We start from the raw sequence: 56967 nt of genomic DNA on the forward strand, positions 1-56967 counted from the left end.
CCGACCTTTCGGCCGATTCAATTCGAGCGGATGACGAGATTCGAACTCGCGACCCTCACCTTGGCAAGGTGATGCGCTACCACTGCGCCACATCCGCAATTGCCCGCATTTCTGCGCGCTTGAAGACTCTAGCCGATACTCCGGTGCATATTCAAACCGAGCCGGCCCGGCGTGTTGTGCCCCTCTCGATGTGCGCCGCATCCCTGCTCTGGGCTAGTATCAGAACTCGTGGTCGAAGCTCTGGCCGCGCAAGGGCGATTGGCGCAGTTGGTAGCGCGCTTCCTTCACACGGAAGAGGTCATCGGTTCGAGTCCGGTATCGCCCACAAACAAAAGCCCCGGTCATCCGGGGTTTTTTTCTGCCGTCTCCACCCCGGCAGCCCCGCGCGTGCAAGACTGACACGACGGAAGGAACAGCCAGTGGACGACCCGCGCGCGAACATGGAGGGCAACGGCCTCCTCGGACTCGGCGCCCCTCGGGTCGACTGGTCGAAGACGCCGGGACGGGTCCCGGGGTTCTGGCTGTCACTGGCGGGGATCATCCTGGCCGTGCCTGTTCCCTCTGTCGGGCTCATCCTTGCGACCATCGCCGTCATGCTCTCCGGCAAGGCCTTCGGCGTCATCCCGGCGGGCGCGCGCGGCCGCAGGCTGGCCCTGGCCGCGATCATCCTGGCCCTTATCGCGATCCTCGTGGCCCTGGCCCGCATCTTCGCGTAGCCGAACCGGCAATTGCAGGAGCACCGCCACCGTGAGCAGCACCTCACTGATCACGGCGATGCCCAGGTTGAGGCCGAAAAGCATGATCGTGAACGGCGGAACGATGATCAACGCGGTCGACATTCCGACGCGCCAGTCCCGCACCGCCACCGCGGCGTCGGCTGGAGACGTGGCCGGATGCTCGAAGCGGCCGAACAACGCCGCGACGCCGATCAGGACACCCACGGCAAACGCGAGCACCACGGGGCGGGTCAGCCACCAGCCCGCACCGCCAGGGACCGGTTCCGGCACGGGCAGGAGCAGCATCGTCCCCACGATGAGGCCGAGGACGGGAAGATGCCAGAGGTACACCGTCATCGTCCGCGCCCCGATGCCGGCCACGGCGCGTTGCACGAGCGCACTGCGCATCAGTCGCTCCAATTGCGGGCGCGCGGCCATCAGCAGGGAGAACTGCCCGACGGCCAGGACCGCGAGGGCCACGGTCGGCGGGTTGAGGTTCTCGAGCATGTTCGCCGGGTACGGTCCGACGGTCGTGATCAATCCGAGCAGCGCGTAGCTCGCGCCGGCAAGAACGAGCAGGAATCGTCGTCCCCTCCGGCCGAACCAGCCATCGGCGGCCCACAGCCCCAGTTGCTGCACGAAGAGCCAGACGAAGATCATGTTGAGCAGGCCGAGCTCCGGCGTGTGCGTCCCCAGCCGCACGGCGTCGACGACCACCATCGCCCCGGCAAGGCCGGCCAGCATCCGAACCGGCCAGCGCGCGTGCACTGTCGCCATCCCCGGCAGGAAGGCCTGGCAGAAGGTGTACGCGGCAAGGAACCACAGGGGCGAGACGACCCCGGTGGCGATCTCCGCCACGGTGTCGGAGGCCAGTCCGGCCAGGTGCATGACGAGGATGGCCAGCGCCAGGAATGCGAACAGCGGCAGGGTGGGCCGCGCCAGGCGCAGCACCCGTGCGCGAATGAACACGGCAGCGCGTCCTCCCCGCGCCTCTGTGCGGCGCCAACTCATCACCCCGGCAAATCCACCCACCACGAAGAACAACGGCATGACCTGGGCGATCCAGGTCACCGGCGTGAACCAGGGCTGCAGGGTCAGTGTGCGCTGGACCACCAGCCGGTGGTCACCGGCAACGGATGCGCCCAGCATCAGCAGGTGCCCGATCACGACGACGACGAGGCCGGCGACCCGGGCGAGGTCCATCACCGGATCTCGCGACGCAAGCCGGCCAGATACCGCGGTGACCTGTCCGCGCGTCGACTTGCCCAACTCCCACCTCCGTTCCGGCGGAGCTGCTGTTGCGCCCAGTGTGACACCGAATCGCACGCACGTCGTGGGTCGCGCTCTGGGCCGAAGCGCTCCGGTTTTGGTCGAACGTGAAGAATCTCTTACGGTTGAGCACGGTGACGCGCCAGCCCTGCTGCTCACTGCCACTCGGCGCACACCCGGGAATTGCGAACGAAAGAGAGCGACCATGACGCAGAACACCGCGCACGCCCCTTTCCTCAGCCCTCAGCCGCCCGCCAACCCGTCGACTGCAGGGCCGGCCCAGCACGGGTGGCAGGGGCAGGTGGTGCGGCTGACCCGCGGACTCATCGCCTGCGGCCCCGGTCGCGCCGAGCGCGTGCACCGCCGGGCGATCACCGGAGTCCAGCGCGGCTTCGACGGACCGAGGACGATCGTGGTGCTCAATCCGAAGGGCGGAGCGAATAAGACGACCGCGACGTTGCTCATCGCCGCGACCATGGGCATGTACCGCGGCGGCTACACCCTCGCCTGGGACAACAACGAGTCGATGGGCAACCTCGGAGTGCGGATCATGACGACCGGGCACACCAATACCGCCATGGATCTTCTGCGGGACCTCGGCCGTTTTGACAACGGACACTCGATTCGGCTCGGTGACCTGGACAATTACGTACACCCCCAGGGGGACGCCCAGTTCGACGCGCTGGCATCCGATCTCGACCCGGCGGGCGTGTCCACCATCGATGGACCGGCATACCGCAGGCTCTTCGGCATTCTCAGCCGGTTCTACCGGGTTCTGATCGTCGACACCGGCAACAACATGCGCGCCTCCAACTGGGAGGCCGCGGTCGAAACGGCGGACCAGCTCGTCGTCGTCTCCACGATTCGCGAGGACACCGGCTACGGCGCGGCCGCGCTCCTGGAGGGACTGCGCCAGAAGGGACACGCCGACAAGGTGGCCCAGGCCGTCACGATCCTCACCATGCCGGCCACGGCCGTCGACCCCGCGCTCTCCAGGCGGCTGCACGACCACTTCGGCCAGCTCACCCGGGCCGTTTGCGACGTGCCATACGACCCGGCCATCGTCGCCGGTGGACCGCTGAACATCCATTCCCTGGCCCCGCAGACCCGCCGGGCCTGGCTGCACGCCACGGCGACGATCGCGGAAGGCCTCTGAACCGGTGGACGCTCTTCTCGAGTTCTGGGGGCGCGTCAGCGCCCACCAGGACCCGCTCCCCGCCGCGACGGCACTGCTCACCGTTCTCACGGCCGGCCTGTTCGTCCTGGTCCCGGCGTTGTGGCGGCGCGCACGCCATCTGGTGACCATTGCGCACGAGGGCGGCCACGCCCTGGTGGCCACGCTGACCGGCCGTCGGCTGGGCGGCATCCGCTTGCACTCGGACACGTCGGGACTCACCGTCAGTCGCGGACGGCCGCGCGGATTCGGCATGATCCTCACCCTGCTCGCCGGATACACCGCCCCGGCCCTGCTCGGCCTCGCGGCTGCCACGATCCTGGGCGCCGGCTACGCCGGCGGACTGCTCTGGCTGCTGCTCGCCGCCCTCGCCCTGATCCTCGTGCAGATCCGCAATTGGTTCGGGCTGTGGTCCGTGCTGGTCACCGGCGCCCTGATCCTCGCGCTGACCTGGTTCGGCACTCCCCTGGTCCAGGGAATCGGCGCGCTGCTGATCACGACGTTCCTGCTGCTGGGCGCCGTGCGGACCGCCATCGAACTGCAGGTGTCACGGTCCCGCCGCGGCGGGCTCTCCTCGGACGCCGACCAGCTCGCCCGGCTCACCCACGTTCCGGGCATCGTCTGGGCTGCGCTGTTCGTCCTGGTCGCGGTTCTGTGCGTCGGACTCGCGGCGAGCGTCCTGCGGATCACCGCCTGACCGGAGAGTTCGCCGGGGCTACTCCCTGTCCCGCGACACCGTCCCGGCCGCCCCGCTCAGCGCGGAGGCGGCCGTGGCCGGCGCCTGAGCGGACTCGGCCGCGCGGCCGGGCCGCCGATAGGCGACGGGCCGCACCAGGAGCGTGACGCCAAGGGCCGCCACCCAGAGGCCCCAGCCGGAGCTGCCGAGGATGCCGGCCGGTTCCCAGATCGGAAAGCCGGGCACGGCGGTCGCCAGCACCTCGCCCTGGCTGAGCAGATACAGGACCCCGGCCGCCAGGCCGAGGGCGCCGAGCCAGCGGGGCAGCACTCGGGTGCGCAGGATGATCACGGAAACGACGACGGACCACGCGACGGCGAGCACCTGACCCAGGTGTTCGCCGAGGAGCGCCCCGCCGAACTGGTGCTGGGCCATCCACGCGGCGCTGACGGCCGCACGGGCGGTGGCATCTCCGGCCACATAGCTCTCCGCCAGGGCGGGCACCACGAACACCCAGCGCAGGAATCCGATCAGCGACAGCAACACCGATGCGGCTCCGATCGAGGTCGCGACCTTGAGCACGGGGTCGCCCGTCCGCCGGAGTTGCCACCGAGATGGGCTCGTCGCCGATGGCCCTCTATCGTTGTTTCGCGACCAAGGACGACCTCGTCGACGCACTCCTCGACCGAATCCTCGGACGCCTCGCCGCTCCGGAACCCAGCGAGGATTGGGCGGCGGACCTGGCCGGTTTCGCGCGAGCACACCGGATGCTGCTGGCCCTGCACCCCTGGGCCATCGTCCCGCTCTTCACCCACCCCAACCCCGGCCTGAACGCCACCCGGATCGGCGAACTCGCCCTGGAGATCCTCAGCCGCGGGGGGATCACGGGCGGGGACGCCGTCGCCGACTTCTGCGGCATCCTGGCGCTCAACTACGGGTGGTCTGCGTTCGCCTCCGCCCGCAGCGCCGCGACCCGGATCGACCAGAACCCCGGCGTGGCCATCGGCGCCGCTATCGCGGCACTGCCGGCCGGGCGCTTCCCGCGCACTCGCGCCGTCGCCGATCAGATGAGCGCGTACGGCAGTGACGAGCACTACGAGCGCGCGCTACGGCAACTGGTCGCCGGGCTCCGGGACAGCGCCGACGTCACCGACGGCACCAGGTAGCGCCCCGGCTCCAGGCCGGAGCCGCGAACGGGCGACGCGCCTCAGCCGGCTCGCCCGAACCACGTGGTCACCCCTGGCGAGTAGAGCACGGAATCGGGCGGCCGGGCCGCCACGCCCGGGAATCCGGCCGCGTCGAGGAGCGTGTCGTCGAGCCGCACCAGTTCCGCCCGGAAAAGGGGCCACGGCTCATGGTGGTTGCGCAGGTGCACCGTGCGGCCGCGCACCCTGCTGAAAAGCGCCCAGCGCGCGGTGAGGAAATCGGCCAGGGCGTCGCCGACGACGGGCTGGTCCGTGCGGCGCGCCACGATGTCAGTCCGGGCGGACACCGCCAGGTGCCTGCGGGAGGTGTAGTGGAACTCCCCAGCCGAGCGGGTGAGCGTGGTGCGCGACCAGCGGTACGGGATCCGGAACAGGGTCCGGGCGGCAATCACCGCTGCGAGCCTCGAGGCCTCCAGGGACACGAAGACCACTCCGCGATGGCCGTCGGCATCGACCGCGTAGAGGCGCACGTTGACTTCGACGAAACTGCCGAAGTACGGCACCGGCGGGCTTCCCCAGACCGTCGCCCGGTCAAGCACGAACGGGATCAGGCCGACCCAGCTGCTGCCGTCGAACTCGTCCGGAACGAGCCCGGCGGGCAGGAGAGGGGCCACCTGCGCCGCCTCCACCCGCCAGTGCAGGAAGACCAGGTGCGACCACCGCTGGCTGGCCGAGGCGCGGCCCGCAAGCGGCGGCGCGATGACCGAAATCGGTTCCGGTCCCACGCTACTGGCTCTCGGTGCGGGTCCAGGTCGAGTCTTCAGGAGACGCGGCATCGGGTGCCCGCTCCCCGGCCGGCTCAACGGTCGCTGCCTTCGCGAGCCCCTGCCCGGCGACTGCACCGCCCACGAAACTGCCGAGCAGGTCGCGGATGCCGACCCCCATGGTGGAGGAGAGCATGGCGTCGACCTCGCTGAAACCCGCGGCCACGTTCTTGCTGAGTTGACTCGCGCCGTCGGTCGAGATGACGGTCAGGTTGTCGATGTTGCTCATCGGCGCCGCGAGCTCGTGGGCGATTCGCGGCAGCATCTCCACCATTCGCAGCTGGATGAGCGCCTCCGACTGCTGGGCGACGGCCTCCGCACTGAGCCGGGTCGACTCGGCCTCGGCGGCACCGCGGGCGAGGATGGCGTCGGCGTTGGCCTGGCCCTCGGCCCGGATCGCTTCGGCAATGGACTTGCGGCTGTCCCGGTCGGCGTTCGCCGCGGTCACGGCCGCGTCGGCGGCCGCCACCGCGGTGACCCGGATGCGGTAGGCCTCGGCATCCGCGACGGCGTTCACTTCGGATTCCAGCTCCGCCTTGCGCAGGCTCGCGCGGCGCTGGGCGGTGAGTTCCTGCTCCTGCACGATCGCCTGCTGGGTCTTGGCCTCGGCGAGCGGCCTGGCGCCGGCGGCCTCCGCCGCGGCCTTGTCGGTGTCGAGCTGCAGGGCTGCGCGGCGCAGGGCGAGTGTGTTCTGCGCGACGGCGATGGCCTGTTCGGCGGCGATCGCAGCCTCCTGGGCCTCCCGGTTGGCCTGGTGTTCGGCGACCTCGGCCTGGCGGCGAACCTTGGCCTGCTCCGCGCGGCCCATGTCCTTGATGTAGTCGTTGGCGTCGCTGATGCCCTTGATCTCGAACGAGTCGACGTCCAGCCCCTGGTTGGCGAGCGATTCGCGGGCCGTGGCGAGCACCGACGCGCCGAGTTCGTCGCGCTTCTGGATGATCGTCATCACGTCGGTCGCGCCGATGGAGGAACGCAGGGAGCCCGACAGGACCTCGAGGGCGAAGTTGTCGATGTTCTTGTCCTGGCCGAGGAAACGCTGGGCGGCCGCGCGGATGGCATCCGGGTCGTCGCCGACCTTGACGATGGCGACCGCTTCGACCGTGAGGGTGATTCCCATCTTGTCCTGGGCGATGGCCGTGATCTCGATGGCACGGCTGCGCAGGCTGATCTTGAAGGCCTTCTGGAAGAACGGGGTGATGAATACGCCCTGGCCGTGCACGACCCGCTGCCCGGACTGCTCGAGGGTGGCGCCGTCGACGACGGTCTTCTTCGATTTCTTGCCGGTGATGATGAGAGCCTCATCCGGGCCGGCGTTCTTGTAGATCGACCGGGCGTACAGCAGCACGATCAGGAAGGCGAGGACCGCCAACAGGATGAGCCCGGGAATGGGGCTGAGCAGGAAATCGAACATTGGATCCTTCCGGCCCGCGATGGGCGCGGAGCTACGGCCACAGTCTGGCAGCCGAGGGGGCCGGACCGCGCGCAGGCTCGCGGTCACGCGCGAGCCGCCGTCGTCAGAGGAGATCGAAAGCGTCTACGTCGAGGTTGTCGGAGGCGCCGAGGCCGTGCGCGGTGCCGTCGAAGTAGACCGACCAGACGCTGTTGTTGAAGTAGACGACGTCTTCGTCCTGGACCGCCCCCAGTGCCGGCACGGTCGTGTCAGCGCTGAAGGACAGGTAGAAGCGGGTGGCGTCGACCCTGACGAAGCCATCGACGTTGGCGCCGTTCGCCAGGCCGTCGGCGGACGCGTCCCAGAACCGGGCGAATACCGTGCCGTTCCAGCTGTAGATATCGGCATCGTCCGCCACGCCGGCGACGCCTGGCGGGCTGGTGTTCCCCAGGGTCGAGAAGTGCAGAGCGCCTCCGACGATGCTGATCGCATCCAGGTCCTGATTCGCGGCCGTCAGGCCGCGGGCAGTGCCGTCGAAGTACACCGACCAGGTTCCGGCGTCGTAGAACACGACGTCCTCGTCCTGCACTGCGCCCAGGCCTGGCACGGTCGTGTTGGCCGCGCTGAACGACAGGTAGAAGTGGGTGGCATCGACCCGGTCGAAGCCGTCGACGTTGGTGCCGCCGGGCAGGTTGTACGGCGGAACGCTGACGTCGATCGCCCGGCTGAAGGCTGTGCCGCTCCAGTTGTAGATATCCGCGTCATCGGCTGTACCGGCCACGCCGGGCGGGTTGGTGTTCCCGAAGGTCGAGAAGAACAGCGGTGCCCTCACCTGGAGCACCGTGCCGGCGTTCACGCTCCAGTTGCCGGCCGCGTCGCGCACTCGAACGGTGAGAGTGTAGGCACCCTCGTTCCAGCTGCTCACGTTGATCGGACTGGCGGACAGGCCCCATGGGCCGGTCCCGCTGACCGCCATCGGCGTCCCGTTGCCGACGCCAGGATCCGCGCCGGTGAACCACTCGGCCCGGGTGACTGCGGTGAGGGCATCCGTCGCCTGCGCCGTCAGACTCACCGTGCTGGCGCCCAGGGCCGGGTTCGGTGTTGCACTGACGAGGCTGACCACCGGCTTGATCTTGTCGACCAGCAGGGTCGTCGTCGCCGTCGAACCCCAGTTTCCCGCCGCATCCTTCGCGTGGACGAAGATGGTGTGGCTGCCGTCCGCGAGTGCGGACACGATCGCGGCGGGGATCGTGGCGTCCAGGCTGGCGACGGGCGCCGGAGGGGCGACGGTCATCGCCGTCCCCGCCCCATCGGCCCCGAGGGTGTCGGTGAAGTACTCGGCTGCAGCGACGTTGGAGCCCCCGGCTGCGGCGTCGTCGCCGATGGCGTGCAGATTGGCGTCAGCCGAACCATTGGCGGGACTCGGCGTCAGGGTCGGGGACGTCGTCGCCGGACCGATGAGGTCCCCCACGCTGGGCTCCGTAATGGCGAGAATGCCGGTAGAAGTCCTGCTGGTGGTGCCGTTGCTGGCCGTGATCGTCAGCGGGTGGCTGCCGGTCGGAATCGCCGACGACGTGGCGACCGTCAGTTGGGACGCGCCCGAGCCCGCGGGCACGACCGTCGGTGTGAAAGTCCAGTCCGCCTGTTCCGCGCTCAGGCCGGACAGCGACAACGAGACGTCCCCGCTGAAGCCGTACGCTCGGGTGACCTGGACGGTGTAGGTCACGCTGCCCCCGGCGATCGAACTCGCCTCGGCCGGTGTGAACGTTACTCCGAAGTCCTGCTGTCCCTTGAGCCACTGGTAGGCGGATAGGACGTCGAGCCGGCCGTTGCCATATGCGGCGTCCGGACCGGCGAGGCCCAGATCGAGCGCAGTGCCGGTGAGGGCAGCCTGCGCCTGGTCGGCGGAGAGCCCCGGGATCGCACCCAGGAGCAGGGCCAGCGCCCCGGCGGCGTGCGGAGCGGCCATCGACGTACCCGAGGACGTCTGGTACATCCCGTAGAGGTCGGTGGTGCGTATGGTGACGCCTGGTGCGACGAGGTCCGGGAAGACCCTGGTACGGGCCCCGCAGGCGGATGGTCCGCGACTGCTGGGCGAGTAGATCAGATCGGTGCCGGTGACCGCGCCCACGGCCAGGGCTTCGGGGTAGTTGGCCGGACTGACGCTGGTCGAACCACCCGAGCCGTAGTTCCCGGCGGCGAAGACGGGCAGGATGCCGGCCGCTCGCAGCGCTTGCAGGTCAGGCTGGAACGACAGGTCGCACCCCGGACCGGCACCGATGGACCAGGACCCATTCACGATCTGCGGAGCGTCCGGGGTGTTCGGATCGTGATCGGGGTCGAGCACCCACTGGAATGCCTGGTGGATCGCCGTGGCCGTTGCCGCTCCCCTGTCGTTGAATATCTTTGCCGCGATCCATCTGGCGCCGGGGGCCATCCCGATGGACGTGCCGCCTGCGTCACCGGCGACGATCACACCGGTTGTCGCGGTGCCGTGGCCGGAGAGGTCGGTCGGTGTGGTGGGATGCTCGCCATACGGGTCATACCAGCTGTCCGTGCCGCCCCGCCAGCGGCCCGCGAGGTCCGGATGAGTGATGTCTGCGCCGCTGTCCAGGCTCGCAACCACAACGTCCTGCCCGGTGAAGCCGAGGTCCCAGAGAGCGGGAGCGCTGACCTTGGTGACGTTCGGTTCCGGGATCCCGACGGAAGGGACCACCACGACCTGGTCGGCGGTGATGCTCGAAACGTCAGGGCGCGCCGCCAGGGCCTGGATGACGTCCGCGGTGGCGGTCACTGAGATCCCGTTGACGACCCAGAGGGGTGTGGTCCTGGCGACCCTGCCCTCGACGGCCCGGGCGCGCAACAGCGTTCGAATCGGCACCTGCGAGGCGTCCGCCTTGGCCTTCAGCGCCAGGATCGTGCCCTTCAGACGAGCCGCACGTCGATCGCCCGGGACGTGTTTCAGGTCAGCCTGATCGCGCAAGGTCACGACGACGGTGGTCATGTCTCCGGGAGGGAGGGAATCGACGATCGCCTGGACTTCCGGGGTCAGGCTGCCGGTTCTCGGAGTGGCGAGGTTTCGGGCCGACGCCGCCGGGGCGAGCCCGGCCAGAAACAGGGCGACCATCACAGTCACGGCCAGGGTCTTCCTCATGATCGGCTCCCTCTGTTGCCACGCAGTGCGAATTCCGGAATTAGTGATGTCGGCCGTACGGTCTCCGTCTTGCGGCGGAGGGTGAGACCGACGGTGCCCAGCATCGCGGCGAGCAGCAGGACGGCCAAACCGGAGGTCACGATCTCCAGCGGGCGGGCACCATCAGAGCTCGCGGCGGAGACGGTCCATCCGACCTGCGTGACCGCGGCGGGGAGGCCGTCCCGTTGCAGGGCCACGGTGGCCTTCCAGGCGCCGGTAGCGGGTCTGGCTATCTCTGCCTCGTAGCGTCCCGGCTCGATACCCTTGAGCAACACGTCGGTCGTCGTCCCGGACGGGGCGGCGAGGGTGACGGAGACCCCGTTGACGGGAGCCTGCTCCAGCTTGACGATCGAGCGCGCGCGGACGATCAGACGGCTCTGATCCGGTCCGGCGGGCAGCTGCTCGAAGGTGACGAAGAGTCCGTCGACGGTAGCGGTGTGGAGCACAGTCTGCCGTGTCGCCGTGGCGATCTCCCGAGCGGTGGGAACCGAGGTGAGCACGCTCGCCGCACCCACCGCGATGACCAGAACGAGGATCTCAGTCGCCACGACGATGGTGAATCGGCGCAGCGACACCGGCGGCCACCCCACAGGCCTGCCCAGGAAACGGCCCACCCGAGCGGCCAGGCGGGGATTGACGAGCAGCGTGTTGATCACCGCCAGGGTCAGCGCCACGGCAATCAGGGCCACTTTTCCGGCCACGGCGCCGCCGTAGACGGTCGAGGCCACGGAACGCAGGTCGGGGATGTGGCGGCCCGCTTCGTAGAGCCCCGTTGCCAAGAGGACCACGGTTGCGATTGCGGCCATCGGGCTGAAGGCCCGCCAGGCAGAGGCGAGAATCCGACCGCGCAGGTCCGGGTGGTGGCGCATCACCGGGATCAGGCAGATGGCAAGAACGGTGAGGCCGCCGGCCCAGACTCCGGCGGCGACGAGGTGGGAAGCGGAGGCAAGGGCAGCCAGTGCGGATCGGCTGGGCAGGGTCGAAGCGTGGCCGGCCCACGCTTCCAGGCAAACGACTGCCGCCAGTGCGACGGCGGCGATCTGGACCCGCCCGCCGGCGCCGCCCGGACGAGTCGCCCGGACCAGCGCAGCCGCCGCGATCACGATCGCAATCTCTCGCGCAAGCCACAGGTGACCCCAGGGAGTGCCCGTCAGGGTGGCCCAGGTGGCGTCGAACCAGAGCCCGAGGGAACTGCCGCCGCGCTGCGTGAGGAGAAACGGGGTGATCGCTCCGGTGACGACCGCGACGCATACAGCCAGCGCCCCGATGACAAGCGCGCGCCGACGCAGAGTGTTCCCGATCTCGCCCATCGAATCGAAGACCCGACCTGAGACGGCCAGCGCGCCGATCGCGAGCATGATCGCCGACAGGTCCAACCAGCGGAGGATGAGTCCTGGAGGGTCCGGGGCATCTGCCGCTGCGGACGCGACCGCCCCGGGGCGAGTCCCGGCGCCGAACAGTAACGACCCGCTGGTCGAGTGACCGTCCTCGGTGGAGAAAACCTTCCAGTTCAGCAGATAGGTGGCCTTGGCAAGCGGTTGCGTTCCGATCCGGACGATGCCCCCGCCGTCCGTATCGGACACGGACGCTGTCACGTCCACCCGCACTCCGTTGGAAGTCTGGAGCTCGAAGGTGCTGGCGCTTTCGGCGATGGGTTCCGTGAACCAGAGGGTGAGGGCGGATCTACCGATGGCGACCACCCCGCCGTTGGGAGGGTCGGAGCGCTCGAGCCCGCCGTGCGCCCAGGCCGGCGACGCCCCGAACAGGAGCACGACGAACGCGGCGAGCAGGATCGCAGTCACACGGCTCCCCACTCGGAGCCAGCCCCGGGTCATCCCCGGGCCACAATGTGCTCGAGCCGAGCGTCCCCCATCACCAAAGTCACCTGTGAACCGGCATGAATGGCATTGTGGGCATTGGCGAACAGGAAGAAGTAGGTTCCGCCCAGCTGGGGCTCGGCGGCGTGGTGGGGCCTGGAGATGACCATCGTCGCCCCGGATTCCTCGACGACGATGATCGGAAGCAGTGTGGTGTCGTTCATCATCCGGTCGGCTTTGTCGGGGTCGACAACCTGGTAGCGGAACTCGATCAGTCCACCTGCCGCCGTCACGCCGATCAGGTTGACGTCGATCCCGTAGCGAGCCGCCATGCCCTCGGCCGTGACCAGGGTGGTCCCCGCGCGAACGTCGGCCTTCTGTTCCGGCCACCAGGCGCGTGCGGCACCTGCCCCGAGCAGAAGGATGGCCACCACGACGATCGCGATCAACCGGCCGCGGCCGGGTCGCTTCGTGGCCGCTTCAGTGCCGGGTTCAGTGTTCGCCTCGGGCATGGTTTCGGTGATCACGGTGTCGCCTTCTTTCCGCCAGTCGGCTTGCAGGGGTATCCGGCCTGCCGACAGACGTTGCTACGGGACATCGAACGCGTCCACGTCGAGGGTGTCGGCGGTGAGGCCGTGCGCGGTGCCGTCGAAGTAGACCGACCATCTGCCCGCGTTGTAGTAGACGACATCCTCATCCTGGACCGCGCCCAGAACCGGCACTGTCGTGTTGGTCGCACTGAACGACAGGTAGAAGTGGGTGGCATCGAGCCAGACGAATCCATCCACGTTGGCGGCGGCCGGCAGGCTGTAGGGCGCGGCGCTGGCGTCGATCACCCGGCTATAGGCGGTTCCGTTCCAGCTGTAGATGTCGGCATCATCGGCGACGCCCGCCACTCCGGGCGGGTTGGTGTTGCCCAGCGTGGAGAAGTACAGGGTGGTACCCACGACGCTGATCGCATCGAGATCCTGGTTCGCCGCGGTCAGGCCATTCGCGGTGCCGTCAAAGTACACCGACCAGGTACCGGCGTCGTAGAACACGACGTCCTCATCCTGCACCGCGCCCAGGCCCGGCACGGTCGTGTTGGTCGCGCTGAATGACAGGTAGAACGAGGTGGGGCTGACCCGGTCGAAACCATCGACGTTGGCATTGCCCGGCAGGTTGTACGGCGGGACGCTGACGTCGATCACCCGGCTGAAGGCGGTGCCGCTCCAGTCGTAGATGTCCGCGTCGTCGGCCGTGCCGAGCACGCCGGGCGGGTTGGTGTTCCCGAATGTCGAGAAGGACAGCGGCGCGCTCACCTGGAGCACGGTGGAGGCGTTCACGCTCCAGTTGCCGGCCGTGTCCCGCGCCCGCACCGTGAGCGTGTACGTGCCCTCGCTCCAACTGCCGACGTCGATTGGGGTCGAGAGGGTCCATGGGCCGGTCCCGGTGGCCGTCATCGGTGTGGCTTTGCCGACGCCCGGGTCGGCACCGGTGAACCACTCGCCGCGGCTGACCGCCGTGAGGCCGTCTGTCGCTTGCGCCGTCAGGTTCACCGATCTGGCACCCTGGGTCGGGTTGGGGGTTGCGCTGACGAGACTGACCTCAGGCTTGATCTTGTCGATCAGCAGGGTCGTGCTTGCCGTCGTGCCCCAGTTGCCGGCCGCATCCTTGGCGTGGACGTAGATGGTGTGGTTACCGTTCGCCAGCTGGGCGATGGTGGCCAGTGGGATGTCGGCGTAGCCGGCCTCTTCAGGGCTGTTGTAGACACCGTCGGTGGCCCTGACGACGATGCCTGCGCCGTTTGCCCCGACCGTGTCGAGGAAGGCCTCGGCCGCGCTGATGTTGCTGTTGACCGTGGCCACGATCGGATCCGACATGCTCGCCACCGTCACCCGGACCGCCGGGGTGCCGCCGTTGACCGCCAGCGTGCCGTTGTTGGGCGTCGGCGCTGCCGAGACGCCGGACGTGGTGGGCGCGGTCCTGTCGATCACCAGATTGATGGTGGTCGGGGCGCCCCAGTTGCCCGCTGCGTCCTGACTGTGGATCGACACGAGATGGGTGCCCTCGGCCAGGGCGGTCACGGTCGAGGCGGGGATCGTGCCATCCAGGCTGGCGATGGGTGCGGCAACGTTGACCGCCAAGGACGCTCCCGAACCATTGGCGCCGACGGCGTCGATGAAGTACTCGGCGGCGGTGATGTTCGAGCCGCCGGTTGCGGTGTCGTCCCCGGTGGCGTGAACTGCGATGCCCGCAGTACCCAAACCATTCGTGAGGCTCGGCGCCAGCGACGGCGACCGGGTGGTCGGGCCGGTGGCGTCGCCACCGGTGACCAGCACCGAGCTGAGGACCCCCCAGTTGCCGACGGAGTCCTGGCCCCGTAGATAGACGATGTGCTCACCGGACGGGATGATCAACGCAGCGGTGACACTCACACTGCCGGTGCCACTGCCCGTCATCGGGGTACCCGTGCCGACCACCGTGTCGATGAAGTACTCGGCCCCGGCGATACTGGCTCCGCCGGAGATGGTGTCGTCGATCGTGGCGCTCAAGGTGCCGGCCACGTAGGCGACCGCGCTGGTGACCGGCCCGGTGGTGTCGGATCCGACAACGCCGGCCGGGACCGTGACGAAGGTGAGCATCCCACCGATGCCGGCCGTGTTGCTGTTGTGCAACAGCAGGCTGCCGTCGTAGATCGCCAGCCGGTTGAGCTGGGCGATCGCGGACGGGGTGGTGACGATGGCATCCGCTGTCTGGCCCGGACCGAAGGTCTCGGCGACGTAGCGACGTGAAAAGTTCAGCGGGCTGCCGTCCAGGGCGATGATCCTCTGTTCGGCGCCCAGCGATGCCACTGAGTGGTACTGATTGCCGGCATTGACGTAGCGCAGAAGCACCTTGTTGCCCGGGGCCGTCGCGGCAATGGGGTCGGTGTTCGGGTGGGCCTTCCCGTTGATCAGGGAGTACCGGGGGGCGTACTTGCGCATGTCGTAGGTCGCCGGGTTCGCGGAGTTGTTGAGAGCCGGGTCGATCTCGCTGAGCACCAGGACGGCCTCGTCGTCATAGGCGGTGGTCGTCGCATCGTAGGCCTGGTTTGCCGTCGCCGGACGCACGATCAGGGCGCCGTAGAGGCCCATCGCCACCTGGTGCTGGCCGTTGGGAACGAGCCCCGCCTCGTAGAGGTAGGTGCCGGGCCGGCTGGCCGTGAATGTGTACGGCGTGGTTGTGCCGGGCGCCGCGCCGGTTCGGTCGGGGATCATCTGCTGCCCTTGGAAGAGCAGGGCCGTGTTCTCGGCCAGCTGGTTGTGCAGCGTGATCGTGACCGTGTCGCCGGCGGTGACACACAGCGTCGGCCCGCCGGGGCGGCTGACGCCGGCAACCGTGGTGCTGTAGCCCCAGACGTTTACGGTCTGGGCGCCGAGGGTCGTGGATCCCGAGACCGCGTACAGGTCGCCGGGTGCCGTGCAGTCCACCGTCGCGGCCTGTGCGGCCGTGGCCGGCACGACGAGGGCCACCAGCACGGCCAGCCCTCCGCCGGCCAACAGCCCCGTCAAAATGGAGGAGGCTACCTTCTTCATGCTCGTCCTGGGAATCATGGCTCTCTACGCCTTCCGGGTCAGCCGCAGTTGTTGGGCGTCGGTGGATCGATCCGCATATAGGTGATCGGTCCGGTCATATTCGTGCCCCACGACGTGATCTGGAACAGGGCGTGGTTGTGGGAGATGATGTAGTACTCCCCGCACTGGTTCACGCTCTGAATGCCGGGCGGCAGGGCTTCCTTGGTGCCGAGGTACGGACTTCCGCTGTAGAAGACGCCGATCTCCTCGTTGGCCAGCTGAGGTACCGTCACCGGAACCGGGTTGGACGGGGAGTAATTCTCGGCGTCGTACCACTTGAAGATCACGTCCCAGGTTTGACCTGGTCCGATGTTGATGGCGAACTTCTCGAAGGAGAGGTCCTCCCCCGCCGGACCCTCCAGGGCACGGCCATCTCGAGCTGCGACGAGGCCGTTGTTACCGTGCGGGTGGAACGGGAAGTCCTCGGTGCCCACGTTCAGGTAGCGAGCCATCCCCGGCTGGTCCGCCGGGACTGCCGCCCGGTCGAACTCACCCACCTTTGCGAGGGCCCCATAGGGCTGCGTGGGCAGCCAGCTCGCACCGTTGTCGGCGATGCTGTCGGGGAAGCCTCGCCCATTGATCAGCCAATAGCGTGGGTGGTAGGTGTTCATGTTGAAGCTCTTGTTGTTTTCGACGGCCTGATGCTGGTACGGGTCGATCTCGCTCAGGAGCACCATGAACTCCTCGGCGGGGTTGAACCGGCTGTCTGCCCGGTTGTTGGCGTATTCGCTCGCGATCGAGCCAACTGCCCCGCCTGGAGGCACGGCCGACGGGCGCACTATGAGTGCCCCAAACAGCCCCATCCGGACCTGCTTCTCGGGGTTGGTGCCCGATTCGTACAAGTACGTGCCCGGGTTGGTTGCCAGGAAGCTGTAGGTGACGGTCCCGCCTCCGGCCGCGGCCGTGTTGGTCAGCGACGTGGTCGCGCCGGCCCCGCTGAGCTCGGGTTGGGCTGGGGTCCCGTTGGCGAGAACGTTTACCTGGCCCGGGAAGACGATCGAGGCGGCCTCGGGCAGGGTGTTGCGCAGGATCACGGTGACCGTATCGCCGGCGTTGACACAGAGAACGGGGCCGGGGTGCTGGAAAGAGCCGAATCCGCTGGAGTACCCCCACATGAACGCCGTGTTGCCGTCGGGCAGGCTGATGTATCCGGTCTTGGTGGTCAGGTTGAAGATCGGAGTGGTGGCACCTCCCCCGACCCCGGTGGTGCAGGCGATGCCGACCCGCGACGGAGTCTCGGCGGTCGCCGCCGGGACGAATGTGGTCATCGTCGCGCCGACCAGGGCCAGAGCGACCAGCAGAGTCGGCCGGCGCAGGCGCCGGTTGCGGGCCTTCCCAAGCATCACGGCGTCACCTCTCATCATGGCTCTCACACTCCCAAGTCGTTCGGATAGGCCTGCGCAGGCACGCCACCCGCCGCATACACTCGAACCTCTGTGGCCTGGCCGCCGAACCCGCCCGGCGCCAGGTTGTTCGCCCGCAGGTAATTGCGGTTGTAGAGCATGTACGTGTCGTACCCCGGACCGGTGTGCCCCGGCGCGGTGAAGACCACGTCGAAGCTCTCGCCCGGGCCGATGTTGATCGTCTCGGTTTCGTAGGACGTGTCGGTGCCGTCGCGCCCGCGCATCGGGGTGGCGTCACGGCCGACCACGCGCATTCGGATCCCCGCCAGGGTCATCGCCTGTTCCCGGAATCCGAGGTTGGCAAACCGCAGCGCGACCGTCTCGCCTGCGTTGCAGTTCACCAGCGAAGACTGCGGCTGGTACTGCAGCTCGGGGTGCCCGACGGGGGCGACCAGGTCGCCGGTCACGGGGTCGGTCTCCACGGCAAGACGGTGGGTGGATGCCGCGGCATTGATCGGCGCGTTGGGAGCGACGGTGTCCGGGTAGACCCGGCCGTTGAGCAGGCTGAAGTCGGCCCGGTAGTCGCTCCACTCCGGCAGCTGGATGTGAGCGTCCGCCCAGTGCGCCTCGGCCCACACCTCCGAGAGGAACATCGCAAACTCGCGCTCGAAGCCGGTCGAGCCGTCACCGTCGTTGTAGAGGAACTTGGTGTGTCCGGCGAGGGTCTGGCCGTCCTGCAGGGGGCGGACGAAGACCAGCCCGGTCATGCCCATCTGGACGTGCTCGACGTCCTCCACGTGGCAGTGGAACATGTAGGTCCCTGGCTCGCGGGGACGGTACACGTAGGTGAAGATTCGTCCGGTTCGCACCGCCACCGAACCGCTCGGTTCGCCGTCGAAGAACGGGATCACGTTGCGGAACCCGTGCCAGTGGAGGGTGTGGGCGTCGAACAGGTCGGGCCGCAGCGCCAGGCCCAGGTTGGTCAGTTGCACCTTGAAGTCGACCGGGTGGGCCGGGTCGAACTGGTTGGCCCAGAACAGCGGAGCGGAGTGCTGGGCCTTGTTCTGCTGGTTCGACAGCTGAATGTCGGTCAGACCGGTGACTTCGCGGAACCCGAAGATGTAGGTCGTGAGTAGACCCGGGGCCAGAACGTCGGGGTGGAATGGCGGGATGGCCGGGGTCTTCGGTAGGTAGATCCAGCCGTCGGTCCCGGCCAGGTAGAGGTCGGGATCCCCGAGGGCCGCAATGGCGGCTTCGGGCATGAGCACGTTGCCCGCCCAGATGCCGGTGCCGACGACGGCCACCGCGCCGCCGGCGAACTTCAAGAGGTCTCGGCGGCTGAAAGGCTGCTTAAAGATCATTCCCGTATCTCCCTGGGGATCGTCTGTAGCGCGGCTGGATGAATGGGTCATGGGGTCGGAAGGTCGAAGGCGTCAACGTTCAGGCTCCCGGTGGCACCGAGACCGTGTGCGGTGCCGTCGAAGTAGACCGACCAGGTGCCCGCGTTGTAGTAGATGACGTCCTCATCGTGGACCGAGCCCAGTACCGGCACCGTGGTGTTCGCGTTGCTGAATGACAGGTAGAAATGGGTGGCATCTATCCGCACGAATCCATCCACGTTGGCGGTGCCCGGCAGGCTGTAGGGCGCGGCGCTGGCATCGATCACCCTGCTGTAGGCGGAGCCGTTCCAGCTGTAGATGTCGGCATCGTCGGCGGCACCTCCCACTCCGGGCGGGTTGCTGTTGCCCAGAGTGGAGAAGTACAGGGTTGTCCCCACGACGCTGATCGCGTCGAGGTCCAGGTTGTCATTGCCGCCCAGACCGTGCGCGCTGCCGTCGAAGAACAGCGACCAGGAGGTGCCGTTGAAGTACACGACGTCCTCGTCCCGCACGTTCCCCAGACCGGGCACGTTCACCAGGGCGGTGAAGGAGAGATAGAAGTGGGTGTCGTCAACCCGGTCGTAGCCGTCGACGTTGGCGGTGGCCGGCAGACCGTAGGGCGCGGTGGTCATAGCGTTCACCCGGCTGAAGGTGCCGCCGTTCCAGAGGTAGACGTCCGCGTCGTCCGCCGTACCACCGACACCGGGCGGGTTGGTGTTGCCCTGGGTCGAGAAGTACAGGTCCTGGCCGGCCGGCGGCGGCAGGGGCGGCAGGGCCCCGCTGGCGAACGCGATCGCGTCCAGATCCTGGGCGGCCGACGTGAGGCCGTGGCTGCCACCGTTGAAATAGAGTGACCAGGACGTGCCGTCGAAGTAGACCACGTCCTCGTCGTTCACGGCGCCCAGACCGGGGACGGTAGTGGTCGTGTTGCTGAACGACAGGTAGAAGTGCTTTGCGTCGCGCCAGATGAGACCGTCGACGTTGGGGTTGGTCGCTCCGGTGGCCGACCCGCTGTTCGGCAGGTTGTACGGCGCCGCCGTGGCGTCCAGGACTCGGGTGTAGGAGCTGCCGCCATCCCAGCGGTAGACGTCGGCGTTGTCGCCGTAACCCCCTGCACCCGGAGGTACCGCATCGTTGCCGGTGGAGAAGAACAGCGTGTTACCGACGACGCTGACAGCGCCCAGGTCGATGTTGCCGCCGACCCCGTGCGCGCTGCCGTCGAACCACAACGACCACGCGGTGCCGTTGAAGTACACGACGTCCTCGTCGGCCACCGCGCCGATCCCCGGCAAGGTGACGTTCCCGGTGAACGAGGCGTAGAAATGGGTGGCGTCGACTCGGGAGAAGCCGTCCGTGTTGGCAGCGCCCGGCACGTTGTAGGGCGCGGCGGTGACATCGATCGACCGGCTGAAGGCGGTGCCGTTCCAGAGGTAGATGTCGGCGTCGTCGGTAGTTCCGGCTACGCCGGGCGGGTTGGTGTTTCCTGCTGTCGAGAAGTACAGGTCCGAGGATGGCGGTGGTGGCGTTACGGCACCGAACTCGTCAGCACCGCTGTCGAAGCCACCCAGCGCCGGCCGGGCCTGGTTGTCGAAGTCCGTTGCCGGCGCGTTCACTCCGCCCCTGCTGGCCGCGCCGAGGTTGCAGGCGGGTGAGCCGGGGCAGTTGGCCAGGTGGTAGTTGCCGAGCAGGTTCGGCGGCGCTTCCAGGGTCACGAGCGTGGCGTCCACGAACGCCGGGTTCTGACGCCAGGTGGCGAAGGAGACCGAGACGTCGTAGGTCGAGACCACTGCCGGATCGGCGGAGCTGTTGGTCGGACTGGTCGTGAACGGGTGAGACGCGGTGTTCTGTTGTACGACCGAGTTGGTCGGAGCGAGCACGCCCGTGCCGTCGGCCACGCCCAGATCCCAGTTGTTGATGTCGGTTGCGCCGGCCAGGCCGATTCCGGTGACGGTGGTGCCGGCCCGGGTGCCGGCCCGGTTGTCCCAGAGAATGTTGTTGAACATCAGCGGGTTGCTGAAGGTCGACGAGCCGCCCGGCAGGGTCGCCTGCAGCTGGTCGCTGTTGGCCGAGGTTGACAACCCGGCGGGGGCGGGCTGGCCGTTCGAGGTCACCGCGGTGGCCGTGGACAGGTTCTTCATGATCGTGTTGTTGAAGACCCGCACGTTGGGGGCGTCGTTGATGCCGATGCCGCCGCCCTCGTGCGTCGACACGTTGTTGACGATCATGTTGTTGTAGACATTCATCGGGTAGTCGCCGGCCATCAGGAAGCGGATGCCGCCACCGTCGTCATTGGCCATGTTGGCCTGGATCTGGTTGGCATAGATGTCCACCGGACCGGAGCCGGGCGAGAGCGCGCCGACCGTCGCCGGCAGCTGGCCCGCGATCATGATGGCGCCGCCCTCATCGTTGGAAGAGTTGAAGTACATGCGGTTGTGGTGGATCTTGCCGCCCGGGCTCAAGCCGTAGGCGCTCAGCCCGCCGCCGTACTCCAGCGAGAAGTTGCCGCAGATGTCGTTGGCAGCCACCTCGTAGCCGTCCGAGCCCGCGTAGAGACCGATGCCGCCGGCCAGGTTGGTGCCGGCGTTGGCGATTATCCGGTTGTTGGCGATCCGGACGTTCTCGTTGTGTTGGCTGGTGTTCGGCGCGGCCAGGTCAGGGGTGCCGATGCGGATTGTCCCGTAGCCGCCTCCATTGTTGTCGACAACGTTGTTGGTGATCTGCAGGAATCGGGCGTAGGCGTTGGCAAAGATCGCTCCGCCCTGGGTGGTGATGTTCGGCGGAAGGCCGGTCGGCCCACCGGTGAGACCGTCGACGTTGCCCGGGAAGCCCACCTGATCGCCGCCGCGGATGTCGAAGCCGTCGATGGAGGCCTTGAAGCCGCTGGTGAACTGGCGCGCGGCACCCGACGCGGTGGTGGCGTTCTGCGAGGCCAGTACGTAGATGGCCTCGCCGTCGTTTACGGCCTGGTTGCCGTCCCAGGTGAGGCCGCCGACCTTGGTGAACCAGGCCGCGGCCAGGGCAGTGTCACCGCCGAACGCGCCGGCGTCGATGATTGATCCCGGCACGAAAGCCGTGCCCTGGAAGCCACCGGAGCCGACGCCCTGCAGCTTGACCGGCGAAGCGACGACCAGGTTCTCGTAGTAGGCGCCCCGGGGGTTGGCCCTGGTGGAGGGTGCCGGGTAGACGACCACCAGATCGTCGCCGTTGTTGGTGAACGCGGCGTCGAGCGCGGCTTGGATCGTGGCGTAGGAGCGGCCCGGGCCGACCTCACGCAGGGCAGGATCGTACCCGGTCCCCAGCACATGGAAGGTGAGCCCGTTGATCGTGCTCTGCCCGTTGTCGGCCATGATCCCGAGCTGGTGCGCCCCAACCGGGACCACGCCAGGCACAGTGGCCGAGATCGAGGTGTCGCTCCAGGCGGTGATATCCAGGGGCGTGTTGCCGAGAGTGACCTGACCGGTGCCCCTGTTGGCGCCGAAGCCGGTCCCGGCGATCGTGAACGAGCGGGTTCCGGTCGCGGCCACGTAGGGCTGCGAGACGGCGAACAGCTGTGGCGTGGCACCGTCGAGGGTGCAGGCGACCGCCGTGTTGACCCCGGTGGTCGGCGACCCGACATAGACACCGACCTGGGTCGGAGCAAGGTCAGTGGGGATGGTCACGCCTGGTAGGGCCTCGAACTCGGTCGCAATGGAGCGATACCGCGGGTTGTAGTTTGCGTTCAGACGCCCAGGGATCCCCGGGTCGTTGCCCACGAATCGGTACATGTTGGCGCAGACACCCGAGGGGGTGGGGCAGCTGATGTGATTGGTGGAGGGAAGCAGGACATCGTACGAGCCGTTGAAGTCGGACTCGACGGTCGTGACCAGCCGGTTGGCGAAGTCATAGATGCCGACCGGCGCGAAGGCCACGCCGGTCTTCTCCCCGTAGAGCGTCGAGCGCGAGTCGGTGGAGAAGTTGATGTCGTCCACGATCAGGCCGCGAAGGCGGGACGGGATCGGCACTGCGGTGAAGATATTGAACATGGGCACGACCGATTTGCCGTTGTTCACTCGGACCAGCTTGGTGTCACAGGACGGCTTGGCTGAGCCTTCGTAGGGCGACCCACCGATGTCGAGGAAGGTGGCGTTGGCGACCGGAGTCGAGGCCGGCACGGTGACCCCGGTGGGGGCGCCGTTGGTATCGTTGCCGACCAATGCGGGGTAGTTGTCCGCTGCGGCACCAAGAAGGTCAACGGTGTGAAGCGTTCCGGCACAGGACGGCGGCGGCACCTGAGGGACGATCTGGTCGCCGTTGCCGATGTTGATGTCCTCTTCCCCGGTCACCTTGTACATAGGGTTCCCGGTGGCGTCTTTCGGGATCGCGACCCTGACCAGGTAGTCCCCGCTCGTCAGGGGCTCGAACGTTCCACCGTTGCAGACGGGAGCGGACGGATCCGTGGCGACGAGTGTGCCGGTACAGGCGTCACCGAAGCCGTAGTTGCCGTCCACGGCCGCACCGAAGTTGGCGGCGGCTGTGCCCTGGTCGGTCGGGTAGGGCCCGAATTGCACGCCCTGCATGAAGCTCGAGATGCACTCTCCGTCTGTCTCCTGATTGGGCACGAGCACGTTCTCGTCGTAGGCCGCGGGGTTGTCTTTGGCGTGGACGAGCGGGTTGCCGTCCACGTCGCGAGCCACGCACCCGGTCGGGCGGCTCCAGTGTTCCGAGAGGTAGGTGTTCAGCAGTTTGCCCTTGGCCAGGGAACCGTCTGATGCCAGCTCGTACGCGTCGTTGGTGCCACCACACGGCGTGTTCGCGTTCGTACCGCAGTCGACCGTGGCGTAAAGCTCTACGGGCACATCGGAGACGCCCGGCTGCCAGTCCTCGGAGGCGGCGTACTGCGGGTCGAGCTCGTTGCGGGTCGTGTCGTAGCTCACCGAGCCGACGATGCCGCCGTTGCGAGGGTCGATGCCGTTGGCACCGGTCGGATCGTAGGTGTGAACGCCCCAGTCCATCCGGCCGCTGAGCCCGATGATGCTGAGCACGCTGACGTCGACACCGGCACCCTTGACCGTGGTCGGGGTCGGCTGGTTGTCGGCCTGGTAGGTGACCCCGGTGGTGTAGAAGGAGTCCTTGTAGTTCTCCATCACGGTCCACTCACTGAGCGGATAGGCGCTCTCGAAGTGGTAGTAGCCCGTGCTGTCGCTGGTGACGACGTTCGTGCCCCGGTCCATCAAAGAGTTGTCCTGCTTGCGCATGGTCAGCGTGAAGTTGGGCAGGCCGCTCTCGCCGGGGTCCCTGACCCCGTTGCGGTTGGTGTCGTTGAAGACGTACCCGTCGTATTCGGTCCACCAGCCGCTGATCGGCACGTTGCCCATCTGCACCGTCTGGCCGCCGCTTACGGTCACGTTGACCAGGTTGAGGAAGTAGTTCTGCGGCTCGTCCCACCAGCTCAGGCTGTAGTTGCCGTCGGGCACGCCGGAGATGTCGAAGGCGCCGTTCGCGTCGCCCTGCCCCACCCATACGGCCTGGTCACCATTCTGCAGGTCGGCGAGGGAGAGCCATGGCCTGACGATAGGCTTGCCCATCTTGCTCCCGGTCATCCCCAGCCAGTAGTTGAAATCGCCGCCCTTGGGCGGGGTGTACTGCTTTGCGGTGACGACCACGCCCGTGATGCGCCCGGCGGCACCGGCGGCCAGGGTGTTCGTGGGCGGAACGAAACCGAAGATCGGCCCGGGGACAGGCTCGCCGGCCACCAGTGCCTCGGTGTCGTAACCGGTGCTGCCTTCCATGAGCCAGGTGTCAAAGTCGTGGTTGCCTTCCAGCGTCGTCGTCTGGATCCAGATCTGCCCGTCGGGGGGCGTAGCGGTCAGCACGTAACGGTTACTGCCCAGGTGCGGCATGGTCAAAAGGCCATCGGCGTCGCTGACACAGCGGCCCCCTGTCCCGGCAATCGGCACTGGGGACATAGTCGCGTCCAGGCTGGCCAGAGGGATCAGATGCGTGTCCGGATTCTCGCCAACATAGACGGTGCACAGGGGGTTGCCGTAGACGTCGGTCTGCAGTTCGCCCAGGGTGTCGGCGACGTGTCCGACGAAGCCGGCCAGGCCGGGCTCACCCTGATCGTTGGCTCCGTTGGTCGGCGCGGTGTCCCGGAAGATGAAGGCCCGCAGTGTCGAGTCGGGCAGGGGGTTGGGCTGGAGCTCGACGGTGACCAGACCCGTAGCCGGCAGAGGCACGCTGAAGTGCGCCCCGTCGATCTTGTAACCGTCGGCGAGCACGGAGATCAGGTAACGCCCGTCCGGCAGGGTGAGACCGCCCACGAAGTCGGCCTGGTCGCCCTGGCGCACGATCGGGCTCGTGGTGTGCGGCACCTCCTTGATCGACGGCCAGTCGCAGCTGGCCGGATACAAGGGGTCGGTTGCCGCGCAGCCACTGTCGGGCGCCGGGCTCCGCTGGGCGGTCGTCCCGGTGTTGTCCTCGTTGATGATGTAAGTGAAGTTCGGGATGTCGTCGCCCTTGACGACGCCAGTACCCGCGAACGCGCGGGGTTCCGTGCGCGCGCTGATCACGTTGAGCGACAGGTCGCTCGTCGTCGCAGCCTGGGCCGGCAGTGCGGGCAGGGCGACGAGCATCGCAACCGGCATGGCCAGGGCAGTGGCGGCGTTCACAATGCGCTGCCAGAGAGGCCGCTTCGGCGGTTTGACCCCGGTCGAGTGCTTCATCGCTTCCATGCTGACCTCCATTGTCTGGACGTCTCCATGGTGATCGGCAGCGACCGGTTGGCTAAGCCCCGGGTGAGGGATGCTCATCTCCCCAAAATTGGGGAGGCCTCCTCCCGCATACGGCGTCGGTGGGCCGGGCACAAAAAATCCCCGACACGGCTTCGTTGAACGAAACCGTGACGGGGAATCTCGCGATGTTCGGGTTCATCGCCAGCAGGTCGAGCATCCCTCAGGTCCGGCGCCGCCGCAAGGGCTGGACAGCGACCGTGGAAGGGACTACAGCACATCGGGAGCTACGAAACGGTGGGGCGGAGCCCGGTCGAAACCGGACTCCGCCCCGCGCGTGCCGAGCTACGGCGGGTCAGACAGCGTCGAGTGCGTAGCCCTCTTCGCCGTGAACGATGGTGTCGACTCCGGCGACCTCGTCTTCGTTGTTGATCCGGAAGCCGATCGTCTTCTGGATGACCCAGCCGATGGCGTAGGCCATCACGAACGAGAAGATCGCGATTCCGAAGGCGGCCAGCGCCTGCACACCGAGCTGCTTCAGGCTGCCCGTGTCGAGGAGGCCGATGCCGGAACCGAAGATGCCGATGAACAGCGTCCCGATCATGCCGCCGATGAGGTGGATGCCCACCACGTCGAGCGAGTCGTCGAAGCCCCATTTGAACTTGAGGTCGATGGCGACAGCGCAGACCGCGCCGACCAGCACGCCGAGCACGATCGCCCAGCCGGGGGTGAGGATGTTACAGGCCGGGGTCACGGCGACCAGGCCGGCGACGGCACCGGACGCGGCACCGATCGACGTGGGCTTGCCGTCCTTGATCTTCTCGACGATCAGCCAGCCGAGGATTCCGGCGGCGGGCGCGGCGAGCGTGTTCACCCAGGCGAGGGCGGCGATTCCGTCGACGGCGGCTTCCGAGCCGGCGTTGAAGCCGAACCAGCCGAACCAGAGGAGAGCGGCGCCCAGCAGCGTCAGCGGAACGTTGTGCGGCTTGGAGATGCCCTTCTTGAAGCCGACCCGCTTACCGAGGACCAGTGCGAGGGCCAGCCCGGCGGCGCCGGCGTTGATGTGCACCGCGGTGCCACCGGCGAAGTCGTTGACCCCGAGTGCGGCCGGAGCCCAGCCGTCGGCGAGGTTGAACACCCAGTAGGCGACCGGGAAGTAGACCAGCGTCGACCAGACGGCGGCGAAGATCAGCCAGGCGCCGAACTTCGCCCGGTCGGCGATCGCGCCGGAGATCAGGGCGACGGTGATGATGGCGAAGGTCGCCTGGAAGCCCGCGAAGGCGAGACCGTTGAGGTCCGGCGCCAGAGCGCCGTCCTTGCCTGCGCCGAGCAGCCCGCTCAGACCGAGCAGCGACGACGGGTTGCCCAGAAAGCCGGGGATGAGCGCAGGCCCGAACGCCAGGCCGTACCCGTAGAGCACCCAGAGCACGCCGACGACGCCCATGGCGCCGAAGCTCATCATCATCATGCTGATGACGCTCTTCGCCTTGACCATGCCGCCGTAGAAGAACGCGACTCCGGGCGTCATCAGCAGCACCAGGGCCGCAGCGACGAGCAACCACAGGGAATTGAGGTTCAGGGTCAGTTCGTCCGTTGTGGCGTTCGCCAGGACTGACAGTTCAACCATGGGGATGGTTACCTCTCTCTAACTAAGGATCGCCGTCGACGTGCACAGGGTGAGCAGTTGATCGTGTCTCGGCGGGTACAAGAGTTAGTTTGGAACTGCCACGTTTCGGCGAATGCGCGCGGACGTTTCGGCCACGTTACGCGGTCGGCGAACGTGTTAACATCGCGTTTCAGACCCGCCCGGCCAGCGGAGACGGGCCCAGGCGCCGATCAGTCGTGCGGCGGGAGCTCCCCCGTGGTCAGCGCCACGAGGCGCGACTGGGAACGCTGGTACTTCTTGCGGTACCCGCCGGACAGCATCTCGTCGTCGAAGATCTCGTTGAGCGGCTGGCCGCTGGCGATGATCGGGATCTCCGCGTCGTAGACCCGGTCGATGAAGGCCACCAGGCGCAGGGCATCCGTCTGGTCGGTCAGAAGGTAGGCGTCGGTGAGCACGATCACGTCGATGCCGTCGATGATCTTGATGTACTTCGACGGATGCACCGTGCTCAGATGCCGGATCACGGCGCCGAAATCGTCGAGGGTGACGGTCGAGCCCCGCTCCACGAGCGCGCCGACCAGGTGCTCGAGCACCTCCACGGGCACGGCGATCGCGTGGCCCTCGATGTCACGCCGGCGGTAGTCGAGGCCGTCGATCCGCACGATCTCGAAGTTCGCCGACATCGCCTGGATCTCCCGGAGGAAGTCGATCGCCGCGAAACGGCCCTCGCCCAGGGAATTCGGTGGGGTGTTCGAGGTGGCGGCGACCCGGGTCCCCGACGCGACGAGTTCCGCGAGCAACCGGGTCATCAGCATCGTATCGCCCGGGTCGTCGAGCTCGAATTCGTCGATGCAGATCAGGCGGGCGCCGGAGAGCTGCTTGACTGTGGCCGCGTAGCCGAGGGCGCCGACCAGCGCCGTGTACTCGATGAAGGTGCCGAAGTACTTGGGTCCGGGAGCCGCGTGCCAGAGCGCGGCGAGGAGGTGCGTCTTACCCACTCCGAAGCCGCCGTCGAGGTAGATGCCGGGAAGCTCAGGTTTGGGCTTGCGGGTGCGGGAGAAGAATCCGCTCGGACGCTGGGGCAGCCATGCGCCGGCGAAGGCGTTCAGCCGTTCGACGGCCGCCCACTGCGACGGAAAGTCGAGGTCCGGCCGGTAGGAGTCGAAGGAGGCGTGCTCGAACTGGGGCGGCGGGACCAGCTCGGCGACGATTTCGGCTCCGGTGATGCTGGGGGAACGATCGATCAGCCGAGGCTGACGGCGAGGCGCCTCTGGAGCCATGGTGGAACACCCGCGTTTCTGTGTCGATTGGTGGGACACGCCCCGGGGTCATCACGTGACCGGCCGGATGCGTTCGCCGCCCACACCGCGTAGATTCGAAGAGCGGGCGGTGACCAGCCTAAACCGCAGCCAAATCAATCCTGTGTCGTTCCGACGCTCCCCGGAGGTAATTCCCATGTTCGTCGCACTCGATCCGGCCCCCAAATTCGCCGCCTACGCCCATCCCGAGCGCCTGGTGTCCACCGAGTGGCTGCAGGCGCACCTCGGCGATCCCGGCCTCGTCGTGGTGGAGACCGACGAGGACGTGCTGCTCTACGAGACCGGGCACATCCCCGGCGCCGTCAAGATCGACTGGCACACCGACCTCAACGACCCGGTGGAACGGGACTTCGTCGACAGCGCCGCGTTCGCCGCCGTGCTCGGCTCCAAGGGGATCGCACGGGACACGACGGTCATCATCTACGGCGATAAGAACAACTGGTGGGCCGCCTACGCCCTGTGGGTGTTCACCCTCTTCGGGCACTCCGATGTGCGCCTGGTCGACGGCGGCCGCGACAAGTGGATCGCCGAGGGACGGGAGACCACGACCGCCGCCAGCCAGGTGACCGCTGTCGGCTACCCGGTCGTCCCCCGCAATGACGCACCGATCCGCGCCTTCAAGGACGACGTGCTCGCCCATTTCGGCAATCCGCTGATCGACGTGCGGTCGCCGGAGGAATACACCGGGGAGCGCACGCACATGCCGGCCTATCCGGAGGAGGGCGCCCTCCGCGGCGGCCACATCCCGTCGGCGGCGTCGGTGCCGTGGGCCCGTGCCGCCGCACCGGATGCGACCTTCCGAACCCGCGAAGAGCTCGACGCCATCTACCGCGGAGAGGCCGGCCTCTCCGACGGCGACAGAGTGATCGCCTACTGCCGGATCGGGGAACGCTCCAGCCACACCTGGTTCGTGCTCACCCACCTGCTCGGTTTCGAGGGCGTGCGCAACTACGACGGCTCCTGGACCGAATGGGGCAACGCCGTGCACGTGCCGATCGCGCTTGGCGCGGAGCCGGGCGCCGCCCCGCTCCCCCGCTGACCGTTTGCCACCTGTTGCCCCCGGTTCAGCCGCGTACGCGCCGCCCTTCAGCGGCGCGTGGCAGAATACCTCCGATGACTTCCACCGAATTGCCCGCGAAACTGGCTGAGATCCGCGACGACTTCCTCGCCCTCGAGCAGCCCGACCGCCTGCTGCTCCTGCTCGAGTTCGCGGGCGAGTTGCCGGCGCTCCCCGCTCGCTACGAGGAGCATCCCGACCTGCTGGAACGGGTCGTCGAGTGCCAGTCTCCCGTGTTCATGTTCGTCGAGGTCGATGACGACGCCCGCGGGTCGGTGCACCTGTACGCGACCGCGCCCCGGGAATCGCCGACCACCAGGGGGTTCGCGTCCATTCTCGCCCAGGGTCTCGACGGTCTCAGTACCGAGGAGGTGCTTGCCGTTCCCGACGACTACCCCAATTCGATCGGCCTGACCAAGGCGGTGTCGCCGCTGCGGATCCGCGGGATGACGGCGATGCTCGCCCGCACGAAGCGACGGCTCCGTGCGAGTGCCGTCTGAACGCGAGCGTCGTCCGAACGCGAGCGCCGTCTGAACGCGAGCGCCGTCCGAGGTGCCGGTGTGCTCGGAGGCGTCCGCCGGGGTCACCTGGCCGGGAGTGCGGCCAACCAGTTCGTGATGGCCTGGTTCCAGCTCTCCCGGTCGTAGTTCCACAGCTTGGTGTGGCGGGCGACCGTGAACGGCAGGAAGGTGACGATGTCGGGTCGGCGCACCGCCAGCGCCCGGGAACCGGTCGCCGGCACATAACCGTCGTCGTCGCTGTGCATGAGCAGGACCGGCAGGTCGAGTTCGCCCGCCCGCGACACGAAGTCCAGCCGGCCGAAGTCGATCGGGGCGCCCTGCCCGGTGATCCGCCCGCCCCAGCGCCGGCCGAGCACCTGCATCGCGCCGCTGGACACCATCCCGGGCAAGCCCAGGCTTTCGCCCTGGTAGGCGACGACATCGGCCCAGTCGATCACGGGCGAGTCCAGCACGATCCCGACGACCAGTTCGCGGAGTCGTGACCGGGTGGCCGCCTGCAGGACGATGGCACCACCCATCGACCACCCCATCAGCACGATCTCGGTTGCCCCGCGGCTCGCGGCGAACGCCATGGCCGCCTCGGCATCCTGCCATTCGGTGTCTCCCAGGCCGTAGCGCCCGTCCGCGCTCTCCGGGGCTTCACCGTCGTTCCGGTAGGAAATGAGAAGGGAGGTGAAGCCCGCGTCCCGGAAAACCGGTACGGCACGCAGCGTCTCCTGCCGGCGCACGCCGCGGCCGTGCACCTGGATCACCCAGCGCCCGCCGGGCATCGCGGCCGGGATCAGCCAGGCCGGGGCATCCCCGCCCCTGGTGGGTACGAGCAGGTCCTCGTAGTCGACCGCGAGGTCCCAGGGACCCAGGAAGGAGTAGCCGCCGAGGCGGCCGCGCCGCGCCGCGGCCAGGTCACCGTAGTCGACCCGCAGGATGCGCCGGGTCACCGCGTCCGGCGTGCTGCGGAGGACCTCCCCCAGGTGCGCATGCCCGCGGTCGCCGGAAAACCAGAAGCTGTAGTCGCCCTGGAGCACGGAGTCGGGTGTGGGCTGCAACGTGATCGTGCCGGCCGCGATGTCGACGGACTCAACCCGCACATCGTCGGCGCGTTTCGTCGACGGGGTGACGATCCGGCGCGCCATCACGCCGGACAGCACGCTCGCCGCCAGGGCGGCGACGGCCAGCACCGCGACACCGATCAGCCCGGTCACCGCTGCAATCCGCGCCGGTTGTGCGCCTCGTTCGAACCGTCTGCCCACCCGCTACCTCCTGCTGCCCGGCGTGCCTCGCGTGCGGCACCCTGAAAAAACTCTAGTCTGCAGTCGTGCCCGAAACACTGGAACCGCTCCCGCCGGAGTTCGCCGCAGCCCTCGAGGCCGTCCGCCGTGCCCAGTCCCGGGTCGAACTGATCGTGAACGAGATCTCCGCGCCCGGCAACCTCGCCCCGCACGCCGTGGCGCTCTCCGCCGACATCACGCCGAGCCGGCATGGCGGAAACTCCGATTTCGGCACCGGCCGCTTCATCCTGCTCTACGACCCCGACGAGCCGGAGGCGTGGGGTGGGGCCTTCCGCGTCGTCTGTTTCGCGCAGGCCCCGCTCGAAACGGACATCGGCCTCGACCCTTTCCTGGCCGAGGTCGCCTGGGCCTGGCTGGTCGACGCGCTCGACGCGCACGGCGCCCGATATACCGCTGCATCAGGGACTGCGACTAAGATCATCTCGTCAGGCTTCGGCGAACTTGCCAAGCAGGGCGATGGCGCACAGATAGAGTTGCGAGCTTCGTGGACACCGCTGGACCACAATCTCACCGCCCACGTCGAAGGATGGGGTGAACTGCTCTGCATGCTCGCCGGTCTTCCACCCACTGGCGAAGGAGTCAGCATGTTGTCCACACGCCGAACCGGACGTGGTTGATCACCACGTGATCGACACGCGGGAAGCCTACTTGACGGCGACCGCGGCGATTGTGGGCGGCACCGGCCCGATCGGCGTTGACGCCGAGCGGGCCTCCGGGTTCACCTATTCGCAGCGCGCGTACCTGATCCAGGTCTACCGTCGCGGCGCGGGCACGTTCCTGTTCGACCCACCGGCGATCGGCGACTTCCACGAGCTGAACGATGCCCTCGTCGAGGAGGAATGGATCTTCCATGCGGCCAGCCAGGACCTGGCCTGCCTGCGCGAAGTCGGCCTCGACCCGGCACGGATCTTCGACACCGAACTCGCCGCTCGCCTGCTCGGCCTGCCCAGGGTCGGTCTCGGCACCGTCGTCGAGGAACTGCTCGGCATCCACCTGGCCAAGGAACACTCGGCGGCCAACTGGTCGACCCGCCCGCTGCCCGAGGCCTGGCTCGTCTACGGTGCGCTCGACGTCGAGTTGCTGCCGGATCTGCGCGACCGGATGGTCGAGATGCTCGTAGCAGACCAGAAGACCGTCATCGCCGAGCAGGAGTTCGCCGCGGTGCTGACCCGCGACCCGAAGCCCGCAAGCGCCGAACCGTGGCGACGGCTTTCCGGCGTGCACTCGCTCCGGGCCCAGCGCAACCTGGCCGTGGCCCGTGAGCTCTGGCTCGCCCGGGACCGGCTGGCCCAGGCCATCGATGTCTCACCGGGCCGGCTCGTGCCGGATGCGTCCCTCCTCGCCGCGGCCCGGACGCTGCCGGCGACCCGGCAGGCCCTCGCCGACCTCCGCGAATTCAGCGGACGGGCGAGCCGCAGCGAACTCGACCGCTGGTGGGCCGCCATCCAGGCCGGCCTGGCCACGACCGATCTGCCCTCACTCCGGGCCACCGGGGATGCCCTGCCCCCGCCACGAGCCTGGGCCGACCGCAATCCCGAGGCCGATCTGCGTTTCAAGGCCGCGCGTGCGGTGCTCGCCGTGATCTCCGACGAGTTCGCGATCCCCCTGGAGAACCTGGTGACACCCGATTATGTGCGCCGGATGGCGTGGACTCCGCCGGAACGGATCGACTCCGAATCAGTTGGCGAGGCCCTCGCCGCCCTCGGCGCCCGGGCCTGGCAGATTGACCTGACCGCACAACGAATAGCCGATGCCTTTGTCGAGGTCCACCAAACGATCGACGCGGCCTCGGAAGAGGATTCGTAGGAACCGTCCAACGATTCTTCCGCCCCAGGGTGTCACCTTAGGATCGACCGACACCCGTTGGATTGATGGAGGCAAAGTGGCCGATAGAGCAGAAGTCGTCTTCGTGGACGGGGTTCGCACCCCGTTCGGGAGAGCCGGCGAAAAGGGAATGTACTGGAACACCCGGGCCGACGACCTGGTGGTCAAGGCCATGATCGGGCTGTTGGAACGCAACCCGGCTGTGCCCGGGGAACGGATCGATGAGGTCGCCATCGCGGCCACCACCCAGACCGGCGACCAGGGCCTCACCCTCGGTCGCACGGCGGCACTGCTCTCCGGGCTGCCGAAGTCGGTGCCGGGATTCGCGATCGACCGGATGTGCGCTGGCGCCATGACCGCCGTCACCACTCTCGGTGCGGGGATCGGCTTCGGCGCCTACGACCTGGCCATCGCCGGCGGCGTCGAGCACATGGGGCGCCACCCGATGGGTTCCGGCGTCGACCCGAACCCGCGCTTCCTGTCGGAGCGCCTCGTCAGCGAGGACGCCCTCAACATGGGCGCCACGGCCGAGCGCATCCACGACCGGTTCCCGTCGTACACCAAGGAACGCTCCGACCGCTTCGCGCTGCGCAGCCAGCAGAAGGTCGCCGCGGCCTACGCCGCCGAGAAGATCCAGCCCGACCTCATCCCCGTGGCCATCCGCAGCGACGCCGGCTGGGGACTGGCGACCAGGGACGAGGCACCGCGCCCTGAAACCACCCTCGAGGGACTGGCCACGCTCAAGACCCCCTTCCGTCCCTTCGGCCGGGTCACCGCCGGCAACGCGTCCGGCCTCAACGACGGCGCCAGCGCCTGCCTCCTCGCCAGCGGCAAGGCTGCCAAGGAACTCGGCCTCACGGTCAAGATGAAGCTGGTCAGCTTCGCTTTCGCCGGGGTCGAGCCTGAGGTCATGGGCCTCGGACCGGTGCCGTCGACGGAGAAGGCCCTGCGCAAGGCGGGCCTCAGCATCACCGACATCGGCCTCTTCGAACTCAATGAGGCCTTCGCCGTGCAGGTCATCTCGTTCCTGGACCACTTCGGCATCGACGACGACGACCCGCGGGTCAACGAGTACGGCGGCGCGATCGCGATCGGCCACCCCCTCGCATCCTCCGGGGTGCGCCTGATGAACCAGCTTGCCCGCCAGTTCAGCGAACACCCCGAGGTGCGCTACGGCCTGACCGCCATGTGCATCGGCCTCGGCCAGGGCGGCACCGTGATTTGGGAGAACCCACACTTCAACCGAAAGGCCAAGTAAACGATGAGCGACTACTCCGCACTCGATTTCTCCCCGCTGGTCGCCCTGTCGGCCGACGAGGTCGTCACGCATTCCTTCGTTCGGGATGTCCCCCTCTCCCACGGCCGCGTGCTCGCCCTGGTCACGCTCGACAACGGCCGGGACCACACCCGCCCGAACACCCTCGGCCCGGTCACCCTGCTCGAATTCGCCGCCACCATGGATGCGCTGAAGGCGCGGGCGGCACGCGGGGAGATCCACGGCGTTGCAGTCACCGGCAAGCCGTTCATCCTCGCTGCGGGCGCCGACCTGAGCAAGGTCAGCGAGATCCCGTCCCTGGAGACCGGCAAGCTCCTCGCCCAGCTCGGCCACCACGCCCTAGGCAAGCAGTCGGAAATGGGCGTGCCGTCCTTCGTCTTCATCAACGGGCTCGCGCTCGGCGGAGGGCTCGAGATCGCCCTGAACGCCGATTACCGCACCGTGGACGCCTCCGTGCCTGCGATCGCGCTGCCGGAGGTATCCCTCGGGCTGATTCCCGGCTGGGGTGGCTCCTACCTCCTACCGAACCTGATCGGAATCGAGAACGCCCTCAAGGTGATCATCGAGAACCCGCTCAAGAACCGGGTGCTCAAGGCCGCGGATGCCCTCGAACTCGGAATCGCGGACGTCCTGTTCGCCTCGGCTTCCTTCCTCGAGAACTCCATCGCCTGGGCCGAGAAGGTCATTGCGGGGACCGAGACCGTGGCCAGGCCCAATCTGCCGGGCAAGATCGAGCGCCTCGTGAAGTGGGACGCCGCCGTGGGAATCGCCCGCCGGATGCTCGAAAACCGGATCGGCACCGTCGCCATGTCGCCCTACGTCGCGCTCGACCTGCTGAAGGCCGCGAAGAGCGGCACCCGCCAGGAAGGCTTCGAACGAGAGGACGACTCACTCGCCGGCCTCATCTCGGGCGACCAGTTGCAGGCGAGCATCTACGCGTTCAACCTGGTGCAGAAACGCGCCAAGCGTCCAGCCGGCGCCCCGGACAAGGCACTGGCCCGCCCCATCACGAAGGTCGGCGTCATCGGCGCCGGGCTGATGGCCAGCCAGTTCGCCCTCCTCTTCGTTCGCAGGCTGCGCGTCCCCGTCGTGATCACCGACCTCGACCAGGCCAGGGTCGACAAGGGCGTCGCCTACATCCACGACGAGATCCTCGCCCTGGAGAACAAGAAACGGATCACCTCCGACGAGGCGAACCGGCTCCGCGCGCTGGTCACCGGGACCACCGACAAGGCGCAGTTCGCCGACGCCGACTGGGTGATCGAGGCCGTCTTCGAGGAGCTGGGCGTCAAGCAGGATGTCTTCGCCGAGATCGAGAAGCACATCGCCCCCGACGCCATCCTCGCCACCAACACGTCGTCGCTCTCGGTCGAGCAGATCGGTGCGAAACTCGCCCACCCCGAACGACTGGTCGGCTTCCACTTCTTCAACCCCGTCGCCGTCATGCCCCTGATCGAGGTGGTGAACACCCCGCAGACCAACGACGTCACCCTGTCCACGGCGATGGTCGTCGCGGGCAAGCTGAAGAAGAACGCGGTGATCACCCGGGACACCCCAGGGTTCGTCGTCAACCGGATTCTGGCCAAGGTGCTCGGCGAAGCGATGCACGCCGTCGACACCGGCACCCCGTTCGACGTCGTCTCCGAAGCGATCGCACCGTTCGGACTTCCGATGACACCGTTCGAGCTGCTGGAACTGGTTGGCCTCAAGGTGGGAGCGCACGTCCTGGACACCCACCACGCCGCGTTCCCCGACCGGTTCTTCGAGAGCGAGAACCTGCACAAGCTCGCCGAGCACGGCAAGCTCCTCGAGCGGGACGCCAAGGGCAAGATCAAGGGCTACGACAAGGCGGCCCTGAAGATCGTCGCCGGCGGCACCACCCCGATGACGGCCACGGATCTCCAGCGCCGGTTCGAAGACGGCCTCGCCGACGAGATCAAGCGGATGCTGGACGACGACGTGGTGCACGCGGCCGAGGACATCGACCTGTGCATGATCCTCGGCGCGGGCTACCCGTTCCAGATGGGCGGGGTCACCCCCTACCTCGACCGGGTCGGCGCGAGCGAACGGGTCTTCGGCGGCACGTTCCACACTCCCCCGATCCGCGGCGTCGGAGCGGTTCCGGCCCTGGCCGGCGCGGCCGAGTAACGCGGTAACCATCCGGCAACGGTGGTGGAGCCGGTCGAGACCCGGTCTCGTCCGGCTCCACCACCGGAGCCGCGGCTATCGGTTGACCGGCGACATGTCCGCGAAACGGTCGCCGACAGGCGCGTCGATCGCGCCGAGGGCGGCAAGCCGGTCTGCGCTGAGCCGATGCGCATCCGCCGCCCTGTTATCCTCGAGCCGGCTGACCCGCTTGGTGCCGGGAATCGGCGCGATGTCGTCACCCTGCGCGAGCAGCCAGGCCAGGCGGTGTCGAAGAAGGTGACCCCGAGGCCGATGGCACGGTGGATGGTACGGATCGACTCGGCGGCGTCGTGCCGTTGCAGCAGTTCGAGGCGGTCCGCGCCGGTCAGTCCTTCTGGGCGCGGTTGGCCGTGACCCCGCCGGTGTCGGTGTGGTCGGCCGGCAGGGCCCTGGCGTGCGGGATCTTGCTGCCGAGCACCATGGCGACCACGTCGCGGGCGATGTGCTGCGGGGTCAGGCCCACCTGCTCGAGGATCTCCGCCCGGGTGCCGTGGTCGAGGAACTCGTCGGGCAGACCCAGCTCGGTGACCGCGGTGTCCACGCCGGCCTCTCGCAGGTCCTGACGGATCCGGGTGCCGATGCCGCCGACACGGATGCCGTCCTCGATGGTGACGACGATCCGGTGCTCGGCCGCCAGCGCGATGATGCTCCGCGGCACCGGCACCACCCAGCGCGGGTCGACGACGGTGGCGCCGATCCCCTGCGCGGCGAGGCGCTGCGCCACATCGAGGCCAATCCCGGCCATCGGTCCCACCGTGACGATGAGCACATCCTTCTGGCTGGATTCCAGCAGCACGTCCACCCCATCGTCGAGACGGCGGATGGCGTCGAATTCGACCCCCGTGCTGCCCTTGGGGAAACGCAGCACGGTCGGTCCGTCGTCGATCTTGACGGCCTCCTCGAGTTCCTCCCGCAGCCGGATCGAGTCCCGGGGCGCGGCGAGACGGATGCCCGGCACGACCTGCAGGATGGCCAGGTCCCAGATCCCGTGGTGGCTCGGACCGTCCGGACCGGTGACGCCGGCCCGGTCGAGCACGAAGGTGACGCCGGCCTTGTGCAGCGCGACATCCATCAGCACCTGGTCGAATGCCCGGTTGATGAAGGTGGCGTACAGCGCGACGACCGGGTGCAGGCCGCCGAAGGCGAGACCGGCCGCGCTGGTCACGGCGTGCTGCTCGGCGATCCCGACGTCGTGGACGCGGTCGGGGAAGCGTTCGGCCATCTTGTGCAGTCCGGTGGGGCGGAGCATCGCGGCGGTGATGCCGACGATCTTCTCGTCGAGGGTGGCGAGGCGGAGGAGCTCGTCGGCGAAGACGGAGGTCCACGACGGCGCACCGGCCGACTCGATCGATTCGCCGGTCTCCGGGTCGATCTGGCCCACGGCGTGGAACTGGTCCGCCTCATCCTGCATGGCCGGGTTGTAGCCCTTGCCCTTCTGGGTGATCGTGTGCACGATCACCGGGGCGCCGTAGCCCTTGGCCTGGCGCAGCGCCTCGAGCATGGCCACCATGTCGTGGCCGTCGACCGGTCCGATGTACTTGATGTCGAGGTTCGAGTACAGCGCCTCGTTGTTGCTGACACGGGCGAGGAAGCCGTGCAAACCGCCGCGAACGCCGCGGAAGAACGCCCGCGCGGGGGCCCCCATGTGGTCGAAGGCCTGGCGGCTGGTCAGGTAGGCGGCCCGGTAGCTCCTCCGGGTGCGCACGGTGTTGAGGAACCGGGCCATGCCGCCGATGGTGGGCGCGTAGGAGCGGCCGTTGTCGTTGACGACGATGATCAGGCGGCGGGTGTTGTCGTCGCTGATGTTGTTGAGGGCTTCCCAGGTCATTCCGCCGGTGAGGGAGCCGTCGCCGACCACGGCGATCACGTGGCGGTCGCTCTGCCCGGTCATCTCGAAGGCGCGGGAGATCCCGTCGGCCCAGGACAGCGAGCTGGAGGCGTGAGAGCTCTCGACGATGTCGTGCACCGACTCCGAACGCTGCGGGTAGCCCGCGAGGCCACCACGCTGCCGCAGCTTGCTGAAGTCCTGCCGCCCGGTCAACATTTTGTGCACGTAGGTCTGGTGGCCGGTGTCGAAGACGATCGCGTCGCGCGGCGACTCGAAGACCCGGTGGATGGCGATCGTCATCTCGACGACTCCGAGGTTGGGTCCCAGGTGCCCACCGGTCTTGGCGACCTCGCTGACCAGGAACGCCCGCACTTCGGCTGCCAGGTCGATGAGTTGCTGGTTCGAGAGACGATCGAGATCGCGGGGACCGGAAATTGTCTCCAGAAGGCCCATCAAGAACACCTTTCACGTTGGCCGGCACCGAAGGAAACCGGCGCGTAGATACGGTCATACCGAGTCTACGCGCCGGTTTGGGAGCCAGCCGGGAGTTACTCGGAGACGAGCGACCGCAGCACGTACTGCAGGATGCCGCCGTTGCGGTAGTAGTCGGCCTCGCCCGGCGTGTCGATGCGCACGACCGCGTCGAACTCGACGGTCTCCTTGCCGGGCGCCGAGTCGGCGCTCGGCGTGGCGGTCACGTGGACCGTCTTCGGGGTGGTTCCGCGGTTGAGCTCCTCGATGCCCGCGATCGAGACGACCTCGGTGCCGTCCAGGCCGAGCGAGGCCCAGCTTTCGCCGGCCGGGAACTGCAGCGGCACGACGCCCATCCCGATCAGGTTCGAACGGTGGATCCGTTCGAAGCTCTCGGTGATGACGGCCTTCACGCCGAGCAGGCTGGTTCCCTTGGCTGCCCAGTCGCGGGACGAGCCGGAGCCGTATTCCTTGCCGCCGAAGATGACGAGCGGCGTGCCGGCGGCCTGGTAGTTCTGGCTCGCGTCGTAGATGAACGCCTGCGGGCCGCCGTCGACGGTGAAGTCGCGAGTGTAGCCGCCCTCGACGTCCTCGAGCAGCTGGTTGCGGAGACGGATGTTCGCGAAGGTTCCACGGATCATGATCTCGTGGTTGCCGCGGCGCGACCCGTAGGAGTTGAAGTCGCCGCGGGCGACGCCGTGCTCGACCAGGTACTGGCCGGCGGGGCTGTCGGCCTTGATGTTGCCGGCGGGGCTGATGTGGTCGGTCGTGACGGAGTCGCCGAGCTTGGCGAGCACCCGGGCGCCGGTGATGTCGCTGACCGGGCTGGTCTCCAGCGTCATCCCGTCGAAGTACGGGGGCTTCCGCACGTAGGTCGATTCGGGGTCCCATTCGAAGACCTCGCTGTCGGGCGTCGGCAGTGACCGCCAGCGCTCGTCGCCCTCGAAGACCTCGCCGTATTCCTTGGTGAACATGGCGGTGTCGATCGAGCTGTCGATCGTGGCCTGGACCTCGGCCGAGTCGGGCCAGATGTCCTTGAGGAACACGTCGTTGCCGTCCAGGTCGGTGCCGAGGGCATCCGTCTCGAAGTCGAAGTTCATCGACCCGGCGAGGGCGTAGGCGATGACCAGGGGCGGGCTGGCGAGGTAGTTCATCTTCACGTCGGGGCTGATCCGGCCCTCGAAGTTGCGGTTGCCCGAGAGCACGGCGGTGACGGCCAGGTCGTTGTCGTTGATCGCGGCGGAGACCTCCTCGATCAGCGGGCCGGTGTTGCCGATGCAGACCGTGCAGCCGTAGCCCACGGTGTAGAAGCCGAGGGCCTCGAGGTCGCCGGTGAGGCCGGCCTTCGCGTAGTAGTCGGTGACGACCTTGGAGCCCGGCGCGAGGGTGGTCTTGACCCACGGCTTGCTCTTGAGCCCCTTCTTGACGGCGTTGCGGGCGAGCAGGCCGGCCGCGAGCATGACGGACGGGTTGGAGGTGTTCGTGCACGACGTGATGGCGGCGACCGCGACGGCGCCGTGGTCGAGGGTGTAGCTGGCACCGTCGGCGGTCCTGATCGGGACGGGGCTCGACACCGATACCGGGGCGTGGCTGACGTGGCTGTGCGAGAACTGGTGGGCGCTCGACTCGTCCTGGGCGGTGAACCCGATCGGGTCGGATGCCGGGAAGGTCCCTTCGACGGCGGCATCGACCCGGGACAGGTCCTGGGTGGCGTAGCTCTGCAGGTCCAGCTCGAACTGCTCCTGGGCGCGGCTGAGCTCGACCCGGTCCTGCGGGCGCTTCGGGCCGGCGATCGAGGGGACGACGGTGCCGAGGTCGATTTCCAGGTACTCGCTGAAGACGGGTTCCTGGCTCGCGTCGTGCCACAGCCCCTGCAGCTTCGCGTAGGCCTCGACCAGGGCGACCTGCTCCTCGCTGCGGCCGGTGAGCCGCAGGTAGCCGAGGGTGACGTCGTCGATCGGGAACATGGCCGCGGTGGAGCCGAACTCGGGACTCATGTTGCCGATCGTGGCGCGGTTGGCCAGCGGCACCTGGGCGACGCCCTCGCCGTAGAATTCGACGAACTTGCCGACCACGCCGTGCTTGCGGAGCATCTGGGTGATGGTGAGCACGACATCCGTCGCGGTGACGCCGGCCGGGATGGATCCGGTGAGCTTGAAGCCGACGACCTTGGGGATGAGCATGGAGACGGGCTGGCCGAGCATGGCCGCCTCGGCCTCGATGCCGCCGACGCCCCAGCCGAGCACGCCGAGGCCGTTGACCATGGTGGTGTGCGAGTCGGTGCCGACGCAGGTGTCGGGGTAGGCCTGCAGCACGCCCTTGACCTCCCGGGTCATCGTCACGCGGGCGAGGTATTCAATGTTGACCTGGTGCACGATGCCGGTTCCCGGCGGGACGACCTTGAAGTCGTCGAAGGCGGTCTGGCCCCAGCGGAGGAACTGGTAGCGCTCACCGTTGCGCTGGTACTCGATCTCGACGTTGCGTTCGAGGGCGTTCTCGCTGCCGAAGAGGTCGGCGATGACGGAGTGGTCGATGACGAGCTCGGCCGGGGCGAGCGGGTTGATCTTCCTCGCGTCGCCGCCGAGTTCGGCGACGGCCTCGCGCATGGTGGCGAGGTCGACGATGCAGGGCACGCCGGTGAAGTCCTGCATGATCACGCGGGCCGGGGTGAACTGGATTTCCGTGTCGGGCTCGGCGGTCGGTTTCCACGCACCGAGGGCGCGGATGTGGTCTTCGGTGATGTTGGCGCCGTCTTCGGTGCGGAGAAGGTTCTCCAGCAGCACCTTCAGGCTGAACGGCAGTTTCTGGTAGCCCTCGACCGCATCGAGTCGAAAGACCTCATAGTCCGTCGAACCGACCCGCAGGGTGTCCTTTGCTCCAAAGCTGTTTACTGCAGACACGTTGCCCTCTCCTTCGTGGAAACCGACGGGAAACCGTCCGCAATCCCCAATCCTGACGACCGGACGCCTGCCCCTGCCAGCAAGGGTAACCTAACCAGCGGGCACGGCACCCGGTCGATGCTGTCCGCCAAACTATCTTGACGTAGAGATAACTCTAGCGTGGCGGCTCCGGACCGGCCGCATTCCGGGCAGCATTTCCCGAACTATTCACGGTCGAAGATCAGGCCGCGGCGCCGCGCGAACCGGTACATCAGCTCGATGGCGGCGGCGCCCAGCAGGCCGACGAGGATGCCGAAGGCCAGCGCCGGGTTCGGCGACACCGAAATGGCGAAGAAGATCCGGCCGAACCCAACGGTGCAGGCGAGCACCATGGCCGCCGCCATGGAGAGCACGAGAGCCAGCCGCGGCCCGGTGAGAGGCCGGGCCAACGCGGCCAGGATCGCCAGGGAGACGACGAACAGGGCGACCGTGGTGACGCTTCGGGCCTCGTTCAGGGGAATCCGGTGATAGAGCGGCAGGAAGGCCGCCAGCACGGTCGCGGCGGCGATCACCCCGGTCGGCACGGCGTAGCGGATGATCCGGCGCAGCACACCGGGCGTGTAGATGCGCCGGTTCGGGGCGAGGGCGAGCACGAACGACGGGATCCCGATCGCGAGGGCGGAGACCAGTGTCAGCTGACGCGGCAGGAATGGGAACGGCAGTGACAGGGCGGCCATCGTCAGGGCGATCAGGATGCCGTAGACCGTCTTGGACAGGAACAGGTTCGCCACCCGCTCCACGTTGGCGATCACCCGGCGGCCGAGGGCGAGCACCTCGGGCAGCCGGTCGAACCGGTTGTCCAGCAGCACCAGCCGGGATGCCGCCTTGGTGGCGGGGGTCGCCGCGCCCATGGCGATGCCGAGGTCGGCGTCCTTGATCGCCATGGCGTCGTTGACCCCGTCACCGGTCATCGCGACGGTGCGCCCCTCGGCCTGGAGGATGGCCACGGCCTTCCGTTTCTGCTCGGGGCTCACCCGGCCGAACAGGCTCGCCGTGCCGAGGGCCGCCGCAAGCGCGGCGTCATCGGCCAGACCCGCCGCGTTCACCGTCTCCCCGGCGAGGCCGAGCCGGCGGGCGAGCGCCGCGACGGTGACGGGGTTGTCCCCTGACATCACGATCACGCGCACTCCCTGGTCCGCGAAGTAGCGGAGCGTCTCGGCGGCGTGCGGGCGCACCGATTCACGGAACACCACGAGGGCGGCCGGGGTGAGGTCGTGGTTGCCCGGGTCGTCGGCGGCATCCGTCGAAAGGTCGCCGGCCAGCCTGACCAGGGCGAGGGTGCGTTCGCCCGCGGCGGCGATGACGTTCGCCGCGGCGAGCCGGTCCGGGTGCCCGGCGAGGAGCCGCTCCGGCGCCCCGAGGAGCCACGCGGAGGTGTCTCCGTCGTGCTCGAGGGCGACGCCGCTGTATTTCCGCGCCGAGCCGAACGGCAGCCGGGATCGCACCGTGGCCCCGTCAGCGGAGAAGTGGCCGCCGAGCACGCGGGCCGTGAGGTTGGCGGCATCGTCGGCCCCGAAGGCGCCGAGGGCCCGGCTCGCCCCGGCTTCGAGTGCCGGATCGAGCCCGGCCTGCCGGTCGAGGACGAGCCGGTCGAAGACCAGCTCGCCGCTGGTGAGCGTGCCGGTCTTGTCGAGGCAGAGCACGTCGACGCGGGCGAGCACCTCGACCGCCGCCAGCTCCTCGATCAGCACCTTGTGCCTGGCCAGCTGGATCGCGGCCACGCCGAAGGCCAGGCTGATCAGCAGTACGAGGCCCTCCGGGATCATGCCGACCACGCTGGCCACCGCGTCGCGGAGGGCGGCGCGCCAGTCGCCGTCGCTGAAATCCGCCAGGGCCGCGATCCCGCCGTAGGTCGAGACCCGGCCCAGCAGGGTGACCACGATGACGGGCCCGAGGATCCAGGACAGCACGACGAGGATGCGGTTGGTCGCCGCCCGCAACTCGGAGTGGACGAGGGAATGCCGTTTGATCTCCGCGGTCAGCTTGTTCGCGTAGGAGGCCGCACCGACGGCGGTGACGACCCCGTAGCCGGACCCTCCCGCCACGTGCGAGCCGGACAGCAACGGGTCGCCCGCCACCTTGACCTGCGGTTCGGACTCCCCCGTGAGCATGGCCTCGTCGACGACGAGGTCGTCCCCGGCCAGCACCCGGGCGTCGGCGGGAACCTGGTCGCCCGGCCGCAGCACGAGGATGTCATCCAGGACGACCCCGGCGAGCGGCACGAGCTGCCGCAGCCCGTCGCGCTTGACCGCGACCTCCGGGGTGGACAGGAGCGCCAGCCTGTCGAGCACGACCTTGGCTCGCACCTCCTGCACGATTCCGATCAACGCGTTCGCGACGACGACCCCGTAGAACAGTCCGTCGCGCAGGTCGCCCAGGAGCAGCACGGCCGCGAAGCACACCGTGAGGATCGCGTTGAAGAGGGTGAAGACGTTCTCCCGCAGGATGTCCGCCACGGTGCGCGAGGTCGGCTGCGGCGCATCGTTGCCGCGACCGTCGGCGAGCCGCTGAGCTGCCTCCCCGCCGGTGAGACCCGGAAGCTCATCGCCGAGGGCCATCGGGTCAGTCCCCGCTCGCCTCGGCAGCCGTCGCACCCGGTCGGCCCGGCGCCGGGTAGACGGAACGCACCATCAACCAGGACACAACCAGGAGCGGGGCATACAACGGGATGCCCATGATGAGCTTGGCCGCGCCGAGCCATTCGACGTTGTTCGAGAAGTACAGCGGGAGCTGCACGATCAGGCGGAGGGCGAAGAGCGCGGCCCAGCACAGCGTGAGCACCGTGAGCACCCGACGCTTCGACGGATCGTCCCGCCAGGCGATCCCGTCGTTCATCAGGAAGCCGACGGCGAGGCCGAGGATCGGCCAGCCGACCAGGGCCGACACCAGGAGGACGGTGCCATAGGCGCCGTTAGTCCAGAAGCCGGGCAGGAAGGCATCCGCGGCGTTTCCGGAGAACAAGGCCAGCACGGCGCTGAAACCGGCGCCGAGCAGGCCACCGATGGCCGGGGTCACGGTCTGGCGCACCGCGCGGCGGAGCACCGCGAACACGACGCCGATGATCACAGGGGCGATCAGGGAGAGCAGGAGGGACTGGTCAGGGACGGTGGACCGGGTGAACGTGTAGACGATGAGGAAGACCAGGCCCGGCAGGACCGCCTCGACCAGGCCGCGGATGCCGCCCATCGCCGCGAGCAGGGCGTGGCCGGTGATCGGCTCGCCGTCGGCGGCCGAGGCGAAGCCGGCGCGCCGTGCCGCCGCGGCCATCCCCTGGGCGAAGGTCTCCGAGACCGCGGGGCCGGCAGCGGAGCCCGGCGTCTGGGCAGGGGCGGCCCCGCCCGGGGCATCCGCCGACGTCGACTCGGCCGGGGACTCGTCTGGAGGTAGCGGTGCGTCCGTCATTCGGGCGTTCTCCCTGCGGGGAGGCCGGTCAGCCGTCGGTGGGCTCGGCGGCGCCGGTCGCGGTGGACGGCATCCGGAGCGGGATGAGATCGCGGGGAGGCATCGGCGCCGACCCGCGCACGACGACGATGCTGCGGAAGAGGTCTTCGATCTGGGCGGCCGCCTCCGGGTTGACGGCGCCCTCCCCCGCGATCACGCCGCGGAGGAACCACCGGGGGCCGTCGACGCCGATGAAGCGGGCCAGCCGACTCGATTCGTCAGCGCCTGAGCCGGCCGCGACCGGGATCTCCGCGACGAGTTCGGGGCCGAACGGCCCCTCCCGCAGGGTGGTGGTGCCGCCCTGCTTTCCGATCTGGTCGGCGATTTGGTCGCGGATCTCGTGCCAGAGGCCGCTCGACCGCGGGGCGGCGAACGGCTGCACCTGGAGGGTCGAGCCGGCGTAGTCGAGCCCGATCGCGACGACCCGCTTGCTGCCCTCTTCGATCTCCAGGCGCAGGTGGAGACCCTCTCGGGGAAGGATCTTCACGCCGCCGAGGTCGACATACGGGCGCACGGGGTTCGCCTCGATCTCGTCGAGGGGACCTTCGGTCTCACGGTCTTCCGGTGCCGACTTGGCAAATGATTCCGGGAATTCTTCCGGTTCCACGATGTCACTCACGGGTTGTCTCCTGATTCTGGGGTGCCGGCGGGCCCGGCGGCGCCGGCGCTCTTCCGGCCGAGCCCGGTCGATCCGAATCCGCCTTCCCCGCGCTGGCTGCCTGGCAGCCGTTCGACGGGGATGAAGGAGGCCCGGGCGACGGGCATGATGATGAGCTGCGCGATGCGATCGCCGACGGCGATCGGGAATGCGGCAGAACTGTCGGTGTTGAGCAGCGTGACCTTGATCTCGCCGCGATAGCCGGCGTCCACGGTGCCGGGCGCGTTGACGATGGTGATGCCGTGTTTCACGGCGAGCCCGCTCCGGGGCACCACGAACGCGGCGTAACCGTCGGGCAGCGCGATGGCGACACCGGTTCCGACCAGGGCGCGTTCACCGGGGGCCAGGACGAGCGCCTCCGAGGAATGCAGATCTGCCCCGGCATCGCCTGGATGCGCGTAATTCGGGAGGACGGACGCGGTAATCAGGACTTCGACGCTTTCTGCCACGTGTCGAGGCTAGTGCAGAAGTCTGATCGAATAGAGCCATGCCTGAATATCGCGAAAAACTCTGGGCGTCACCTGCGCCTTACGTCGCCACAGCACTGGTCATCCCCGCGAGCATCCTCGTCTTCGCGCCGATTTCGATGCCGGCCGGAATCATCATCGCCGCCTGCCTGTATGCAGCCTGTGTCCTGACCCTGGTGCTCACCTCGCCCGTCGTCCAGGTGAAGGACGGGACGTTGACGGCCGGGAAGGCGAGGATCGCGACCGACCTGGTCGGCGCGGCCGCCGCGTTCGAGGGCGCGGAGGCGACGCTGGAGCGGGGGCGCCGGCTCGATGCCCGCGCGTGGCTGCTCATCCGTGGCTGGGTAGGCCCGGTCGTGCGCATTCCGATCGAGGACGCGACCGACCCCGCGCCGTACTGGCTGGTGTCGACCCGCCATCCACAGAAATTGGCCGCCGCGATCAATGGATCGCGACGGCCAGCATCAAGTGACTAAGCGCGCTTAGGCGTCGCACTCCAGGCAGACCGGACCGAGCTTGGTCTCGTGCGACATCTGCGAGCGGTGCTTCACGAGGAAGCACTCAACGCAGGTGAATTCGTCGGCCTGCGGAGGCAGGACGACGACATCGAGGTCGAGGTCGGACAGATCGGCGCCGGGAAGATCGAAACCACCGGGGTTGTCTGAGTCGTCGACATCCACGACTCCGGACATCTTGTCGGGTACGCGCTCCTTGAGGGCCTCAATCGACTCAGAGTCGTCTTCGGTCTTTCGCGGTGCGTCGTAATCGGTTGCCATACCCATCCATTTCTTTATCGCCGATAAACGAAATCGGCGGGCATAGTTTCCAACAATCCCGACGGAATAGCAAACTACGCGCCGTCCGTGTTCACCGGCACAGTCATCAACTTGCGGCACGCCCGGCGTATTCCCCGGAAAAGCGGTGATTGCATGGCAGTCTTGGCGACATCAGTGATCGCGAGAGGGCTTTCGAGATGCAGGAATTGAAAGTTATCGGAGTTGAGAACGGCGCGCTGCTTGCAGCAAGCGAGGATGGTGATCGTTTCCGGATCCCCATCGACGAGGTTCTCCAGTCCCGGCTTCGCCAAACCCAGACGGAGTCGACGTCTGGACCGAAGTTGTCCCCACGCGAGGTGCAGGCGCACATCCGCTCGGGCATGTCCGCCGAGGACGTCGCGGCCGTGACGGGAGCGCCCATCGACTTCGTTCGCCGCTTCGAGGGACCTGTCGTCGCCGAGCGTGAATACATCGTGTCCTGTGCGCTGAGCGTGCCCGTGCACACGGCCATCGACCCTGACCCGCTCGAGGGCGGCGCCAACTTCGGCAGCGTCATCCGGGAACGCCTCGCGTCGCTCGGTGCCACCAATGAGCGTTGGGCCAGTTGGAAAGAGCCGGGCGCCGGCTGGATCGTGAAGCTCGCCTTCACGGCGGACGACATCGACCACGATGCCCGCTGGGGCTTCGAACCGAAGAAGAACTCCCTCTCGCCCGTCGGCAACGAGGCCATCGCGCTTTCCCAGCAGGGCGAACTCAAGGGCGCACTCATCCCCCGCCTTCGCGCCGTCGGCGCGGAGACGAGCCTGGCCGACGTGTCCCGCTTCGACAGCGGAGCGTTCACGTTCAAGGAATCGCTGGCCGACGACCTGCTCGCCGACACCGCGCCGCTGCTGGACCCGATCCCCTACTCGCGCCCGGCCGGCACGACGGATGCCGTCTCCAAGGCCGCGATCAAGCGCGCCGCCGAGCCGCCCCAGAGCCTGAGCGAAACCGCCGACCTCCTCGAGTCCCTCCGTCGCCGGAGAGGCGAGCGGGAAGCCGCCGTGTTCGAGCACGACGAGGCCCCCGTGGTGCCCTCGCAGGGCATGCGACTGCTGGAGGCCCCGGCCCCGGCACCCGTCGTCGAGCCGGCCACCGATCCGTCCAGGAATGCCTGGTCGAACCAGGCCGCCACCGGTCAGCCCCGCAACACCGGCAGCCACGGCAAACGCGGCCGGGCCTCGATGCCCAGCTGGGACGAGATCGTCTTCGGCGCGCGCACGGACGACGACCTCGCCTGAACCCGGCAGCCCCGGGTGCCGGGCCGGGGTCAACCGGGATAGTCCAATTCCCGACGGGACCCTACGGGCACTGGCGGTGAACCGGCCAACGGAGTTATAGTTCTGTATCGAACATACGTTCGATTCGGGATGGTGATGAGGTGGTGCCCCGTGTCCAGGGTGGATGAACCGATCAGGGTCTGGACGAGCGCGGCCGGAGAACCGCAGCGGATGGTCTGGCGCGCGCGCCGGTTCCGGGTGACGGACACCCCGACGGCCCTCGTCGGGACCTGCGACTGGTGGCGACCGTTCTCGCCGCACGACTTCGGCATCGGGCATCCGCCGCTCCGGATCGCGGGCTGGCGCTTCCAGGCCACCGCCGACGACGGCGAAACCCACGTCTTCGACGTCGAGCACGGCGAGACCGACGCGGACTGGCAACTGCTGCGCACGTTCGACTAGTGTCCGGCATACTGATCCGATGGCACTGACCGCCTCCGCTCGGGACGTCGTCCGGCTGCGCCTGGTCCGGCACGGCCTCGGCCCGGTCACCGGCGGCTCGCCGGACGGGCCTGTCGAGGTCGTCGAGCGACTCCTCGCCCTGCAGGCGCAGGATTTCACGGCCGCCCGGTGGGCCGTCGGCGTTCGGGCGCCCGGATCATCCGCCGACGACGTGCGCCGGGCGATCGACGACGCAGAGATCGTGCGGTCCTGGCCGATGCGCGGCACCCTCCATTTCGTGCCGGCGGCAGACCTGGGCTGGATGCTCGGCGTGACGGCCCCGAGGGTGCTGGCCGGGATGAGAACCCGCCGCGGCCAGCTCGACCTGGATGAGGCGACCCTCGAACGGGCGAGAGGCGCTGCCCTTTCCTCCCTCGCCGAGGGTCGACAGCTCTCCCGGGCCGGCTTCCTCGCCGCCCTCGAGGCGGCCGGGATCAGTACGGCGGGCCAGCGCGGCTACCACCTGATCGCCCACCTCGCCCTGACCGGCACGATCTGCTGGGGCCGGCAGGTCGGCTCGCAGCAGCAGCTGGTGCTGCTGGACGGGTGGGTGCGCGCGCCACGGCGGCTGGAGCGCGAGGAGGCCCTGGGCGAGTTCGTGCTGCGCTATTTCTCCGGCCATGGGCCGGCCACCGTGCAGGACTTCGTCTGGTGGTCCCAGCTCACCGTCGCCGACGCCCGGGTCGGCCTCGATGTCGCTCGCGACCGGTTGACCGAGCTGCAGGTGGAGGGCATCGCGCATTACTGGGCCGCTGCGGCCGACACCGGCGAGACCGGGCGCCCACCGAAGCAACGCACACCGGTGCTCGCGCTTCCCGGCTTCGACGAATACCTGCTCGGCTATCGCAACCGCGGATTCGCGGTGGCCGACGCCGACTTCCCGCGCGTCGTGCCCGGCAAGAACGGGATCTTCCTGCCCCTCGTGCTCGTGAACGGCCGGGTGGCCGGCACCTGGCGCCGGAAGTCCGGCCCGTCCGGAAGCCCGGGCTACGAGGCCATGGCGTTCACCGGCCTGACTGAGCGTCAGCGCACCGGGTTTGACCGGGCAGTCCAGGACTACACCCGCTTCTTCCAGCCTCACGGCGCCCCGGCAGCCGCCGGGCAGGGCGAACCTCGGGAACACGTCGAACGGCCCGGACTGCCCGAGGGCCCGCTCGCGCTACCCTGAGCAAGTGAGACTAACGGCCCGCCTGCAATCCACGAGCCGGATCCCGCTCCTCCAGGCCGTGAAGACCTCCGTTGCCGTCGGGCTGGGCTGGCTGCTCTCGCAGTTCCTGCTCCAGACCGACCTGCCCATCTTCGCCGCCATCGCGGCGCTGCTGGTCGTGCAGCCCAACATCAACCAGACCCTGGGCCGGGCGGTCGAACGCAGCCTCGGGGTCATCGGCGGCGTGCTCATCGCCTATGCGGTCGGCATCGCGTTCGGTCAGTCCAGCTGGATCGTGCTGCTCGCCATCGTCTTCTGCATCATGCTGGCCTGGGCGCTGCGCCTCGCCCCCAGTTCGGCAAGCCAGATCCCGATCAGCGCGATGCTCGTGCTCTCGATCGGGGCGACGACCCCCGAATACGCGCGTGACCGCATCCTGGAGACGATCATCGGGGCGGCCGTCGCGCTCGTCGTCAACGCGCTGATAGTGCCGCCCGTGCTGCTCGCGCCGGCGCATGACGCCGTGGTGCGGCTCGCCCTCGAGGTCGCCGACACCCTCGACCGCATTGTCGACGCCCTCCGTTTTCCGCAGCAGGCCGGCCAGATCGAAGAGATGATGATCAAGGCGCGGCTGCTGCGCCCGATGCTGAGCAAGGCCGAGAAGGCGATCAAGCAGGCCGAGGAGAGCCTCACGCTCAATCCCCGGCACGGGATGCACCGGCGCCTGCTCGACATCGACGAGGAGTTCTACAACCGGCTGATCTCCCTGGTCACCCGCACCATCGGCATGACCAGGTCGCTCAGGGACCACTACGACCACTCGCTCCACCTCGAGCCGACAGTGCTGGCGATCACCGTGGAGCTCAGCCGGGCCGCCCATGACCTGCGGCTGCTGGCGTCGGAGGTCGACCATCCCGACCGTGAGAAGGTGTCCCTGCCCGTGGAGCCGCCGGCACTGACGGCTCCGCTGATCATCGCGACACCGCATCCGCAGCACTGGATTCTGATCGGCTCACTGATGGAAGACCTCCGCCGGGTGCGCGAGGAGATCAAGGGCGACTAGGTTCGAGGCTGCGGTGGCGGTGACGGTGGCGACAGGGGCACAACGAAGGGGCCCCGCCGTAGCGGAGCCCCTGTCGGAAGTGCCTGTTACGCCTGGTTCAGCGCAGCCTGGAGTTCAAGGGTGATGGTGACCTTCTCGCCGAGGAGCAGGCCGCCGGTCTCGAGGGCCGCGTTGTACTCGAGGCCGAAGTCTGCACGGGTGACCTCCGTCTTGGCGGTCGCGCCGGCCTTGTAGTTGCCGTAGGGGTCCATGCCGAAGCCGCCGAACTCGAAATCGAAGGTGACCGGCTTGGTGACGCCCTTGATGGTGAGGTCGCCGTCGACGAGGAAGTCGCCCTTGACGCTGCGTACACCGGTGGAGACGAAGTTGATGCTGGGGAAAGTCTCGGCGTCGAAGAAATCGCCGGTACGGAGGTGACCGTCGCGGTTGGCCTCGTTGGTGTTGATCGAGGCGACCTCGGCGGTGGCGCTGACAGTGCTGTCGAGCGGGTTCTCTGCGGTCACGAAGGTCGCGTCGAACTTCTCGAACTTGCCCTTGACCTTGCTGATCATCAGGTGACGGATGCTGAAGCCGACCTCGCTGTGGGTCGGGTCGATGGTCCAGGTCCCGGCCTTGTAGCCGGGGATGTTCGTGATGGTGTCAGTCATGGGTTCTCCTCGAGTCTCAGGCGGTGGATTGTCGCCGTCAATTACATGCAATTGCATAGGATCCCGGTTTATTCCGAATCCGCGGTTATTTCTTTCGGACCGCCTCGCTATCGGAGCAGCCGGCGGCAATCCACGCCGCACGGTTCTCCGTGCGCCGAGCGCACCGCGAGCCCCCGGCGCACCACGAGCAGCCGGTAGGCCGCGTCGTCGATCTGAGCCTCCGTGATCCGCCCGGATTCGACGGCACCGGCGATTCCGTTAATCAGGGCCGGAATGACCATCCCGACCCGCGCAGGGTCGGCAGGCGTGACGTAGAGCAGCATGGTGTTGCCGGCGGCGATCGCCGCGATCGCGTTCTCGGTCGGGTCGGCGTACTCGGCAAGCCCCGTGTCCTGAAGCATCAGCAGGTCGTCGGTGATCGCAATTCCGGTGAATCCGAGCGTGCGGCGCAGGATCGTGTGCCAGGCCGGGGAGAGACTGGCCGGCCGGGCATCAACGGCCGGATAGGCCAGATGCCCGAACATGACCACCTGCGCGCCGGCTGTTATCCCGGCCCTGAACGGCGGTGCCACCTGGCTGAGCCAGTCCCGATAGCCCAGCCCGGTCGACGGGATGCTCCGGTGCGAGTCCCCCGGTGCCGCCCCGTGCCCCGGGAAATGCTTGAGGGTGCTCAGCACCCGGCCACGTTCGCCGGCGACGGCTGCGGCCACGCGCACGGATGCCGCGGAAGGGTCCGTGCCGAGCACGCGGCCGTACAGGAACGAGTTCGGATCGGCGGTGACATCGGCGACGATTCCGAAGTTGACGCTGATCCCGGCCGACTCAAGCAGGGCGCCGCGACTGCGGAAGGCGTCCTCGGTGGCCTGCACCGGCTGGGGACGCAGAGCCTCCGCACCCGGGGCCTCGTCATTCCGCAGCCGGTCCACCTCGCCGCCCTCCTGGTCGATCCCGATCACGAGGGGAAGCGCGGCGTCGGAGCTCAGCGCCGAGGTCAACGCGCCGAGGTCCTCCGGTGCGGGCGGCACGTTGTCGCCCATCAGGATGAGCCCGCCGAGGCCGTTGTCGGCGGCGAAGGAGCCGAGCGCGGCGGCATCCGTTCCCGGCTGGTGAAGCATCAGCAGGCTGGAGATCTTCTCGGTCAGGGTCATGACGGACAGGCGCCGCCGAGCGTCGGCAGCGAGCGGGTCGACCGGGGCGCTGGTGCGGGCCGGCGCGGCCTGCGCGTGGGTCCCGGTGCCCCCGGAGGGCGAGACCGGCGAGCAGCCGGCCAGCGCCATCGACAGGGCGACAGCGGCTGCCACAGCGGCGGCGAGCGCCGCGCTCCCGGATGGGCGGCCATGTCGTCCTCCACCGGTGATCATCGGTCAAGGTTAGCCCCGCGAGCCGGCGCGGGCACCCGGTCCCACGACGCGGCCGAGTCGCACTACACTCGGCATTCACAACGGGAGGCACCCGACGGGAGGAACCAGTGGCACGTCGCGACCTGGGCATGCGGGACATCGCCGGCGAAGGCGCGCTCATCGCCGCCGGCGGACGGTCCATCCTGCTGCAGATCGCGAATCCGGCCATCGGGCACGGCGTCGCGCACCACAGCGATTTCGCTTCGCGGCCCCTCGACCGGCTGCGCGGCACACTGACCTACGTCTACGCCGTGGTCTTCGGCACCCCGGCAGAGGCGGCGAGCGCCAGCCGGCGGGTCAACCGCGCTCACGGCCCGGTCGTCGGCGAGGCCGCTGATGGAGCCCCGGCCTACAGCGCGTTCACCCCGGAATTGCAGCTCTGGGTGGCGGCGACCCTGTACGACTCTGCCATCACGATGCGCGAACTGGTCTTCGGGCCGCTGGAAGACGACGTCGCCGACGCCCTCTACCTGGACTACGCCGTTCTCGGAACGGCGCTCCAGGTGCCGGCCGACCTCTGGCCGGTCGATCGCGCGGCGTTCGCCGGGTATTTCCGGGACCGGGTCGCCGAACTTCGCACCGATGCCACCACTCGGGCCGTGGCGAATGAGCTCCTGCACCCGCAGGCCGGACCGGTCTGGCTGCGGATGCTGATGCCGCTGGGCCGTCTCCTCACCGTGGGGCTGCTCCCGGCGCGCGTGCGGGAGCTGTTCGAGCTCGACTGGTCACCGCGGTCGCAGCGGCGGTTCGACCGGCTGCTGGCCATCACGGCAGTGGTCTACCCGCTCCTGCCGATGCGGCTTCGCCATTGGCCGAAGAACCACTACCTGCGCGCGGTGCGCCAGTCCATGGCTGAGCCGGCGGTAGTCTGAAGCCTCCCGAACTGAGGACCACAATGACGCAGCCGCTGGTATGAGCGAGCACTCCCCATCGCCCGCGCCCGCCGGCCTCGACGCGATCGACCGGCGAATAGTCGCCGAACTGAGCAGGGACGCGCGCCTGTCGATGCGCCAGGTCGCCGCCCTCGTGCACATCTCCCGCACGGCGGCCCACACTCGGGTGCAGAACCTCGTGCGCCACGGGGTCATCACCGGCTTCGGTGCCCAGATCGATCCGCGCGCCCTCGGCCTGCACGTGTCCGCCCTGGTCGTGGTCAAGATCGGCGACGTCTCCTGGACGGATATCGCGTCCCGGCTCAGCAAGCTGCCCTTCGTCGAGAAGGCCCAGGCGGTCAGCGGGGACATCGACATCATCCTCACGGTCAGCGCGCCCGACCACGAGCAGCTCAGCCAGGCCATCCTGCGCGACATCCACAGTATGCCCGGCGTCATCTCCACCCGGTCCCACCTGATTCTGGAGGAGATCGCCGGTCACGCGCCCGCCGAAGCGCCGGACATCTGGCACTGAATCCGAGTTGGTTATCGGACGTTTGGCACGGCGACGGGCCTGTTCGAGCCAATCGTTCACATCCGTCGCCGCGGTGTCGTGGCCTGCCGACGGATGCCCCACGATTGCGTCATGAGCCTCAATGTCGAGAGCCCGGTCGTGTCCACCGCGTCGGCGCCGCAGCCCCTCCGCCTGATCGATGACACCGGGCATGCCGTGACGGACGACGCGGGAGGTTTCACCCTCCCCGACCCGGTCACGCTGCTCGGCCTGTACCGCCAGATGGTGGTGGCACGCCGGTTCGACGTGCAGGTCACCGCCCTCACCCGGCAGGGCCGTCTGGCCACCTACCCGTCGGCCCTCGGCCAGGAGGCCTGCGAGATCGCGGCCGTCGCGTCACTCGATCCGGGCGACTGGCTGTTCCCCACCTACCGGGACAGCATCGCCCTGCTCACCCGAGGCGTGAAGCCCGAACACATCCTCGCCTCGTTCCGCGGCGAGTGGCACAGCGGCTACGACCAGTACGAGCACCGGATCGCGCCGCAGGCCACCCCGCTCGCCACCCAGGCGCTGCACGCCGTCGGCCTGGCCACCGCGTCCAAACTCAAACGGGACAGCACCGTCGCCCTCACCCTGCTCGGTGACGGCGCCACGAGCGAGGGCGACGCGCACGAGGCGTTCAACTTCGCCGCCGTCTGGCAGGCGCCGGTCGTGTTCGTGGTGCAGAACAACCAGTTCGCGATCAGCGTGCCACTCGACAAGCAGATGCGCTGCCGCACCATCGCCGACAAGGCCATCGGCTACGGCATGCCCGGCTTCTACGTCGACGGCAATGACGTCGCCGCGATGTACGCGGTCACCTCCGCGGCCGTCGACCGTGCCCGCACGGGGGGCGGGCCGACCCTGGTCGAGGGGCTGACCTACCGGATGGAGGCGCACACGAACTCAGACGACCCGAGCCGGTACCGCACGGCGGGCGACGTCGACGTCTGGCGGCGTCGCGACCCGATCGAACGACTGGAGACCTATCTGGTGTCGATCGGCGCCCTGAGCGACCGGGAGCGGGCCGGCATCCGTGACGAAGCCGAGGACCTCGCCGCGGCCACCCGGGACTGCATGACGCTGCCCGTGCAGGCGGACCCGCTCGAGCTGTTCGATCACGTCTATGCCACCCCGCGGCCCGCTCTCGCCGAACAGCGCGCCTTCCTGGCCGCCGAGCTGGCCGAACACGCTGCGCTCGCCGGGCACACCGCGCCCCCGCCCGTTTCCACCCCGTCAGGAGCCCCCGCATGACGCTGCAGAGCACGGCCCCGCACGTCGGTGCCCGCCCACCGGCCACCCTCACCATGGCCGCCGCCCTCAACGCGGCCATCCAGGACTCGATGCGGGACGACCCGACCGTGGTGCTGTTCGGGGAGGACGTCGGTCCCCTCGGCGGCGTCTTCCGGGTCACCGACGGGCTATATGCCGAGTTCGGCGAGACCCGGGTGAGCGATTCCCCGCTGGCCGAGTCCGGCATCGTCGGCACCGCGATCGGCATGGCCATCTACGGGTTGCGCCCGGTGGTGGAGATGCAGTTCGACGCGTTCAGCTATCCCGCGTTCGAGCAGATCGTGTCGCATCTGGCCAAGATGCGCAATCGCACCCGGGGCCGGATCTCCCTCCCCATCGTCATCCGCATCCCCTACGCCGGCGACATCGGCGGGGTGGAACACCACTCCGACTCGTCCGAGGCCTACTGGTGCGCCACTCCCGGCCTGACGGTCGTGTCGCCGTCCAACCCGGCGGACGCGTATTCGATGCTGCGCGAGGCCATCGCCAGCGACGACCCGGTGATCTTCATGGAACCCAAGAGCCGGTACTGGATGAAGGAGCAGCTCACCCTGCCCGTGCAGACCGCACCGATGAACACCGCCGTCGTGCTCCGGGAGGGCACCGACGTCACGCTCATCGCCTACGGCCCCACGGTGAAGACCGCCCTGGCCACCGCGGAACTGGCGATGGAGGAGGGACTGTCGATCGAGGTCATCGACCTGCGCAGCCTGTCACCGTTCGACGACGAGACCGTCGGCGCGTCCCTGCGCAAGACGAGCCGGGCCGCGGTCGTGCACGAGGCCGCTCAGTTCGGCGGGTACGGCGCGGAGGTCGCGGCACGGCTCACCGAACGCAATTTCTTCCACCTCGCCGCGCCCATCCTGCGGATCACCGGATTCGACATCCCCTACCCGTCGCCCAAACTCGAGGAGTACTTCCTGCCGACCCCCGACCGGATCCTCGCCGCACTCGGCACCTGGGAGTGGTCATGATGACGAACGACTTCATCCTGCCTGACCTCGGCGAAGGGCTGACCGAGGCGGAGATCGTCTCCTGGCTGGTGAGCGTCGGCGACACCATCGCGATCGACCAGCCCGTGGTCGAGGTCGAATCCGCCAAGTCGATCGTCGAACTGCCGTCACCGTTCGGCGGCGTGGTGAAGGCGCTCTTCGGCGAGGCCGGCCAGGTGATCCACTCCGGCCAGGTGCTGCTGAGCGTGACGGATGCCGGGGCGCCGCCCACGGAGAGCACGCTGTCGGGGTCCGCGCCCGCGGCTACGCCCGGGGCCGCGCCGGCCCCCGCACTCGCGGCGTCGGCGCCCGCGGCGTCGGCGTCCGCGGCGTCGGCGTCCGCGGCGTCGGC

43 protein-coding genes and 2 tRNA genes are annotated in these 56967 nt (G+C 68.4%); 20 read left to right on the forward strand and 25 right to left on the reverse strand.

Annotated features, from left to right (window positions below):
* Nucleotides 1-25 precede the first annotated feature (25 nt).
* Nucleotides 26-97: transfer RNA gene (locus E3O32_RS12225), tRNA-Gly, on the reverse strand.
* A 155-nt stretch (nt 98-252) separates the two neighbouring features.
* Between E3O32_RS12225 and E3O32_RS12230 the strand changes: the two genes are divergently transcribed.
* Nucleotides 253-325, forward strand: a tRNA-Val gene (locus E3O32_RS12230).
* A 199-nt stretch (nt 326-524) separates the two neighbouring features.
* On the opposite strand, the gene E3O32_RS12235 is transcribed toward E3O32_RS12230, so the two are convergent.
* Nucleotides 525-1919: an acyltransferase family protein gene (locus E3O32_RS12235; RefSeq protein WP_241974901.1), complete on the reverse strand. Its 1395-nt coding sequence runs from the start codon at nt 1917-1919 to the stop codon at nt 525-527.
* Nucleotides 1920-2190: 271 nt separating this feature from the next.
* Between E3O32_RS12235 and E3O32_RS12240 the strand changes: the two genes are divergently transcribed.
* Nucleotides 2191-3141, forward strand: coding sequence for a MinD/ParA family ATP-binding protein (locus E3O32_RS12240; RefSeq protein ID WP_134509900.1), 951 nt, complete (start codon nt 2191-2193; stop codon nt 3139-3141).
* A 4-nt stretch (nt 3142-3145) separates the two neighbouring features.
* The gene (locus tag E3O32_RS12245) at nt 3146-3856 is read left to right on the forward strand and encodes a M50 family metallopeptidase (RefSeq protein ID WP_134509902.1); all 711 of its coding nucleotides are present in this window, start codon (nt 3146-3148) and stop codon (nt 3854-3856) included.
* Nucleotides 3857-3874: 18 nt separating this feature from the next.
* Here the strand turns inward: E3O32_RS12245 and E3O32_RS12250 are convergent, their stop codons facing one another.
* A complete protein-coding gene (locus E3O32_RS12250; protein ID WP_255455516.1) occupies nt 3875-4513 on the reverse strand; it encodes a DUF4386 domain-containing protein in 639 nt (212 codons plus the stop codon).
* On the opposite strand from E3O32_RS12250, the gene E3O32_RS17650 reads away from it, so the two are divergent.
* Nucleotides 4465-5001: a TetR/AcrR family transcriptional regulator C-terminal domain-containing protein gene (locus tag E3O32_RS17650; RefSeq protein WP_241974890.1), complete on the forward strand. Its 537-nt coding sequence runs from the start codon at nt 4465-4467 to the stop codon at nt 4999-5001. The genes E3O32_RS12250 and E3O32_RS17650 overlap by 49 nt on opposite strands.
* 41 nt (nt 5002-5042) lie before the next feature.
* Here the strand turns inward: E3O32_RS17650 and E3O32_RS12260 are convergent, their stop codons facing one another.
* The 11 genes from E3O32_RS12260 to zapE form a co-directional block, all read right to left on the reverse strand.
* A complete protein-coding gene (locus E3O32_RS12260; protein ID WP_241974893.1) occupies nt 5043-5765 on the reverse strand; it encodes a YqjF family protein in 723 nt (240 codons plus the stop codon).
* 1 nt (nt 5766) lies between these two features.
* Entirely contained in the window at nt 5767-7215 is a 1449-nt protein-coding gene (locus E3O32_RS12265; protein WP_134509909.1) for a flotillin family protein, read from the reverse strand.
* Between the two features lie 103 nt (nt 7216-7318).
* The gene (locus E3O32_RS12270; RefSeq protein WP_134509911.1) at nt 7319-10348 is read right to left on the reverse strand and encodes a S8 family serine peptidase; all 3030 of its coding nucleotides are present in this window, start codon (nt 10346-10348) and stop codon (nt 7319-7321) included.
* Nucleotides 10345-12189 carry a copper resistance CopC/CopD family protein gene (locus E3O32_RS12275; RefSeq protein ID WP_166790843.1) on the reverse strand — a complete coding sequence of 615 codons (1845 nt, stop codon included), beginning with the start codon at nt 12187-12189 and terminating at the stop codon, nt 10345-10347. Before E3O32_RS12275 ends, E3O32_RS12270 begins: the two co-directional genes overlap by 4 nt.
* A gap of 29 nt (nt 12190-12218) precedes the next feature.
* The gene (locus E3O32_RS12280) at nt 12219-12731 is read right to left on the reverse strand and encodes a flagellar basal body-associated FliL family protein (RefSeq protein ID WP_134509915.1); all 513 of its coding nucleotides are present in this window, start codon (nt 12729-12731) and stop codon (nt 12219-12221) included.
* A 60-nt stretch (nt 12732-12791) separates the two neighbouring features.
* A complete protein-coding gene (locus E3O32_RS12285) occupies nt 12792-15761 on the reverse strand; it encodes a multicopper oxidase domain-containing protein (protein WP_166790844.1) in 2970 nt (989 codons plus the stop codon).
* 38 nt (nt 15762-15799) lie between these two features.
* Nucleotides 15800-17143: a multicopper oxidase domain-containing protein gene (locus E3O32_RS12290; protein WP_241974911.1), complete on the reverse strand. Its 1344-nt coding sequence runs from the start codon at nt 17141-17143 to the stop codon at nt 15800-15802.
* 26 nt (nt 17144-17169) lie between these two features.
* Nucleotides 17170-18504: a multicopper oxidase domain-containing protein gene (locus E3O32_RS12295; protein ID WP_166788691.1), complete on the reverse strand. Its 1335-nt coding sequence runs from the start codon at nt 18502-18504 to the stop codon at nt 17170-17172.
* Nucleotides 18505-18551: 47 nt separating this feature from the next.
* Nucleotides 18552-25232, reverse strand: coding sequence for an SdrD B-like domain-containing protein (locus tag E3O32_RS12300; protein ID WP_166790846.1), 6681 nt, complete (start codon nt 25230-25232; stop codon nt 18552-18554).
* Between the two features lie 352 nt (nt 25233-25584).
* Entirely contained in the window at nt 25585-26856 is a 1272-nt protein-coding gene (locus E3O32_RS12305; protein ID WP_134509925.1) for an ammonium transporter, read from the reverse strand.
* Nucleotides 26857-27065: 209 nt separating this feature from the next.
* A complete protein-coding gene (zapE, locus tag E3O32_RS12310) occupies nt 27066-28115 on the reverse strand; it encodes a cell division protein ZapE (RefSeq protein WP_134509927.1) in 1050 nt (349 codons plus the stop codon).
* A 175-nt stretch (nt 28116-28290) separates the two neighbouring features.
* Between zapE and E3O32_RS12315 the strand changes: the two genes are divergently transcribed.
* Both E3O32_RS12315 and E3O32_RS12320 read left to right on the forward strand, forming a co-directional pair.
* Nucleotides 28291-29193 (forward strand): sulfurtransferase, encoded by a 903-nt coding sequence (locus tag E3O32_RS12315; protein WP_134509929.1) that lies wholly within the window; start codon nt 28291-28293, stop codon nt 29191-29193.
* A 74-nt stretch (nt 29194-29267) separates the two neighbouring features.
* A complete protein-coding gene (locus E3O32_RS12320; protein ID WP_134509931.1) occupies nt 29268-29711 on the forward strand; it encodes a SufE family protein in 444 nt (147 codons plus the stop codon).
* A gap of 83 nt (nt 29712-29794) precedes the next feature.
* On the opposite strand, the gene E3O32_RS12325 is transcribed toward E3O32_RS12320, so the two are convergent.
* Nucleotides 29795-30934 (reverse strand): alpha/beta hydrolase family protein, encoded by a 1140-nt coding sequence (locus tag E3O32_RS12325; protein WP_134509933.1) that lies wholly within the window; start codon nt 30932-30934, stop codon nt 29795-29797.
* A gap of 113 nt (nt 30935-31047) precedes the next feature.
* On the opposite strand from E3O32_RS12325, the gene E3O32_RS12330 reads away from it, so the two are divergent.
* From E3O32_RS12330 to E3O32_RS12345, 4 genes are all read left to right on the forward strand, one after another.
* A complete protein-coding gene (locus E3O32_RS12330) occupies nt 31048-31638 on the forward strand; it encodes a DUF3000 domain-containing protein (protein WP_134509935.1) in 591 nt (196 codons plus the stop codon).
* Nucleotides 31631-32827: an HRDC domain-containing protein gene (locus E3O32_RS12335; RefSeq protein ID WP_134509937.1), complete on the forward strand. Its 1197-nt coding sequence runs from the start codon at nt 31631-31633 to the stop codon at nt 32825-32827. Before E3O32_RS12330 ends, E3O32_RS12335 begins: the two co-directional genes overlap by 8 nt.
* A gap of 76 nt (nt 32828-32903) precedes the next feature.
* A complete protein-coding gene (locus E3O32_RS12340; RefSeq protein WP_134509939.1) occupies nt 32904-34103 on the forward strand; it encodes a thiolase family protein in 1200 nt (399 codons plus the stop codon).
* Between the two features lie 3 nt (nt 34104-34106).
* Nucleotides 34107-36269, forward strand: a complete 2163-nt coding sequence (locus tag E3O32_RS12345; protein WP_134509941.1) for a 3-hydroxyacyl-CoA dehydrogenase NAD-binding domain-containing protein — start codon at nt 34107-34109, stop codon at nt 36267-36269.
* A gap of 364 nt (nt 36270-36633) precedes the next feature.
* Here the strand turns inward: E3O32_RS12345 and dxs are convergent, their stop codons facing one another.
* From dxs to dut, 6 genes are all read right to left on the reverse strand, one after another.
* Nucleotides 36634-38589: a 1-deoxy-D-xylulose-5-phosphate synthase gene (dxs, locus tag E3O32_RS12355; protein ID WP_134509943.1), complete on the reverse strand. Its 1956-nt coding sequence runs from the start codon at nt 38587-38589 to the stop codon at nt 36634-36636.
* Nucleotides 38590-38684: 95 nt separating this feature from the next.
* A complete protein-coding gene (locus E3O32_RS12360; RefSeq protein WP_134509945.1) occupies nt 38685-41507 on the reverse strand; it encodes an aconitate hydratase in 2823 nt (940 codons plus the stop codon).
* A 203-nt stretch (nt 41508-41710) separates the two neighbouring features.
* A complete protein-coding gene (locus tag E3O32_RS12365; protein ID WP_134509947.1) occupies nt 41711-44104 on the reverse strand; it encodes an HAD-IC family P-type ATPase in 2394 nt (797 codons plus the stop codon).
* A gap of 4 nt (nt 44105-44108) precedes the next feature.
* On the reverse strand, nt 44109-44948 hold the full coding sequence (locus E3O32_RS12370) for a DUF3159 domain-containing protein (RefSeq protein ID WP_134509949.1): 840 nt from the start codon (nt 44946-44948) through the stop codon (nt 44109-44111).
* A gap of 28 nt (nt 44949-44976) precedes the next feature.
* Nucleotides 44977-45606, reverse strand: coding sequence for a DUF3710 domain-containing protein (locus E3O32_RS12375; protein ID WP_241974897.1), 630 nt, complete (start codon nt 45604-45606; stop codon nt 44977-44979).
* Nucleotides 45603-46094 (reverse strand): dUTP diphosphatase, encoded by a 492-nt coding sequence (gene dut, locus E3O32_RS12380; RefSeq protein WP_134509953.1) that lies wholly within the window; start codon nt 46092-46094, stop codon nt 45603-45605. Before dut ends, E3O32_RS12375 begins: the two co-directional genes overlap by 4 nt.
* A 38-nt stretch (nt 46095-46132) precedes the next feature.
* On the opposite strand from dut, the gene E3O32_RS12385 reads away from it, so the two are divergent.
* Nucleotides 46133-46588: a DUF3093 domain-containing protein gene (locus tag E3O32_RS12385; protein ID WP_134509955.1), complete on the forward strand. Its 456-nt coding sequence runs from the start codon at nt 46133-46135 to the stop codon at nt 46586-46588.
* Nucleotides 46589-46594: 6 nt separating this feature from the next.
* On the opposite strand, the gene E3O32_RS12390 is transcribed toward E3O32_RS12385, so the two are convergent.
* A complete protein-coding gene (locus E3O32_RS12390) occupies nt 46595-46888 on the reverse strand; it encodes a DUF4193 domain-containing protein (protein ID WP_066599570.1) in 294 nt (97 codons plus the stop codon).
* Between the two features lie 74 nt (nt 46889-46962).
* Complete coding sequence (locus E3O32_RS17300) at nt 46963-47199, reverse strand: hypothetical protein (protein WP_166790841.1); 237 nt, start codon at nt 47197-47199, stop codon at nt 46963-46965.
* On the opposite strand from E3O32_RS17300, the gene sepH reads away from it, so the two are divergent.
* The 4 genes from sepH to E3O32_RS12410 all read left to right on the forward strand — a co-directional run bounded on the left by sepH (nt 47086) and on the right by E3O32_RS12410 (nt 50858).
* Nucleotides 47086-48168 carry a septation protein SepH gene (gene sepH / locus E3O32_RS12395; RefSeq protein ID WP_134509956.1) on the forward strand — a complete coding sequence of 361 codons (1083 nt, stop codon included), beginning with the start codon at nt 47086-47088 and terminating at the stop codon, nt 48166-48168. The two genes, E3O32_RS17300 and sepH, sit on opposite strands and share 114 nt — an antisense overlap.
* 150 nt (nt 48169-48318) lie before the next feature.
* The gene (locus E3O32_RS12400; RefSeq protein ID WP_134509958.1) at nt 48319-48609 is read left to right on the forward strand and encodes a hypothetical protein; all 291 of its coding nucleotides are present in this window, start codon (nt 48319-48321) and stop codon (nt 48607-48609) included.
* Between the two features lie 19 nt (nt 48610-48628).
* Entirely contained in the window at nt 48629-49816 is a 1188-nt protein-coding gene (locus E3O32_RS12405) for a winged helix DNA-binding domain-containing protein (protein WP_134509960.1), read from the forward strand.
* 4 nt (nt 49817-49820) lie between these two features.
* Nucleotides 49821-50858, forward strand: coding sequence for an FUSC family protein (locus E3O32_RS12410; RefSeq protein ID WP_134509962.1), 1038 nt, complete (start codon nt 49821-49823; stop codon nt 50856-50858).
* An 86-nt stretch (nt 50859-50944) separates the two neighbouring features.
* Here E3O32_RS12410 and E3O32_RS12415 read toward each other — a convergent pair whose 3' ends face one another.
* Together E3O32_RS12415 and E3O32_RS12420 are read right to left on the reverse strand one after the other, a co-directional pair.
* Nucleotides 50945-51505, reverse strand: coding sequence for a YceI family protein (locus E3O32_RS12415; RefSeq protein WP_134509964.1), 561 nt, complete (start codon nt 51503-51505; stop codon nt 50945-50947).
* Nucleotides 51506-51612: 107 nt separating this feature from the next.
* A complete protein-coding gene (locus tag E3O32_RS12420; RefSeq protein WP_134509966.1) occupies nt 51613-52866 on the reverse strand; it encodes a glycoside hydrolase family 3 N-terminal domain-containing protein in 1254 nt (417 codons plus the stop codon).
* Between the two features lie 107 nt (nt 52867-52973).
* Between E3O32_RS12420 and E3O32_RS12425 the strand changes: the two genes are divergently transcribed.
* The 5 genes from E3O32_RS12425 to E3O32_RS12445 all read left to right on the forward strand — a co-directional run.
* Complete coding sequence (locus tag E3O32_RS12425) at nt 52974-53777, forward strand: oxygenase MpaB family protein (protein WP_241974899.1); 804 nt, start codon at nt 52974-52976, stop codon at nt 53775-53777.
* Between the two features lie 40 nt (nt 53778-53817).
* Nucleotides 53818-54312 carry an Lrp/AsnC family transcriptional regulator gene (locus E3O32_RS12430; protein ID WP_134509968.1) on the forward strand — a complete coding sequence of 165 codons (495 nt, stop codon included), beginning with the start codon at nt 53818-53820 and terminating at the stop codon, nt 54310-54312.
* A 111-nt stretch (nt 54313-54423) separates the two neighbouring features.
* Nucleotides 54424-55584: a pyruvate dehydrogenase (acetyl-transferring) E1 component subunit alpha gene (gene pdhA / locus E3O32_RS12435; protein ID WP_198417566.1), complete on the forward strand. Its 1161-nt coding sequence runs from the start codon at nt 54424-54426 to the stop codon at nt 55582-55584.
* The gene (locus E3O32_RS12440; protein WP_134509972.1) at nt 55581-56597 is read left to right on the forward strand and encodes an alpha-ketoacid dehydrogenase subunit beta; all 1017 of its coding nucleotides are present in this window, start codon (nt 55581-55583) and stop codon (nt 56595-56597) included. Before pdhA ends, E3O32_RS12440 begins: the two co-directional genes overlap by 4 nt.
* The coding region (locus tag E3O32_RS12445) for a biotin/lipoyl-containing protein (protein ID WP_338145197.1) at nt 56594-56967 on the forward strand (374 nt) is incomplete at its 3' end. The genes E3O32_RS12440 and E3O32_RS12445, both read left to right, overlap by 4 nt.

This window comes from Cryobacterium mannosilyticum (assembly GCF_004402705.1).
Taxonomy (GTDB): Bacteria; Actinomycetota; Actinomycetes; order Actinomycetales; family Microbacteriaceae; genus Cryobacterium; species Cryobacterium mannosilyticum.

What these genes read in the sequence shown, in the direction of transcription:
- E3O32_RS12235 (WP_241974901.1), bottom strand. Translation starts at nt 1,919, where the DNA reads ATGGACCTCGCCCGGGTCGCCGGCCTCGTCGTCGTCGTGATCGGGCAC.
- E3O32_RS12240 (WP_134509900.1), top strand. Translation starts at nt 2,191, where the DNA reads ATGACGCAGAACACCGCGCACGCCCCTTTCCTCAGCCCTCAGCCGCCC.
- E3O32_RS17650 (WP_241974890.1), top strand. Translation starts at nt 4,465, where the DNA reads ATGGCCCTCTATCGTTGTTTCGCGACCAAGGACGACCTCGTCGACGCA.
- E3O32_RS12265 (WP_134509909.1), bottom strand. Translation starts at nt 7,215, where the DNA reads ATGTTCGATTTCCTGCTCAGCCCCATTCCCGGGCTCATCCTGTTGGCG.
- E3O32_RS12270 (WP_134509911.1), bottom strand. Translation starts at nt 10,348, where the DNA reads ATGAGGAAGACCCTGGCCGTGACTGTGATGGTCGCCCTGTTTCTGGCC.
- E3O32_RS12285 (WP_166790844.1), bottom strand. Translation starts at nt 15,761, where the DNA reads ATGAAGAAGGTAGCCTCCTCCATTTTGACGGGGCTGTTGGCCGGCGGA.
- E3O32_RS12290 (WP_241974911.1), bottom strand. Translation starts at nt 17,143, where the DNA reads ATGCTTGGGAAGGCCCGCAACCGGCGCCTGCGCCGGCCGACTCTGCTG.
- E3O32_RS12295 (WP_166788691.1), bottom strand. Translation starts at nt 18,504, where the DNA reads ATGATCTTTAAGCAGCCTTTCAGCCGCCGAGACCTCTTGAAGTTCGCC.
- E3O32_RS12300 (WP_166790846.1), bottom strand. Translation starts at nt 25,232, where the DNA reads ATGGAAGCGATGAAGCACTCGACCGGGGTCAAACCGCCGAAGCGGCCT.
- E3O32_RS12305 (WP_134509925.1), bottom strand. Translation starts at nt 26,856, where the DNA reads ATGGTTGAACTGTCAGTCCTGGCGAACGCCACAACGGACGAACTGACC.
- zapE (WP_134509927.1), bottom strand. Translation starts at nt 28,115, where the DNA reads ATGGCTCCAGAGGCGCCTCGCCGTCAGCCTCGGCTGATCGATCGTTCC.
- E3O32_RS12315 (WP_134509929.1), top strand. Translation starts at nt 28,291, where the DNA reads ATGTTCGTCGCACTCGATCCGGCCCCCAAATTCGCCGCCTACGCCCAT.
- E3O32_RS12320 (WP_134509931.1), top strand. Translation starts at nt 29,268, where the DNA reads ATGACTTCCACCGAATTGCCCGCGAAACTGGCTGAGATCCGCGACGAC.
- E3O32_RS12345 (WP_134509941.1), top strand. Translation starts at nt 34,107, where the DNA reads ATGAGCGACTACTCCGCACTCGATTTCTCCCCGCTGGTCGCCCTGTCG.
- dxs (WP_134509943.1), bottom strand. Translation starts at nt 38,589, where the DNA reads ATGGGCCTTCTGGAGACAATTTCCGGTCCCCGCGATCTCGATCGTCTC.
- E3O32_RS12365 (WP_134509947.1), bottom strand. Translation starts at nt 44,104, where the DNA reads ATGGCCCTCGGCGATGAGCTTCCGGGTCTCACCGGCGGGGAGGCAGCT.
- E3O32_RS12370 (WP_134509949.1), bottom strand. Translation starts at nt 44,948, where the DNA reads ATGACGGACGCACCGCTACCTCCAGACGAGTCCCCGGCCGAGTCGACG.
- E3O32_RS12385 (WP_134509955.1), top strand. Translation starts at nt 46,133, where the DNA reads ATGCCTGAATATCGCGAAAAACTCTGGGCGTCACCTGCGCCTTACGTC.
- E3O32_RS12390 (WP_066599570.1), bottom strand. Translation starts at nt 46,888, where the DNA reads ATGGCAACCGATTACGACGCACCGCGAAAGACCGAAGACGACTCTGAG.
- sepH (WP_134509956.1), top strand. Translation starts at nt 47,086, where the DNA reads ATGCAGGAATTGAAAGTTATCGGAGTTGAGAACGGCGCGCTGCTTGCA.
- E3O32_RS12405 (WP_134509960.1), top strand. Translation starts at nt 48,629, where the DNA reads ATGGCACTGACCGCCTCCGCTCGGGACGTCGTCCGGCTGCGCCTGGTC.
- E3O32_RS12415 (WP_134509964.1), bottom strand. Translation starts at nt 51,505, where the DNA reads ATGACTGACACCATCACGAACATCCCCGGCTACAAGGCCGGGACCTGG.
- E3O32_RS12420 (WP_134509966.1), bottom strand. Translation starts at nt 52,866, where the DNA reads ATGATCACCGGTGGAGGACGACATGGCCGCCCATCCGGGAGCGCGGCG.
- E3O32_RS12430 (WP_134509968.1), top strand. Translation starts at nt 53,818, where the DNA reads ATGAGCGAGCACTCCCCATCGCCCGCGCCCGCCGGCCTCGACGCGATC.
- pdhA (WP_198417566.1), top strand. Translation starts at nt 54,424, where the DNA reads ATGAGCCTCAATGTCGAGAGCCCGGTCGTGTCCACCGCGTCGGCGCCG.
- E3O32_RS12440 (WP_134509972.1), top strand. Translation starts at nt 55,581, where the DNA reads ATGACGCTGCAGAGCACGGCCCCGCACGTCGGTGCCCGCCCACCGGCC.